The organism is Virgibacillus sp. MSJ-26, assembly GCF_018918075.1.
Classification (GTDB): domain Bacteria; phylum Bacillota; class Bacilli; order Bacillales; family Amphibacillaceae; genus MSJ-26.
In genome coordinates this window covers 1-57,671 of sequence record NZ_JAHLPW010000011.1, presented here as the reverse complement: position 1 = coordinate 57,671, position 57,671 = coordinate 1, and the positions used below count along the sequence as shown (strand labels likewise).

Here is a 57,671-nt window from a genome sequence, read left to right as displayed (position 1 = left end):
GTTTCTAAAAAATCGAACTATAGTTCTCCGTTGAACGATTAAGATAGCTGTTTATACACAAAATCCTTAAACTGCGACATAATTTCAACGCAGATTTTTTCCCATCCTGTTTAAGTAAGCTATACTCCGAACGCTACGGAAAGCGAAGTATTCTGCCGAAGCGAGTTGTACGCACTCAATTTGTCAGAATAAGAAGATACACTTTATTAATTGTCACTATGTTGCTGTTTATATCAAATGCGCAGTTATAAAGATTTTGAGGGCTAGGTAATCCGGTTTTCTCAAGGGGAGTTCATCAAAAAGTCAACTGGTGTTGTATATATTTATCCCCTCCTTCATGATTCCCAAAGGTTATATGTTAAGTTCATTCTGCGAAAGTTGAGGTAATTAGATTACAATTTGATTATGGATTTGTCATATTAAGATTATCAATTAATATTTCACCTAATAACAAAGGGATTTTTTTGGCCGTAATAGTTAAGAATTGTGCGATGAGTGGGTAATCAATTTCTGGTTTAGTAACGAGGAGATCCCCCCACCATTCCGCTTCATACCGACTAACCATACTTAGGTTATAAAGCAAAAGATAATGGATCATAACCTCGGAAATGGGTATAAAATTCTCCCTTTCATGTGGAAAGTGAACCGTTTGGTTAGTATGAATGAAGAAAGGACCTGTTTGTTTAGTAAATGGGCGATCAAGATTTAACTGAATTGTTCCGTTTTTATAAGTTACTTTTTTGATGTCTGGTAAATAAGGCGCAATTCGTTTAATAAATGAATTTTTTGTTAGATGGTATCCATCTAAAATGCTTTCCGGAAAGGTAAGTGAAGTCGATTCGAGTTTGCCAATTTCAATAAGATGCTTTTTGCCATCAAAATAAAATAAAGAAGTTAACTCCGGAATAAGGCTGAATAAATGTTTCATTGAAATTTTTTCAAATGGGATGGATTTTATTTGATAAAGGTGTTCGGTAAAGTATGGAAATAATCCTTTATGTTGAACTTTAACCTCATCCTCGATGAATTTGTAATGCTTTTTTTTTCGTTTTCTGCTTGATACACCATGAGCAAGCAAGGATGTCGATTCGGGGTAATAAGGCCTTTTAGTTAGTAAAACGGCCTTTAATAAATGTCCCATTCCATAAAAAAATAAGATGGGCTGTAAAAGTGTTTCCAACTTGCGGCCGTTTTTATAAAATTCCTTACTATGTTGAAGGTAATATATAAAAGCATTACAGTTTTGATAACTTTTTGCTTCGGCGTCCTCCTCCCCTAATTTTTGATAACAGTTAAAGAGATACTCCTGAGCTGTTTGTTGCGAGTTTAAATATATGTAGAATGCTTGTAATGTTTCTTTATCCATCAAACCTCTCCTAAATATTCAGAATGGTTTTACTTTAAAATCATAGTGAAATCTAATTGAAAAAATACATAGAATCACGTATTGTAATTAACAATAGAAATCAGTCGATTGACTTACTTTATAGTTTTTCCAATTCAATATATTTTATGAAATGAGATAAAAAAATGGGAGGTATAAGAGATGCGCGAAGATAAATTTGCAAAAGAAGGTTTAACATTTGATGATGTGCTTTTAGTACCGGCTAAGTCGAATGTGCTACCTCGCGATGTAGAGTTGAAAACTGAATTGACTTCAACGTTAAAATTAAATACACCATTAATCAGTGCTGGTATGGATACCGTAACAGAAGCTGGGATGGCTATAGCGATGGCAAGACAAGGTGGCTTTGGGGTTATTCATAAAAATATGTCCATTGAAGAACAGGCTGAAATGGTTGATCAAGTAAAGAGATCTGAAAGTGGTGTCATTACGGATCCCTTTTTCCTAACCCCTCAACATCAAGTTTATGATGCTGAACATCTGATGGGAAAATATCGTATCTCTGGTGTACCTATCGTGAATTCCATTGAAGAAAGAAAACTCGTAGGAATTTTAACAAACCGTGATTTAAGATTCATTCATGATTACTCACTTGAAATATCAAAAGTCATGACGAGTGAAAATTTGATTACAGGATCTGTTGGAACAACGCTTGAAGAGGCAGAAGGAATTTTACAAAAATATAAAATTGAAAAACTACCTTTAGTTGATGAAAGTAACATTCTGCAAGGTTTAATTACAATTAAAGATATTGAAAAAGTAATCGAATTTCCGAATGCAGCTAAAGATAGTCAAGGACGACTTCTAGTAGGTGCAGCTGTTGGTGTTACAAACGATGTCATGAAAAGAATAGAAAAATTAGTAGAAGCTGATGTTGATGTAATTGTTATTGATACGGCTCATGGTCATTCACAAGGTGTATTAGACCAAGTTAAAGAGGTTAGGAGAGAATATCCGGAACTTAATATTATTGCAGGGAATGTTGCTACAGCGGAAGCGACTAAAGCATTAATTGAAGCTGGTGCGTCAGTTGTTAAAGTAGGAATAGGTCCTGGGTCAATTTGCACCACTCGTGTTGTAGCAGGTGTAGGTGTCCCACAAATAACTGCCGTATATGACTGTGCTCGTGCTGCCCAAGAATATGGCGTTCCGATTATTGCAGATGGCGGTATTAAATATTCAGGCGATATTGTTAAAGCCCTTGCTTCAGGTGCTCATGCTGTTATGCTTGGAAGTCTTTTTGCAGGTGTGGCTGAAAGTCCTGGTGAGAGGGAAATTTATAAAGGAAGACAGTATAAAGTATATCGTGGCATGGGTTCTGTTGGTGCAATGGAAGCTGGATCAAAAGACCGTTACTTCCAGGATTCAGAAGATGTTAAGAAGTTAGTTCCAGAAGGTATTGAAGGACGTATCGCTTATAAAGGACCTCTTGAAGATACAGTACATCAGCTGCTAGGTGGGCTCCGTTCTGGAATGGGATATTGTGGCACAAAAACACTTGAATCCCTTCGTAATGATGCACAACTTATTCGTATTACAAATGCAGGATTACGCGAAAGTCATCCACATGATGTACAAATTACAAAAGAAGCACCGAATTATACATTATAGAACTATGTGAAAATGAAACTTGTGACATGTTTATAGACAATCAAGAACTATTAGCAAGTCCATTCATTTTCAAATTAACTAAAAGATACTAATCTATATTGATGTCCTGCCAAAGTGCATAAAAATGAATTATCACTAAATAGATAGGGACTGATTCCCTGTCTATTTTTTTGTTATTAATTATGGTAGAATATAAAAGGCTCTATCGATTTTTTGCTTGAAATGATTGGGACTAAAAATTATTGAATGTTTTAATTTGGAGGTATTAAGAAGTGACAAATAAACGAAAGAAATTTGTGCCCGTTATTTTTGCAGCTATTATGATGCTAGTGACCATCATAGGACAACCTAGTGTCAGTTATGCGAAGTCATTTGATCTTGAAGCTGAGTCGGCGATTCTTGTTGATTTTGAAACAGGAAAGATACTATTTGCCAAAGAGCCGGACTTAGTATTACCTCCAGCGAGTATGACTAAAATGATGACTGAATACCTTGTATGGGAAGCCATTGATAAAGGTCAAATCAGCTGGGATTCAACAACAGAGATCAGTGACTACTCCTATGCACTCTCAAAGAATAATGCTTTTTCTGGGGTAGGTCTAAAGCAAAATAAAGATTATACAGTACGTGAATTGTATGAAGCGATGGCTATTAACTCAGATAACGCGACAACCGTAGCCTTGGCAGAATTAATTGCAGGTTCAGAAGGTGAATTTGTTAAGTTAATGAATCAAAAAGCGGAAGAGATGGGATTGACAGATTATGAATTTGTAAACTCTTCTGGTCTTGATAATGAATCTCTTGATGGAAATCATCCGGAAGGTACTAAAGCGGATGACACCAATTTATTATCTGCACGTTCTACAGCTCTACTTGCCTACTACTTGGTCAAAGATTTTCCTGAAGCATTAGAAATTTCAAGCATACCAGAAACAAAATTTGATGAACAAGAAGTCCGTAACTGGAACTGGATGTTAGACCATGACGCAAGCTTTCTTAAGCAATTTTATTACGAAGGTGTCGATGGATTAAAAACTGGTTACACAGAGCTTGCAGGTAATAACTTTACTGGAACAGCTATACGAGATGGACAACGTTTTATCACAGTTGTCATGAATACGAAAAGTCGAGAGTCACGTTTTGAAGAAACGGCAAAATTACTTGATTACGGATTTGATAACTTTAAGAGAGAAGAAATTTTTCCAGCGGGATATCAACTTTCAGATGAATCTACTCTTCCAGTTGCTAAAGGAAAAAAAGATACAGTAGATATTGCAACCGAACAAGAATTTAGTACGCTCATTAAAGAAGAAGATAAAGAAAATTACAGTATTAAATATCATCTTGATAAAGATAAAGTGAATAAAGATGGCAAGCTTACCGCACCTATTAAAGAAGGTGAGAAAGTGGGTACAGCAGAAGTTGTGTTTGAAGGAGAAGATTCTGGTTATATTTTTGATGAAAATACAGAACAAATAAATCTAGTCACAACGCATTCTGTTGAAAAAAGTAATTGGTTTATGCTCACATTAAATGCAATTGGAGACTTTTTTTCTAATTTATTTTCATCTTTGATCGATATGATCAAAGGATGGTTCTAAAATATATTAGTTTAATCAGGGGGAGTTTAAATGAGCACTAACGGGGAGATAACTAACATAGATTTTAGAAGTGGCGGCGTGATTATGGATGTCGTCAATGCTGAACAAGCAAAAGTAGCCGAAGCAGCCGGGGCAGTGGCTGTAATGGCACTTGAGCGTGTCCCATCAGATATTCGAGCAGCAGGTGGCGTCGCAAGAATGGCTGATCCAACAATTTCTGAGGAAGTTATGAATGCTGTGTCTATCCCAGTGATGGCCAAAGCTCGTATTGGTCATATTGTTGAGGCACGAGTGTTAGAAGCAATGGGTGTTGATTACATTGACGAAAGTGAAGTTTTAACACCAGCAGATGATGTATTTCATTTAATAAAATCAGAGTTCAATGTTCCATTTGTATGTGGTTGCCGAAATATTGGTGAAGCAACTCGTCGTATTGGTGAGGGCGCTAAGATGCTTCGTACAAAAGGCGAACCAGGTACTGGAAATATTGTTGAAGCTGTACGTCACCTCCGTCAGGTACAAGGCGAAATCAGACAGTTGATGAGTATGTCAGCAGATGAAGTCATGGTTTATGCTAAGGAACTTGGAGCGCCATATGAGTTATTACTACAAATTCGTGCGGAAGGTCGTTTACCAGTTGCAAATTTTGCAGCAGGTGGCGTGGCTACACCAAGTGACGCAGCATTAATGATGGAACTTGGAGCAGATGGTGTTTTTGTCGGATCAGGGATTTTTAAATCAGATAACCCTGAAAAATTTGCTAAATCGATTGTGAAAGCAACTGAAAATTACCAGGATTATGCTTTGATTGCTGAACTTTCCAAAGACCTTGGTCAAGCTATGAAAGGTATTGAAATAGATACACTTTCAAGCGATGAACGCATGCAAGACCGCAGTGAATAAACATGTAGTTAGGAATTTTTTTGCATAAAAGACTTGCAAATGTGCAGTATATTAGCTATGATATAACTTAATTAAATGAAACCACTTGAAAAGTTATGATAGGAAATAGTAACAGAGTCTCTTTCCTTTAGAGAGTCGATGGTTGGTGGAAATCGATGAAGAGCACTGTGAATCCATCCTTGAACTGGTTTAAGCAAAGGGCTAGTTCCCGATTAATTAAACCCGGTGAGGTACCGTTAAAACTGAAAGCCGGAAGAGACTTTACTCTTCAACAAGGGTGGTAACGCGGGAAGCCAAACTCTCGTCCCTATTTTTAGGGATGAGAGTTTTTTTGTATTTAGAATTATTAGATCTTTAACTAATTCATATTATTCTTAAACTGCGACATGCTTTCAACGCAGATTTTTTTCCATCCTGTTTAAGTAAGCCATACTCCGAACGCTACGGAAAAATCGCTACGCTTTCCGTGGGCGGCTGATGAGCCTCCTCGAGCTACGCTCTGCGGGGTCTCATCTAGGCCTCAGCTCCCACAGGAGTCTCCGCGTTTTTCCTCCGCTTGGAATAGCCTACTTTCACGGCAAGCAGAGCTTGTAATAGTTAATCTTTCGGAGAATGTGTAATCATAAGTCGTAGAGTCAATCCTAGCGTAGGCAGAATACGAAGACTCCTCGAAAATAAAAAACAATTTTCTTCGTGCGATGTAGTGCTTCGAAGCTTTCCTTGTCCTATGGGAAAAGCAAAAGGTCTTCGACGGGACGAACGATAGTGCAGTCCCACGAGTCTGAAGACCCCGTAGCGGTGGGTTTTCCGCGAGGAGGCTGAAGCCGTGCCCATGGAAAGCGAAGTATTCTGCTGAAGCGAGTTGTACGCACTCAATTTGTCAGAATAAGAAGATACACTTTATTAATTGTCACTATGTCGCTGTTTATATCTACTGTTAGGCTAGCTAAAAATAATTTGGAGGTATTTATTATGTTGGATATGAAATTTTTACGTAACAATTTTGAAGATGTTAAAGCGAAGTTAGAGCATCGTGGGGAGGATTTGTCTGAGCTTGATAAGTTTGGTGAACTTGATGAGAAACGTAGGAAGTTAATAACTGAAGGGGAAAGCCTTAAAGCGAAGAGAAATGAAGCGTCTAAACAAATTTCTGTTTTAAAACGTGAAAAGAAAGATGCTGAACCAGCAATTAAAGAAATGCGTGAAGTGGGCGAGCAAATTTCAAACTTAGATAAAGAATTGAAGGAAATAGAAGAGAATCTTAATCATATGATGCTGTCTATTCCAAATATTCCCCACGAAAGTGTACCAATTGGTGAAGATGAAGAAGATAACGTAGTAGCACATAAATGGGGAGAATTACCGACATTCAACTTTGAAGTTAAGCCACACTGGGAAGTAGGGACAGGTCTTGGGATTTTAGATTTTGAAAATGCCTCCAAAGTAACTGGCAGCCGTTTTGTATTTTATAAAGGACTTGGTGCTCGCTTAGAGCGTGCTTTACTTAACTTTATGATGGATTTACATGCTGATGAACATGGTTATGAGGAAATGCTACCACCTTATATTGTTAACAGAGACAGTTTAACAGGAACAGGCCAACTTCCAAAATTTGCAGAGGATGTATTCAAATTAGAGGAATGGGACTACTTTTTAATACCAACCGCAGAAGTCCCTGTAACAAACTATCATCGCGATGAAATACTGAATGAGGATGATTTACCAAAGCAATACGTCGCATTTAGTGGGTGCTTCCGCTCTGAGGCAGGATCAGCCGGTAGAGATACACGTGGATTAATCCGCCAGCACCAGTTTAATAAGGTTGAACTGGTTCACTTTGCAAAACCAGAAGATTCATATGAAACATTAGAAAAATTGACAGGCCATGCAGAAAAGGTATTGCAGTTATTAAATCTTCCATATCGCGTGATGAGCATGTGTACAGGTGATTTAGGATTTACTGCAGCTAAAAAGTATGACATTGAGGTTTGGATTCCAAGTCAAAACACATACCGTGAGATTTCTTCATGTTCCAACTTTGAAGATTTCCAGGCAAGACGCGCCAAGGTTCGTTTCCGTCGTAGTAAAGATGGTAAGCCTGAATACGTCCACACTTTAAATGGATCAGGTCTAGCCATTGGACGCACCGTCGCAGCTATTATTGAAAATTACCAGCAGGAAGATGGATCTGTTATCGTTCCAGAAGCACTTCAAGGTTATATGGGCGGGAAGAAAGTAATTAAATAATGTTAATGCCTAGGAACAATTACTTCCTAGGCGTTTTTTGATATGCTGTGATGAGTGTGGGAGCATAGATTGACGGCGCATAAATTGAGCCGAGTGCGCATAGATCGGGATGACGGCGCATAGCCCGAGCCGAGTGCGCATAGACCGAGGTGTCGCTGCATAGACTGGGACAACGGTGCATATCTTAAGACGAGCACGCATAAAACAAAACGAGTGTGCATATAGCAGATTATTAGCCAGCCGATAAGTCGCAATAAAATTCTATTTTAAATAATTATTATAAGAGTAAAAGGCCTTATCGATATATTTATTTAAAAAAATTTATAAAATTTATTGACACCCTAAAATAAATAGTGTATATTAATAAATGTTGCACGGAGGAATACCCAAGTCTGGTTGAAGGGGTCGGTCTTGAAAACCGAAAGGGGTGTCAAAGCCCGCGGGGGTTCGAATCCCTCTTCCTCCTCCATTTTAAAAATTAGCGCATAAACATTGGAGATACAATAAACCCACTACATTCAGTAGTGGGTTTATTTTTGAGTTTATTTTTCCAAAAACACATCATAGGTTTTGTAGGTGGACAGTATAACAGGGTTAACCTCCGTTCCTGACAAGTTAACCCCATCTTTTCTTTAAATATTGCAAATCCCTCTTGATTTCCATTTTCGTGATTGCTTAATAAAATGTCCAATCTTTTCTAAAATGGGCTCAATCGATTTTTCATTATTTAATAGGTCATAATCGGAAATATTAATTCGTAAAATAGGACAGGCATTGAAGTTATTGATCCATTTTTCATAGCGTCCAAACATTTCCTCCCAGTAGGCAATAGGTGTTTCTTTTTCCATCTCACGTCCACGTAGTTGGATGCGATGAATGACTTCTTCAAACGAGCCATCCAGGTAAATTAATAAGTCTGGATGAGGAAAATAAGGCGTCATCACCATGGCATCAAATAAATTGTGGTATGTTTTATAATCCTCTTCCGACATTGTTCCATTTTCATAATGCATTTTAGCAAAGATACCAGTATCTTCATAAATCGAACGATCTTGTACAAAACCGCCTCCGTATTCAAAAATTTTCTTTTGCTCCTTAAATCGCTCGGCTAAAAAGTAAATTTGTAAATGGAAACTCCAACGTTCAAATTCATGATAAAACTTTTCAAGATAAGGATTTTCATCAACTTGCTCAAAAGACGTTTTAAAATCTAATGCTTTTGCCAAGGATTTAGTCATCGTTGACTTACCAACACCGACGGTACCTGCCACCGTAATGATGCTGTCACTCGGTATTTCATACTTTTCTCTTAGATTCATCCGGCTTACTCCTCTTAATATTGTTTAATTTATTTTTTACTTGTTCTATAATGTCGAGTAAATCTTTTTGACGTGTGACAAAGTCTGTTTCATCTCCGTTAATTCGAATAAGCGGAACATGGGGATGAAGTCTTTCAAAGTGATTCATATATTCATCATAATCGTTTGAAAGCTGCATTAGGTATTCTGGTTGAATATTATGTTCAATATCTCTTCCCCGGCACTCTATTCTTTTAAGTAGAGTATCCAAACTAGCGTGTATATATATCATGACATTAGGTATAGCTACATCTTTGGTAAGGATCTTGTATATTTGTTCGTATTTTTCCAATTTATCCTTTTGAAGTGTACGACGTGCAAAAATAATATTTTTAAGTATATGATAATCTGCAATAACAGGTTTACCATTATCTAAGTAGTTTCGCTCTATATCTTCTAATTGCTTGTAGCGATTGCATAGAAAAAACATTTCCGTTTGAAAACTCCACTCCTCGATATTATCATAAAATTTATCAAGAAAAGGATTTTCTTCAACAATTTCTTTTAAAAGTTGAAAATTAAAGTAGTTCGCTAATTTTGACGCAAGCGATGTTTTCCCAGCTCCAATCGGTCCTTCAATTGCTATAAATGGTACATTTTCCATTGGTTATCCTCATTTCATGACGAAAATTGGTAGACGTTAAGTTATTTTATCATAAAGTAACTTTTTATTCAGGTTGTTTTGAGTGACATTTTATTTAAATATAAATCAAAGTAACTGAATTATGGTTAAAGATTGATAATTTTTAGTGAAAAAAATTTGTCATTTATATAGGAATATGACTTTTAATTTTCATGTTATATATTGTATAATAGACACATTGTTTATTTCTTCTTTTATAATATTATAGTGCCTTCGTAGCTCAGGGGATAGAGCAATGGTTTCCTAAACCATGTGTCGCAGGTTCGATTCCTGCCGAGGGCGCTTCCATTAAAGCCATTCAAAATCTACGGTGATAAAGTATTTAAGTTTGTCCTCTCTTTCAAAACTTATTAAAATCGCCATTCACGGATTCCTATATGCTAAAAATTAAAAAGCATGCCAAACCCCCATGGAAATGGGGTTACTTTAATATAGAGTTATTTTTAAATCTATTTACATAGTGTGGGGTAAATTACAAGATGTCTAATGGGAAATACTAATAAAAATTATGGCATATTTATATGGAAGCTTTATGTTCAAATTTAAGGGGAATACCATTTGAAAACAACCTAATGAGATCTTGTTGAATAAATAGAAAAAAGAAAGTCATCAGAGAAAGGAACATAACTATGAGCTTGACTAAAAAAATATTAATCGCCCTGATTCTAGGGATAGTTGTAGGTGTCGGATTAAACTTTGTACCTACCGATGTGTTTTCAGTTATCGATAAATATGCACTAGATCCAGTTGGGCAAATATTTTTAAACTTAATTATGATGATTGTTGTCCCTATTGTATTTATATCAATCGTAATAGGAACAGCAGGAATGGGAGATCCAGCCAAGCTTGGGAAAATTGGATTTCAAACAATTTCATTTTATTTAGTGACGACGGCTATCGCTCTATTGATAGGGCTTGGCGTTGGATTTTTATTTCAGCCAGGTAAAGCAGGAGTATTTAATGTGGAAGAGAGTTTTGAAGCGGAATCTGCTCCACCAATTATGGATACGTTGATTAATATTATTCCAGAAAATCCGTTTGAAGCTTTATCAAATGGAGATATGCTGCAAATCATTGCATTCGCTTTGTTCATTGGAATTGCCTTAGCTATTCTAGGCGAAAAGACAAAAGGAATCTATAATTTATTTGAACAAGCTAATGAAATCTTTATATATCTTGTAAATTTAATTATGAAAACGGCTCCTTATGGTGCGTTTGCTTTAATCGCATCGGCTATCGGTAATTCAGGTCTCGATGCACTTGGATCGATGTTTATGTATATGTTAGCTGTTATCCTTGCCTTGGTTATTCATGCTACAGTTACTTATAGCTTTGCAATCAAAGTTCTTGGAAAAGCTAGTCCAGTTAAATTTTTTAAAGAGTTTTTCCCAGCTATGTCTGTTGGTTTTAGTACATCAAGTTCAAGTGCTACACTACCCGTTTCAATGCAAATTGCTCAAGAAAAATTAGGCGTTAAAAAATCCATCAGCAGCTTCGTTCAACCCCTAGGAGCAACGATAAATATGGATGGTACGGGAATCATGCAAGCCGTGGCTACTGTATTTATTTCTCAAGTTTATGATATTCCATTAGGAGTTACGGAAATATTGCTTATAATTTTAACAGCAACCTTAGCGAGTATTGGGACAGCCGGTGTTCCAAGTGTTGGATTGATAATGCTAGCTATGGTCTTAAAGCAGGTAGGTCTTCCAGTTGAGGGAATTGCATTAATTATTGGTGTAGATCGCTTGCTTGATATGATTAGAACATCAGTTAACATCAGTGGAGATGCTGTCTGTGCGTATGTTATTTCAGAAGCGGATATACGAAGTGAAGCAAAACAATCAAAATAAGTATAGTAGTATGATGTGCCAGGCTCTGAGAGTTCAAATTTTTAGGGTCTGGTGTTTTTTAATAAGATATGAAATTTATATGGACAAATGAGTCCTAAAGTTATGAACTAGCAAATGTGTTGTTGAATCTTTTAACATGACTCAATCGTATACTTAGATAACAAAAGGAATTGAAGGATGGTTTAAATGAGGGAGTACGAGAGAAAAGTAGAAGAAGAGTTACATGACTGGCGAAAAAAGATTCTAAAACGTCCCAGCCTGTTTAATCAAATATCCAAAAAGGCACAAACAAGGATTAATGAAATGATTCCGGAAAAGGCCCATAACATTATTACTGAAAGCATGAAAAGTATGGTGAAGACGACTTTAATTGGATCAAATGTCATAACGAGAAAAGAGCAGAATTCTAATAACAATCTTATGGAGCGTGATGACCTGCTTAAAGAAAAATTGGTTTCTTACCGAAAAACAGCAGTCATTGAAGGGGCAGGAACAGGAGCAGGTGGTATTTTCTTAGGGCTTGCTGATTTTCCTTTGTTATTATCAATTAAAATAAAGTTCCTATTTGAAGCAGCGACAATATATGGTTTTAATACAGATGAATATGAAGAACGTCTCTTTATTCTGCATGTATTTCAATTAGCTTTTTCAAGTGATAAAAAGAGAAAGGAAACACTATATATCATTGATAATTGGAAGACTGAAAAGGAGAAATTACTTGATATGGATTGGCGTGTGTTCCAACAGGAATACCGCGACTATATTGATCTGATAAAGTTATTACAGCTTATTCCGGGATTTGGAGCTATTGTAGGAGCCTATGCTAACCATAATCTTCTTGACACATTAGGTGAAACAGCAATGAATGTTTATCGGTCGAGAATTTTAACTGAACATACACTTTGATAAAAAAGTTACACATAATAAAAAGTGTGTCTTAGTGTATTTATGTATAAAAACGCTAGTTACTCAAATAAAAAAGCCTCTATAAAGAGGTTTATTCAACTACTTTATAGAGGCTTTTGCCTCTTCATTATTGAGCTTAAAAAATATTAACTAGCAATTTCTTGTGCTGGACCAAAGAATTCAAAATTAATATCTTCTTCAGCCACACCAAATTCTTTTAGATAACGATAGGCTGCTTGCATGAATCCCTTAGGGCCACAGAAGTAAAAGTCTGCGTCATGTGTTGGTAAAACTGAAGAAAGCCATTCGGCATCAATATACCCTTTTTTATCAAATGTGCCTTCATCTTGTTGTTCAGGACTATCATAAATGGTGAAAGAGGTAATATTATGATTTTCAGTAATTTCTTTAACACGCTCTTTCATGGCATGAACTTTTCCATTTTGAGCTGCATGAATGAAAATGATTTCCCGTTCAGGCTGGTCTTTAATAGCAGTTTCCAGCATACTCATCATTGGCGTTAAGCCAACTCCCCCACTCATTAAGACAAGTGGTCTCATGTCTTGATTATCTAAAACAAAGTCACCACCGGGTGCACTAATTGGCAAAATGCTACCTTCCTCAAGATGATCATGTAAGAAATTAGATACAATACCAGCTGGATTATCCCCAATAGCTTCTTCCCGCTTCACACTAATTCGATATGCACCTTGGTTTGGGGCACATGATAAACTGTATTGACGTAAATGGGTGTGAGACTCTCCTGGAATATCCGCTTTGACTGTAATGTATTGACCAGGTTTAAAGGTTGGAAAAGGATTTCCGTCGGCAGGTTCTAAGTAAAAGGATGTGATAACATCGCTTTCTTTTACCTTTTTCGTTACTTTAAAGTCACGATAGTCAATCCATCCACCAACAGTGTTTTTAACATCCTGATACATATCAGCTTCAACAGAGATAAAGACATTGGCAATCTCGCCGTATGCCTTCTCCCATGCCCCAATAACATCATCGTTGGCGACGTCCTTACCCAATACCTCTTGCATAGCTAAAAGTAAATGTTTACCGACAATTGGGTAATGCTCTGGTTTAATGTTGAGGCTACGGTGCTTTTCAGCAATTGGCATTACTGCCGGTAAAATTGCTTCTAACTGGTCAATATGAGCAGCTGCTGCATAAACCGTGTTTGCAAGAGCTTTAGATTGATCACCTTTACGTTGATTTGTTTGGTTAAAAATATTCTTTAATTCAGGATGGTTTTCAAACATCATTTGATAAAAGCGGCTTGTAATTTCATCTCCTCGTTCCTCAAGAATTGGCACCGTTGATTTCACAATGTCAATCGTTTGACTATCTAACTTTGTTGCCGTTTTCATAAGTAACAGACGCTCCTTTAAATTTAAAATTTATTTTATAAATGTTATTTTAAAGATGTATTTGAAATACACCTTTATCTTATTTTTAATGTTATCATAGTTTTAATAGGGAAAAAGGTATCAACTGTTACAAATTAATGAAACTTGGAGCGAAGAAAAATGCAACTAAAAAAATATACGGATTATGCGTTACGGGTGTTGATATTTACAGGATTGAAGTCTGGGGATGAGTTGGCGAGTATTAAAGAAATTTCCCAAACGTTTTCTATATCCGAACACCATTTAGGAAAAATTGTATTTGAGTTAAATAAACAAGGATTAATTGAAACGATCAGAGGAAGATATGGTGGGATTCGTTTAGCAAAGGATCCAGAAACTATTAATATTGGGGCAATTGTACGGGATTTAGAACAAGATTTTAATTTGCTTGAATGTTTTAGTAAAGAAACGAATCATTGTGTTCTTTCTCCGGCCTGTAAATTAAAGCACGCTTTGCATGAAGCGCTTGAAGCATTCTTTAAGGTCCTTGATGGTTATACTTTAAAAGATTTAATTATTAATGAAGATGAACTCCTGGAATTAATGGGGTTATAATCTTCATTAAGAGCAGATTTATCCATTGTATGTTTTATATATTTGAGCAGTGGGAATAGTTTTTAATGTAGTCCCAATAGAATATGGACAAAATCTCTCTTAAGGAGTGGATTATAAATGAGTAAGAAGATAGCAACAGTTATTACTGATATGTTTGAGGATTCAGAATTTACGAACCCTGAAAAGGCCTTTAAGGATGCAGGTCATGAAGTTGTGACGATTGAAAAAGAAAAAGGAAAAGAAGTGACAGGTAAAAATAAAGAAGCAACTGTTAAAATTGATAAAGGTATTGATGATGTTAACGTAGATGATTTTGATGCTTTGTTTATTCCAGGTGGATTTTCACCGGACATGCTTCGTGCAGATGATCGTTTTGTAAAGTTTGCTAAAAAGTTTATGGATGATGACAAACCTGTCTTTGCCATTTGTCATGGTCCACAACTTTTAATTACCGCTCGTTCTCTTGAAGGTAGAAAAGCAACGGGCTTTAAGTCTATCCATGTGGATATGGATTATGCAGGTGCTGACGTGCAAGATGAGGAAGTTGTTGTATGTAGAAACCAACTGGTCACCAGTCGTTCACCAGATGATTTGCCTGCCTTTAACCGTGAATCTCTTAATTTATTGAAATAAAATATAAAAGTAAGTTAAGACATGATTGCAAAGAAGAAAATTGTAAGCAAAAAAATCTCCGAACAATGACTTTTAGTAACATATCATTGTTCGGATTTTTTAATACTTCTATTCAAACTTCTTTTTAGTTTTATTGGTTATTATAACTTAGTAACAGTAAAGTTGTTTTCTAACAATAACCAATTTTGAGGGAATGAGAGTCCAAGTTTCCAGTAAGCTATGCCACGCAAATCTAATTCTTTAATTAAGTCGAATTTAGCTTGAATTGATCTAGCATCTTCAAACCAGACTTCATGTTCACTTCCAGAAGAATCATAATAAGTGAAAAAAGGCGCTTGTGCTGTTTGATCAAATTGGATGGCTGTATTGTTTTTACGTGCGATGGTGATGGCCTGCTGTGGGCTAATAGCTCGAGCATATTCTCCACCTTCAACAAAAGGCAGTGTCCAATCATAGCCATATAGGTTTTGACCTAGTACAATCTTTTCTGCAGGTATTTCAGTTAGCGCATATTCAGCTACTTTTCGGACCTGATCTAATGGAGAAACTGCTTGAGCAGGTCCAGCACTATACCCCCATTCATACGTCATTAAAATAACAAAATCAGCTATTTCTCCGTGAACGGCATAATCATGTGCTGTGTAAAGAGTGCCAGCCTGCTCAGCGCTTGTTTTTGGCGCAACAGCAGTTGATAGCGTGAGCCCTGCTTGGGAAAAACGTTCTTTTGCTTTTCTTAAGAAAGAATTATATGCTTCTCTATCTTCAGGTGGTAAATATTCAAAATCAAAGTGTACGTCTTTATATCCTTCGGTAACTGCGGTATTGACAATATTGTCTAATAAATTATTTTGGACATGCTGGACTGTTAATAAAATATGGCCTAATTCACTGCTGAAATTTCCTCTTTCCAAATTGGTCACAACTAACATTAGTTGAGCATTATTGTTTCTAGCTATTTCTCGTAAGTTATCGAGAGGTGGTGGGGTTAAACTCCCGTCACGATTAGCATGATAGTTAAAAGGTGCTAGGTAAGTTAAATATTGTGTGTTATTTGTTGCTGCGTTAATGAGTGATTGTGATACGGTGGACCCTGTAGGTTGAATATAACCAATAGAAGTAATCGGTGGTTTTTGTTGAGGAGCAGGAATATAAAGCCTAAAGCCCACGTCAAGTGGACGGTCAATAGAAATGTTATTAACTCGTGCTAGTTCTTGAGTACTTAATCCAAACATACGAGCAATGGCATAGAGGGTATCACCAGGTTGAACATAGTAAAAGTGACCCATAATTGGAATGACAAGGGCCTGCCCGACAACAAGTTGGTTAGGCGTTTCTAGTTCATTAGCATCTACAATTGCTTGGACAGTAGTTCCATATGTAGTAGCGATGTTAAAAACTGATTGACCTTTAGAAACAACATGAATTTGCACAAAAAATCCCCCCTCCAAGTATATTTAAATCATAATCATCCTTACACTATATGAGGAGGGAGAATCATTTATTCATTTATAAGGATTGGTTCAAAAAGGGATGAACGTCAGCTTTCATGACTGAGTTTATTAGGTAAAGTGCATAGTCATTCCCATCCTTTTCTTCAGAGGCCATACAATTACTAGGTATGTGCATCTTAAAGTCATACATATACGCATCTTTTGCTGTGAATAAAATACAAATATCCCCAGCTACACCGGAGATAAGCAGGTGATCACAATTCAGCTCTGTTAATAGTGATTGAAGTGGTGTTTGAAAAAAAGCTGAGTGCATCGGTTTAATGAGAAAATAATCATCTTCATCTGGCTTCAATGCTTCGATGATTTCTTCACTTCTCTCATTTTTACAATGCTCAATAATTTTATTAAAATCAGCTTGCCAGAGTCTATAATGGTCATTAATATAAATAAGAGGGAGATTATTTTTTTTAGCATAATTACGCAAGGTTATCATATTGGGTAAAATATCTTTTGTATGTTTGATTAGTTTATGACCACCATTGAAATCAAAATGATTAATAACATCGATGAATAGGACAGCTGTATTATTATGTGTTTGAGTCATTTAGTTGGCTCCTTTACACTTAAATATATAACTAATTATTGCCTAATAGAATTCTTCTCAAACTACCTTGAAAGTTGGGATGTTATGGATGACGTTTTTATGGAATTAGCAATTGAAGAAGCGAAAAAAGCTGAAAGGATAAATGAGGTGCCCATTGGAGCGGTAATTGTTTATAACAATAACGTTATAGCAACGGGGTACAATATTCGTGAAACGGATCAAAAGACTCTTTCCCACGCCGAACTCATTGCCATTCAAGATGCTAATGAAAAAATAGGGAGCTGGCGTCTTGAAGATTGTACGCTTTATGTCACTTTGGAGCCATGTCCCATGTGTGCTGGCGCTATTTTACAATCTCGTATGAAGCGGGTTGTTTTCGGAGCATTTGATCCTAAAGCTGGTTGTGCGGGGACTTTAATGAATTTCCTTGAGGATGAACGATTTAATCATCAAGTTGAGGTGACAAGTGGTGTGTTGGAAGAAAATTGCGCTAAGCTTTTGAAAGACTTTTTTAAAGATTTGCGTGGAAAAAGAAAAAGGCAATAAAGCATATGTAATAATTTCCTATTGCAATGTCACCATAATATCTGTATAATTAACAATGTCGTGCTAGGTGGGGAGGTAGCGGTGCCCTGTACTTGCAATCCGCTATAGCAAGGCTGAATTCCCATTTGAGGTCAAGTGCCTTTATGGTCTGCCCCAAGGGAGTGGTGTTGACGCCGAGGTCCTACGCAACAGGAACCCATGAACCCTGTCAGGTCCGGAAGGAAGCAGCAGTAAGTGGATCTTCTTGTGTGCCGTGGGGTAACCTAGGCCGAGCCATGAACTTGGGTAACGCATAGGGACACTTGAACGAGAGTGGGTGCACGGCTTACATAGACTTCAAAGCTGTATCAAAGTTTTATAAAAATTTTGATACAGCTTTTTATTTTATTTAAAAATTGAGCAAAGATGATTAATTGAAATCCCACAGTAATTGTTTCTTTTAGGTTCACATTCGTCCAAAAAATCGGTATAATTAGAGGGAAATCATGAAGGGGACTGGGTAATATGAGCTATCAAGCATTATACCGTACTTGGCGTCCGCAAAACTTTAAGGATGTCGTCGGTCAAACACATATCACAAGAACACTACAAAATGCAATTGCGCAAGAAAAATTTTCCCATGCCTATCTATTTTCCGGTCCACGTGGAACTGGAAAAACAAGTGCTGCCAAAATTTTTGCGAAGACAATTAATTGCAGGTCTGCCCCAACAAAGGAAGCATGTAATGAATGTGATGCTTGTATTGGAATTCAGAATGGGTCGATTTCTGATGTCATTGAAATTGACGCCGCATCTAATACAAGTGTGGATGATATTCGTGAAATTCGTGATAAAGTAAAATATGCTTCAAGCTCTGTACCTTATAAAGTGTATATTATTGATGAAGTGCATATGATTTCTACAAGTGCTTTTAATGCGCTACTAAAAACCTTAGAGGAACCACCCCAACATGTTGTATTTATCTTAGCAACAACCGAACCACATAAAATTCCATTAACAATTATATCAAGATGTCAGCGGTTTGATTTTAAACCCATTTCGACCCGTGCGATTGTCGAGCGGATGGAGACGATTGTAGAAGCTGAAGAAGTGTCTGTTTCAAAAGAAGCTTTAGAAGCCGTATCCTTGGCTGCTGAAGGCGGGATGCGTGATGCGTTAAGTCTGCTAGATCAAGCTATCTCTTATAGTGACGATCAAGTAGAATTGGAAGATGTTCTCGCTGTAACGGGTGGAGTGTCTCAGCATCTGCTAACTGATATCGTTAAGGGGATGCATGACAAAGATATTAAAAACACATTAACATTACTTGATGATCTCATCCAAAGTGGGAAGGATCCGGGCCGTTTCGTTTACGATCTTATTTACTTTTTAAGAGACTTATTGCTTTACAAGAGTGCTCCATCACTGGAAGACATTTTAGAGCGGGCTACGGTAGATGATGGATTTAAACAGTTGGCAGACGAAGTATCAGAACCTTGGATTCAGGAAGCCATTACTCATCTAAATCAATGTCAGCAAGAAATTAAATGGACGAATAATCCAAAAGTGTTTATTGAAATTACATTAATTACAATTACTAATCGCTATCAACAAACCCAAGAGGCACCTGCTGTTGATGATGAAGCTGTTATGCAGCTGACCTCTAAATTATCTCGACTGGAAAAGGAACTGGAAACACTAAAACAAAGACCTTTTGCATCTCAAGAACAAACACCAGCTCCTCAAGCGAGAAGACCGCAGACGAGATCAACGAAAAACAGTTATAAAATACCGTACGAAAAAATTCGTCATGTATTACAAGAAGCAGAAAAAGGAGCATTAAAAGAGGTACAGGGACAATGGGCGTCATTCTTAAATAAACTAAAAAGCATGAATGCTCCAGCCCATGCTACAATACAAGATAGTAAGCCAGCTGCCGCTTCTGATAAAGCAGTCGTTGTAGCTTTTAAATATGAGATTCATTGTGCATTATTCCTTGATAACCAAGAACTCATTGAATCTGTTTTAGCAAGTGTGATTAATAAAGAATTAACGATTATTCCAATTCCAATCAATGACTGGCATGAATTGCGTCAAGAGTATGTTAAGAACCAAGATCAATCAAGTCAAAAGCAAGAACCAGAAAATGATCCGCTAGTTGAAGAAGCCAGAAAATTGGTCGGAGATGACCTGATCGAGGTACACGATTAAGATTAAATTTATAATGAAATAACATTTTGTCTTTTAAAATTATAAGGAGGCGTTTTTCATGAAAGGTAATATGAATAACATGATGAAACAAATGCAAAAAATGCAGAAGAAAATGATGAAGGCTCAGGATGAATTGCACGAAATGGTGTTTGAAGCATCAGCTGGTGGTGGAATGGTAACTGTAACAGCTAATGGGAAGAAAGAAATTACAGATGTAAAAATTGAAGAGGACGTTGTAGATCCAGACGATGTTGATATGTTACAAGACCTTATTCTTGCAGCAACAAATGACGTTCTAAATCAAATTGACGAAAAAACAAATGATACAATGGGTCAATTTACAAAAGGCATGAACTTACCTGGTGGAGGTATGTTCTAGGAGGCATCCTCAATGTATTATCCAGAACCAATATCTAAATTAATTGACAGCTTTACAAAATTGCCAGGGATCGGGCCCAAAACGGCTGTTCGGCTGGCATTTTTTGTTTTAAATATGAATGATGACGATGTTCTCGAATTTGCACAATCACTTGTTAATGCTAAACGAGAACTCTCTCATTGTTCAATATGTGGTCATATTACAGATCAAGATCCATGTGCGATTTGTCAAGATTCATCGAGGGATAACTCAATCATTTGTGTTGTCCAAGATCCAAAAGATGTGATTGCTATGGAAAAAATGAAAGAGTTCCACGGCAAGTACCATGTTCTTCATGGTGCTATTTCTCCAATGGATGGGATTGGACCAGAAGATATAAATGTTCCTGACTTAATCAATCGCTTAAAAGATGAGAATGTGAAAGAGTTAATCCTCGCCACTAATCCGAATATTGAAGGTGAAGCAACGGCAATGTATATCTCACGCCTTGTCAAACCATCAGGTATTCGTACAACTCGCATAGCACATGGCCTTCCGGTTGGCGGAGACCTGGAATATGCAGATGAAGTCACATTATCGAAAGCATTAGAGGGAAGAAGAGAACTGTAGAATTTAGGTGACATGATGGCTAGAAAGATAAAGAAAAGAGATATAGATCGACAGCTGCTCGATGCCTTATATATAGTAGAACAAGAGTGGAAACAAATAAGTTCAATCGTTGAAAAAAGTATTGAGCCATCTATGGATGGAAAGTTCAGAGAATCTATTGCTCAAGCAAAGTATTTATATTTATTACGTGAGGCTAGGCACAGAAATCTCAATGCTTTGAATTATAAATAAATAGACTTTAAATAGATTAAGAGACTAGTTATTCACTTTCGAAGATCAAGAATCCATAGCCATCATGATGGCTCATTTAGTAGAACTATTTTTCAAAAGGATGAGATTAAGCACCATCCCTTTGAAAAATAGTTTCTTTTTGTAAAAATGCAGATAAGAATGTATTTGTAAACAATTACCATATGATGTGCAGTAACTAATGGGTTGGTTTCAAAGCAAGTGTAATCATGACCGTCTGGGATCGCTCTGGGCGGATGCTTTCCGCGGGCACGGCTTCAGCCTCCTCGAGAAAACCACTCTGCGGGGTCTTCAGACTCACGCTATTCCCGCAGGAGTCACCGCCCTGCGCTCACCCAGACTATTAAAGTTATTTAATGTTATTATAAGTCAATTTTGTACAATGATATTAAGCTGAAATCAGCGTAGGAAAAAATGCGGAGACTCCTGGGGCTGCAGCAAGCTTCGCCCCACCAAAAACCTTTGTGGGAGCTAATGTTTTCGGTGGGACGAGCATTTAGCGCAGTCCCAGAGGCCTAGATAAGACTCCGCAGAGCGTAGCTCGAGGAGGCCCATCAGCCGCCCACGGAAAGCGTAGCGTTTGGATTACTGCTTACTTTAACAGGATGGGAAGAGAGTCCGTGTTGAAATTCTGTCGCATTTTATATCAACTACGGCAAAAAATAATCCATGAGCTACTTTTAATGCAATCGACAAGATGTTATTTCGGTTCTTTTTTTGCTTGTCCAAGCATATGTACTAATAAGAGGACAAGGAAGAAGGAGTTGATTGTGTTGGGTTCAACGTGGGTTATCTCTATTATGGTTGGGTTAATTATTTTGCTTTTATTTGTAGGTGCACCGGTTAAGCCGTTAAGATTTATTGCTAACAGTACGGTTAAATTAGGAATTGGTATTTTACTATTATTCTTTTTGAACGTATTTGGTGGAGCTGTTGGATTGCATATACCTATTAATCTTTTTACCGTTGCCATTTCAGGATTCTTAGGACTCTTCGGTGTCGCATCTTTAGCTGCTATTCACTTATTTGTCATATGAAAATTAAATTGAAAGTTTCAAAGTTTTTTCGTATAAAAACCGTTAGATTAGGAGAGACTATTATCTAACGGAGGTGGTTAATGTGAATCGAACAACATTTAATGAACGCTGTGGCATTTGTGAGGAAAGAAAGGAACGAGGCATTCATCTATACAACTTTTTTATCTGTACGGAATGTGAGTATAATATTATTCATACAGAGCCGAGAGAAGAAAAATACAATTACTACTTACGAAAATTAAAAAATATTAATCAACCAACATTATATTCATAGAAATTCGACTAGGGGTCTTTGCTTCATAAGTGCAAAGACTTTTTTATTGCATATCTATAACTTTTATTAATTAAAAAATAAACTATAACATGCTACAATAGAGGTAAACAATACAATATATTTTCGCGAGAATCGCAAATTTTTTTGATTTAACATAGACTATTATGAACTGTTAAAGGAGAAAGCATAAGTGAATGGGTATTTTATTACACTAGAAGGTGGTGAAGGAGCAGGAAAAACAACTGTTCTCAAATCTCTTCGAAACGAACTACAAGAAAAAGGGTTTGATGTGTTAACAACAAGAGAACCTGGCGGAATTGATATCGCAGAAAAAATAAGACAGATTATATTAGCGACTGAACATACCACAATGGACGGTCGAACGGAAGCATTATTGTATGCTGCTGCTAGAAGACAACATTTGGTGGAAAAAGTTTTCCCCGCACTTAGAAAGGGGAAAATAGTTTTATGTGATCGATTTATCGACAGTAGTCTAGCTTACCAAGGATATGCAAGGGAACTTGGAATGGATGAGGTTTTCTCAATTAATCAATTCGCTATTCAAGATTGTATGCCAGACTTAACTTTATTTTTTGATATTACACCAAAAAAAGGATTAAAGCGGATCTCGTCGAATAAAGATAGGGAAAGAAATCGCTTAGATTTAGAAGAAATGCATTTCCACGAGAAGGTTTATGAAGCTTACCAGCTTTTGGTTGAAAAGTTTCCTGAACGGATAAAGGTAATTAATGCAGATCAACCATTAGAAAGGGTTGAGGAGGATGCCATAACTACACTTACCCGCGATTTGAAAGAAAAAAGTATTGAATTAAGATAAATCGACTTAAAAAGGAGGCTTATTTAAAATGAAATTAATTATTGCGGTTGTTCAAGATAAGGATTCTAATCGCCTTGTCGATGCGTTGGGAGAAGGAAACTTTCAAACAACAAAACTGGCTACCACAGGTGGATTTTTAAAAGAAGGAAATACAACATTAATGATTGGTTGTGAAGATCAGTACCTTGATGAAGCCCTTGATATTATTCGAGATAATTGTTCACAGCGTGAGCAAATGGTAGCTCCTATTTCTCCAATGGGTGGTAATGCAGATTCTTATATACCTAAGCCGGTAAAAGTTGAAGTAGGCGGTGCTACGGTCTTTATTCTACCAATTGAGTCGTTTTACCAGTTTTAAGAGTTAAAACAATTTATGATTATAAAAAGGAGGACTGGGCGAATGAAAATTAACCAAGAAATCAGATCCACATCTGAAGCAGCGAATAGGCAACTGCGCGTGAATCTTGATGAGCACCAAAAGTTTAAAGGTCTCGTTCAGTCCCAAGCCAGCAAGTTGCAAAATCAAGAAGTAGAAAACTTACTTAATAATATAAGTAAGCAAGGAAATAAATTAGCAAGTTTCAGGTCTTTACGTGATTTAGCTAAATTTAAACAGATGATTAAGAGATTTTTAAAAGAAACAACGAGCTCAGGCTTAAAATGGCAATCAGGACACCACTTTGATCCGTCTGGTCAAGGTCGTAAATTAGCCCTGGTTAAAGAAGTTGATGAGAAATTAATTGAGTTAACCGAAGCTATGATGAGTAATGAAAAAAAGACAGTCGACCTCTTAGGAATTATTGGTGAAATTAAAGGTCTGCTGCTTAATATATATGCATAACCGAAAAAATTGATAAACACCTATGAATTTAAAAAGAGTAGATTTAACATATAAGAGATAAGGATGGGAACAGATGACAACATGGTCTGAGATTGAAAAAATTCAGCCGATAGCCAGCAGAATGATTACAAACAGTATAAAAAAAGGCCGTATTTCCCATGCCTATCTTATCCAAGGTGCACGTGGAACAGGTAAGGAAGCCATTGCCACATTGATTGCAAAGAGTATATTCTGTGAACGTCTAATAGGTGTGGAACCCTGTCAATCGTGCCGAATGTGTAAACGTATTGATTCAAGAAACTACCCTGATATCCATTGGGTTGAACCTGAAGGACAATCGATTAAAATAGAACAAATTAAAAATTTACAAAGAGAATTTACGTATTCAAGCTTTGAATCCAATCAAAAAGTTTATATTATTACAGGTGCAGATACATTAACATTAAATGCTGCCAACCGTATTTTGAAATTTTTGGAGGAACCAACTCAGCGAACAACCGCTATTTTATTAACTGAAAATAGTCAATCAATGATTCCGACCATCCGTTCACGGTGTCAACTTATTGACTTAAAGCCACTTCATTCTAAGCATTTACAAGAACAATTAGTGGCGTCTGAGATGTCTGAGAAGGATGCAGCTTTAATGAGTGCTTTGACCAATAATATTGATGAAGCTATAGAGTGGAGCGATGATGAATGGTTTGCAGAAGGGCGAAAATTAATGATACAATTGATGGAAATACTTATTGCACCTTCAGAAGATGCATATTTATTTATTCATAATCATTGGTTAAAGCATTTTAAAGAACGAGCTCAACTCGAACGTGGAATTGATTTGCTGTTATTAGCTTTTAAAGATGTTCTTTATGCTCATTTAGATAAAGAGGAATCAATGGTTGTATTCAATATAAATGATGAGCAGCTCAAACAGTTAGTTTTATCATATTCTCAAGAAGATTTAATTAAAGTGTTACATAACTTACTTGATGCTAAACGTCATTTAAAGCAACATGTCAATTCCAGTTTAGTCATGGAACAATTAGCACTTCAAATACAGAGGTGATTATAGAGTGATAGATGTAATTGGTGTCCGCTTTAAAAAAGCGGGTAAAATATATTATTTCGATCCAGCTGATAAAAATCCCAAGCTTGATGATTATGTTATCGTAGAGACAGTCAGAGGGATTGAGTTTGGTAAAGTCGTCATTGCAGATAAGCGTGTCGACGAGGAAGATGTCGTACTACCTCTTAAGAAAGTGATGCGGATAGCTGATGAAGAGGACAAGCGTACAGTTTTAGATAATGACACATATGCGAAAAAGGCTTTTTCCATATGTGATGAAAAGATTGTCCAACATAAATTAGATATGAATCTAGTGGATGTAGAATATACATTTGATGGAAATAAAATTATTTTTTATTTTACAGCAGATGGGCGCGTTGACTTCCGTAACCTTGTTAAGGATTTGGCAGCATTATTTAAAACGCGTATTGAATTGAGACAAATAGGTGTACGTGATGAAGCCAAGATGCTTGGTGGAATAGGGCCTTGCGGAAGGATGCTATGTTGTTCTTCTTTCTTAGGAGATTTTGAACCAGTATCGATAAAAATGGCAAAGGATCAAAATCTTTCTCTTAATCCCGCTAAAATATCTGGACTATGTGGCCGCTTGATGTGCTGCCTGAAATATGAAAATGACCAATATGAAGATGCTAAAAAGGAATTACCAGATTTGGGACAAAAAATGGAAACTCCGTATGGCAAAGGTCATGTGGTAGGACTGAATATTTTAGAAAAGGTTATTCAAATTGAAATCACTGAAAAAGACCGTGTGATTGAATATACTGTGGATGAATTGATAGAAGAAGGTATCCTAACGACGCAAGCCACAAGGTAGTGGGGTGAAAAAGCGTGAGTAAGTATAGGCAAATATTCGATCAAGTATCAGATATGGAACAACAAATTGGCGAGTTGTATGAACAACTGGGTGACTTAAAAAATAAAATTAGTGGTTTATTAGAAGAAAATCATCGTCTTGGTATGGAAAATCATCATATTCGAAATCGTTTAAATCAGCAAGAAGAAAACGATGAGACAGATAGGCCACAAGAGGCATCTGATGTTCCGAGTGAAGGTTATGATAATTTAGCTCGTATTTATGATGAAGGGTTTCATATCTGTAATTTAGAATTTGGAAGTCCGAGAAAAGATGAAGATTGTATATTTTGTCTTGATTTTTTAAGCAAAACAAAATAATCTTGAAGTAACTCTAGCTGCCTCTTGTCTGAATGACAAAAGGCAGCTTATTTTGTAAATGGAGAGGAACAACATATATAATGGTAAAGTTAATCGATGATGAACGTCTTGATTATTTATTGGCAGATCAAACAATGAAAATCATTCAAAGTCCTACTGCATTTTCTTTTTCTCTTGATGCCGTCCTTTTAGCTCACTTCGCCAATATACCAATTCAAAAGGGTAAAATATTAGATTTATGTACTGGTAATGGGGTCATTCCACTATTGCTTTCAAAACGAACAAAGGCGTCTATTGTGGGAGTGGAAATTCAGGAACGTATTTTTAATATGGCGGAGAGAAATGTTGAGTTGAACCATCTTAGTGAAAGAATCGCAATGATTCATGGGGATTTAAAGGAAATGCAACCTGTGCTTGGCCATAGCCATTTTGATGTTGTGACATGTAATCCCCCTTATTTCAAGACTCCGTCTAAGACAGAGCATAATCAAAATGATTATTTGACGATTGCTCGTCATGAAGTTTACTGTACATTGGAGGACGTTATTAAGGCTTGTAAGTTGCATGTAAAGCCTGGAGGAAAAGTAGCTATGGTCCACCGTCCAAGTAGACTTGTTGATTTGCTAACTTTATATCGTGCCTATAAGATAGAACCGAAACGGATGCGGCTCGTTTACCCGAAACGTGGTCGTCAAGCAAACATGTTATTGCTTGAGGGAATGAGAGACGGAAAAGCGGATTTGCATATACTTCCACCTTTATATGTCTATAATAATGATGGAACCTATACGAAAGAGGCTGAGGAGATAATTTATGGATGAACATATAGTATATATTTTAAGATGTAAAGATAACTCACTGTACACAGGATATACAAATGATTTGGAACATCGTCTTGAGATGCATCGAAGTGGAAAAGGAGCAAAATACACACGAGGACGTGGCCCGTTCCAAGTGATGTTTGTCGAAAAACATCCAACAAAAGAATCGGCAATGACACGTGAATATGAGATTAAACAGTTGACACGAAGAGGGAAAATGCTCTTAATTCGTGAAAAACTGAAAGAGGTTATTCAAAATGATGATACAAAAGAGTTTTAATGATGATTTAAAGGGGAAGCTGTATATCGTTCCCACGCCCATCGGTAATCTTGAGGATATTACCTATCGAGCATTAAATACATTAAAATCAGCCGATTTAATTGCTGCTGAAGATACAAGAAATACCCAAAAGTTGTTGAATCATTTCGATATTCATACACCATTAATAAGTTACCATGAACATAATAAGAGGGAACGAGAAGACATGATGGTGAGCAAAGTTGAGGAAGGTCAAGTCGTGGCACTTGTGAGCGATGCCGGCATGCCGGCAATATCTGACCCAGGCTATGAGTTGGTACACGCTTTAATTAAAAGTGATTTGCCAGTTGTCGTGCTACCTGGTGCAAATGCTGCTCTTTGTGCATTGGTAGGATCGGGGTTGCCTTCTAGTGAATTTTATTTTTATGGATTTTTGCCAAGAAAAAAGAAAGAAAAGCAGGCTGAACTGGAGCGACTCCGCTCTTTAAAAGCCACTCTTTTAATATATGAATCCCCTTTTCGTGTGAAAGATACGTTGAAGGTGATTCTAGAACAACTTGGGAATCGAAATATAGCGATTGCTAGAGAATTGACAAAGCGATTTGAAGAATATGTGCGAGGTACGGTAGAAGAGCTTATTTCATGGACAGAGGAGACAGAATTACGCGGTGAATTTTGTCTTGTAATTGAAGGAGATTCTGGTGAGAATACGGAACATGATGATATGTGGTGGAGTCACTTGTCAGTCGTGGAGCATGTTACTCACTATATGGACGAACAATCTTTATCAAGCAAAGAGGCTATAAAAACCGTAGCTACAGAAAGAAAGTTACCAAAGCGAGAAGTCTATCAAGCTTATCATATTGATAAATAAAAAGAGTTGACCACTAAAGGGATCAACTCTTTTTAATCTATATTTATTCATTAAATTTGTTTTGTATTTCATCAACTAAAGTCTTTGCTCCCTCGGGGCTTAAAACAAGTTTTCCATCTGCAAGTGTAATGTTCTCGTCTTTCGTTTCACCTGTGACGAAGCATGACATATTCGCTTGGTATTTTTTAAATATAACTTTATCATCATCAACATAAATTTCAAGAGGATCTTTAATATTAATATCAAGTGTTCTACGCAGTTCGATTGGGATGACAACTCGTCCTAGTTCGTCAACCTTTCTTACAATCCCAGTGGATTTCATTCAGTTTCCCCCTTAAATAATTTCTTGTTTTCGCCATATTTCGACATAAACTGATTTTATCTTACCAACCTTTTACAATTGTGTCAATATTTTTTTAACTATATTTTTAAGTTTTTTGAAAGTTTCAAGATAAAGAAGTCAATCATAAAAGCTAAGCTATTGAATTGGTAAGAAATTGCACTGATCTTGTTAGAAAAATGCTATGTTATGGCAATTACCACGAAAAATCGCTACAATAGAAGAATAATCTAAGTTTTGTTAAGGAGGAAAACCATGTCGGAGAATAAAAAGACTTTTTATATTACGACACCAATTTATTACCCAAGTGGAAAATTACATATTGGACATGCCTATTCAACCATTGCTGGGGATGCTATTGCGAGATATAAACGGATGCGCGGCTATGATGTTATGTATTTAACTGGAACGGATGAACATGGACAAAAAATACAAAAGAAAGCTAAGGAAAATAATCAAACACCTCAGGAATATGTTGATGACATTGTCGGAAGCATTCAAGATTTATGGAAGAAGTTAAAAATTACGAACGATGACTTTATCCGTACAACTGAGGAAAGACATAAAACAATCGTTCAAAAGATTTTTCAACAATTACAAGATCAAGGTGATATTTATTTAGATGAGTATGAAGGATGGTATTGCACGTCATGTGAATCCTTCTTTACAGAAAGACAATTGGAAGATGGCAACTGTCCGGATTGCGGAGGTCCTGTCCATAAGGTAAAAGAAGAGTCATACTTTTTTAAAATGAGTAAGTATGCCGATCGACTGATTAAGTATTATGAAGAGCATCCTCATTTTATTCAACCTGAAAGCCGAAAAAATGAAATGCTTAACAACTTTCTTAAACCTGGACTAGAAGATTTAGCTGTATCTAGAACAACATTTGATTGGGGAATTAAAGTTCCTAGTAATCACAAGCATGTTATTTACGTATGGATTGATGCACTGACCAACTATATCACGGCTTTAGGGTATGGTACGGACAACGTTGAGAAGTTTGAAAAGTACTGGCCAGCTGATGTTCATTTGATGAGTAAAGAAATTGTTCGTTTCCATACAATTTATTGGCCAATTATGCTTATGGCGCTTGATTTACCTCTCCCTAAGAAGGTGTTTGCACACGGTTGGATTTTAATGAAAGACGGGAAAATGTCTAAGTCAAAAGGAAATGTTGTGGATCCTGTTTCACTGACTGACCGTTATGGTCTTGACGCGCTTCGTTACTATTTATTGCGTGAGGTGCCGTTTGGCTCAGATGGTGTCTTTACACCAGAAGGATTTGTTGAGAGAACAAACTATGATTTAGCAAATGACTTCGGAAATTTGCTAAATCGGACAGTAGCTATGATTACGCAATACTTTGATGGTGAAGTACAACAATATCAAACATCAGAAACACCAGTCGATAGTGAACTGGAAACGATGGTAAAAGAAACGGTTACGAGTGTTGAAGAGGCAATGGAAAATATGCAGTTTTCAGTTGCTCTAGCTTCTATTTGGAAGTTAATTAGCCGAACCAATAAATATATTGATGAAACTGAACCATGGAAATTGGCTAAAGATGAAGGGCAGAATGAACGTCTTGGTAATGTTTTAGCTCATTTAGCAGATACCTTACGTGTGATAGCTATCTTGTTACAACCATTTTTAACTGAAGCTCCAAAAGAAGTATTTAAGCAACTCGGTATTAACGATGAGGCAATGAAACAATGGGATAGTATTTATGAATTGGGAGCAATTAAAGTGGGAACAAAGGTTGAAAAAGGAAAACCGATCTTTCCTCGTTTAGATGTTAAAGAGGAAGTTAAAACAATTAAAAATTTGATGCAAAAAACAGGTGGCAGCGAGGAACAGAAGCCTGAACAAGACAAGCCAGGGAAAAACGAAGTAGCTTTCGATGACTTTATGAAAATTGATCTTAGAGTCGCTGAAGTGTTGAAAGCTGAGAAAATGAAAAATGCGGACAAACTGCTTAGGTTACAGCTCGACATTGGGAGCGAGAAACGCCAAGTAATCTCTGGAATTGCCAAGTATTACGAACCAGAAGAGTTAGTTGGCAGAAAAGTAATTTGCGTAACTAACTTAAAACCTGTTAAACTTCGTGGTGAAATGTCTGAAGGAATGGTGTTATCTGGAGAAGATAAAGGTGGTAATCTTTCTCTTGCAACCGTCGATCAATCCTTGCCAAATGGTTCTGTTGTAAAATAATAAGATTAACCTAAGGTCTGGCTTGGCGAACTTACCAAGCCGGCTTTTTTTAAAATTGATTGTTTGTGTGCATAATGAATTAGTAATATAAATTACAGCTCCAGCTAAGACTGAAAAGTTCTTCGTCATGATGTATAATCTCTTAAAAATAAGATCATGAATCGTGAGAGCGTCCGTTATGATGCGTAATCTCATAAAAGCTGGATCATGAATCGTGAGAGCGTCCGTTATGATGCGTAATCTCATAAAAGTTGGATCATGAATCGTGAGAGCGTCCGTTATGATGCGTAATCTCATAAAAATGGATCATGAATCGTGAGAGCGTCCGTTATGATGCGTAATCTCATAAAAGCTGGATCATGAATCGTGAGAACGTCCGTTATGATGCGTAATCTCATAAAAGTTGGATCATGAATCGTGATCGTTCCTCACGATATGTATCCCCATTAGGATCAAAATTTTAATTGCTATATCTAATTAATTAAACTAACTTTTTAGATGCAAGATAATAAATTATGATATACCAGAGGTGAAAAAATGTTATTTGATACGCATGTTCATTTAAATGCCCGTCAGTTCATGGAGGATCGTGAAGAAGTGATTCAGAGTGCCTTTGATGCGGGCGTTAAATATATGGTAGTTGTAGGATTTGACCATGAAACTATTCCCTTAGCCATTGAAATTGCTGAACAATATGACTCAATTTATGCAGCAATTGGATGGCACCCTGTTGATGCGATTGATATGACCGATGAAGACTTTAAATGGATAGAAGAACTTTGCTCTCATCCTAAGGTTGTCGCTTTAGGAGAAATGGGATTAGATTATCACTGGGATAAATCACCGAAAGATGTCCAAAAAGATGTATTCAGGAAGCAAATCAACCTAGCCAAGAAAGTAAATATGCCGATTATTATTCATAACCGGGAAGCCACAGAAGATATTATTAAAATATTGAAAGAAGAAAATGCTAAAGAAGTGGGCGGCATTATGCATTGTTACAATGATTCAGTGAAATATGTACAAGATTGCCTTGATATGAATTTTTATATGTCGTTCGGTGGGACGATTACATTTAAAAATGCTCCCTTACCGCAAGAAGCTGTTTTAGAAGTACCTGATAACCGCTTGCTCATTGAAACTGATGCACCATTCCTAGCACCTCATCCTAATCGAGGTAAACGCAATGAGCCTGCTTATGTTAAATTAGTCGCAGAAAAAATCGCAGACTTAAGAGGAGTATCATATGAGGAAATCAGTAGTATGACAACTCAAAACGCTTTTGACTTTTTTGGAATTGACCCTAGTAAAAATAAGTAAGTAAAGTTAAGATAGGTGAATTTTTACCAGCAGAGCTAACTCAAAGATAACAAGTGGTGTCTTTGAGTTAGCTCTTTTTTTTCCTCCTGTTCTAATCCCTCCTAAATTAATATTGCATGAGTTATATACTTAAATTCCCAATTCACTCAAGAAAGATAGGATACACTTCACGGGCTTTTCCATTTCGCTTTTTTCAGCCTAATACTTTACTAGTCTAATAATAACTATCCAATTTTAAACTAAAACTCCCTTGACAATTCAGTTCATTACTTATATGGTTAGTTATACAACTAACTAACCCATTGGAAAAGGTGACAAAAATGAAAGGTAAATTAGATGATCGACGACCAATCTATCTTCAGATTAAAGAGTCGATTGAGGATTCCATTATCAATGGATCAATTAAAGTAGGGGAACGAATACCATCTACAAATGAACTAGCTAAGTTTTATAACATCAATCCTGCTACAGCACGGCAAGGTATTAATGAGTTGGCACAAGAAGAAATTATTCTAAAGCAAAGGGGGGTTGGCATGTTTGTTACGGAGGTTGGAAAGGAAAAATTAATTGGACATCGCAAGCAGCAGTTTTATGAGAACTTTGTTATTCCGTTAAAAAATGAAGCAAGTAAATTGCAAATTTCTAATGAGCAATTGTATGACATGTTAAAAAAGGGGGAAGTCCGCTATGGAGATTAAAGTTAATAAGCTATCGAAACGTTATCGAAAAAAACACGCCTTAAACGAGGTATCATTTGAACTCACTGAACCAAAAATTTATGGATTACTCGGGAGGAACGGCGCTGGAAAAACAACATTTATGGATATCTTAGCAGGCTATCAATTACCAACAAGCGGTGATGTTTTAGTTAATAATAAAAATCCTTTTGATAATCGGGAGATATCACAACATATTTGTTTAATTAAAGAAGGTAGCAACTTTAATCAGAATTTGAAAGTTAAACATATTTTGAATTCTTATAGTTTATTTTATCCAAATTGGGACCAGGCGCTGGCTAATGAATTAATTAAAGAGTATAACTTATCTTTGAATGCGAAAGTCAAAACACTATCTAAAGGAATGGAATCGGCATTAGGAGTTATTGTAGGGTTATCTAGTTTGGCAACAATAACAATTTTTGACGAACCCTATATTGGACTTGACGCGGCTGCTCGAAAAAATTTTTACAATACTTTATTGGAACAATATGAAACCCGTCCTCGCACGATTATATTTTCAACTCATTTAATTGATGAAGTGAGTTTATTGTTTGAAGAAGTATTGATATTAAGAGAAGGTGATCTGATTATGCATGAAAAAGCTGAAATAATGCGGCAAGGTGCTTTTTCAGTTACTGGATCGAAAGCCGAGGTTGAACAATTTATTCAAGATAAACAAGTCATGAAAATTAAGGAACTAGCCAACATGATGACAGCCTTCGTATTTGGTAGTCAAGAAGGAGTAGAGGATACTGATTTAAATGTTGAAGGTGTTCCGATTCAAGAATTAATGATCTATTTAACGGAAAAAGGAGGAGAAGTATCATGGATGGCCAATTAAAAGGAGCGGTTTATTTTATTTTGACTGATTTAAAGCGACCATTTGTCATTTTTTGGACCGTGTTAGTTAGTTTCATGGTGCTAACTTATGGACTTGATTATATATTTAGTAAGGGTGATGATACAGCAGTTAGTTATGATTTATCGTTTCCTATTTATATATTTTCAGCCGTATTAGCTTTTGTAACCGTGAAAAACTGTATTCCCTGTCTTATTAAAATGGGGTCAACTCGGATGAATATATTTGTTTCTGCTGGTGTCTCTTTCCTTTGTTTGGCAATGGTAAATGCTGCATTGGCTAATACCCTCACTTTAATAGCTGAAAAGGTATTCAAAGCAACTAATAATGGGATATTTACTATAACAACTGAAGAAAAGTCTTATACCTTTAGCCACTTGGCAGATTTGGTTTTAGAAACCACGTGGTATAGTCGCGTTGTTATTGATACGTCTATAGCTTTCTTTTTACTAGCCTGTTTCTTTATTATCGGTTTAATATTTTATCGATTTGGCTACATTGGAGGTTTCACTATTTTAGGTATTACAATGGCAACATTGGTTTTCGGGATTGCTAAAGGATGGATACTAGACTTTTTCATAGACTTATTTACGGATTTTAGCTTTATTTTCTTTTATCAACTTCTTTTAACAGGGGTTGTCATTTATTTAATTTCGTATATTGTCATGCGGAAGATAACGATTTAGGTTATAGGATTTCACGTGCCATAATATTCTAATGTTCGACTTAATCAATGTTTATTTGACTGTTGTAAAGTAATTGCCATCGTATGTAACCAAATTGTAAAGTAAAAGTAATCGAAAACCCTTTGACTTTGATTTTTAATATTTATATAATCGTATGCGATGTCAAGGAGGCAATAGCATGCGAAAAAATTCAAAGCTTTTCTCCAAGTCAAATTTACAAAAGGTTATTTCGACGGTGGGTGTTTTGGCACTGATCGCTTTTTCTAGCATCATTGTTTTTGATGCAATGAAAAAGACCATTACTGTAAATGACAATGGAAAAGAGCAAAGAGTTCAAACGCACGTTAAGACAGTTGAGGAAGTTCTTGAGCAAACAGGTATTACTGTAGGCCAACATGATGAGCTGTCTCATGCGTTAGATGCAGAAATTGAAAGTGGCATGACAATCGATTATAAAACTGCCAAACAAGTGACGGTCAATGTCGATGGAGAAGAAAATATATATCATACAACCGAAGAAACAGTAGAGGACTTATTTATAGATCATAACTTAGCGTTCTCCAATCATGATGACTTATCACATGAGTTAGACGATGCTCTAAAAGAGGGTATGATAATCGATGTCACTAAAGCTTTTCAAGTTACCGTTGTCAACGGTGGGAAAAAAGAAAAATACTGGACGACAGGCGGAACAGTCGAACAATTATTAAACGATCACAAAATTACTTACTTAAAAAACAGCAATGATAAAATAAATGTTAACTTATCCGATAAAATAGAAAATGATACTAAGATTAAAATTGTTCGTGTCGACAAAGAGAAAGAAGAAGTTGAAGAAGCCATTCCTTTTGAAATAGAAACTCAAGAAGACAATTCTTTAGAAAAAGGAAAAGAAAAGGTTATTTCTGAGGGAGAGGAAGGTCTCGTCGTTAAAACATATGAAATAACGAAAGAAGACGGCAAAAAAGCCGATAAAGTACTTAAAGACGAAAAGGTTCAAAAAGAGAGTCAAAACAAAGTTGTCGCAGTCGGAACGAAAGAAGCTAAACAAACAAATGATGGTGGCAATCTTCAAACTCTCGCTAAATCAGAGTCAAAATCAGAATCAAAGTCAAAACCGAAAAGTAATTCATCAAGTGCATCAAGCAGTTCTTCTAAGAAATCCAGCAGCTCCAATTCAAACGGCAAAACACTTACGATGAGTGCGAGTGCCTATACTGCAAAATGTAATGGTTGTTCTGGTCATACGTCAACAGGTATTGATTTGAATGCCAATCCAAACAAAAAAGTTGTTGCAGTTGATCCAAGTGTGATTCCACTTGGAACTAAAGTTTGGGTAGAAGGCTATGGTGAGGCTGTAGCTGGTGATACAGGCGGTAATATTGTGGGAAACCGAATTGATCTTCATTTTCCTAACAAGGAAGCAGCTTTGGCATTTGGTCAAAAGACAGTGACTGTGAAAGTTTTAAACTAAATTTTAATAACATGATATTCATGCTCTTACCATGTTAAAATGGTAAGAGCATTTTTTATGAAAGAGGCGCAAGTATATGAAAATAAAAGAGGTTATTGTTGTAGAAGGAAAAGATGATACGGTAAAAGTTCACCAAGCCGTTAATGCGGATACTCTTGAGACAAATGGTTCTGCTATAAATAAAGCCACATTAAGACAAATCGAACATGCTCAAGAAAAGCGCGGGGTGATTATTTTTACCGATCCTGATTATCCCGGAGAAAGAATTCGCCATATAATAGACCAAGCTGTACCGGGGTGTAAACATGCCTTTTTGACGAATGAACAGGCAAAAGCCAAACATCCTAAAAATAAAAGCCTAGGGATTGAGCATGCTTCTATACAAGATATCAAACAAGCATTATCAGCGGTTTATCAATTAACTGATGAGGTAGAAAGCGATATTTCAAAAGAAGATTTAATAAATTACGGACTTATTGGTGGATTAAAAGCAGGGAAGCGAAGAAAACATCTTGGTGAGTTACTTAAAATAGGTCATACTAATGGAAAACAACTTTTAAAACGTTTATCTATGTTTAATATTACTCAAGCTCAATTTGAACAAGCGATAAATCAGGTTATACAGGAGGAGACGAATGAATCGTAAAAAATATATAGCAACTCCGAGCATGACCAATCAAATAATGAAAGAGCATCATCTCACTTTTAAAAAAAGTTTAGGACAAAACTTCCTAATTGATGTTAATATTTTAGAAAATATTATTAAGCACGCTGGGATTGATAAAGAAACTGCTGTTATCGAGATTGGTCCCGGAATAGGTGCCTTAACAGAGCAATTGGCAATTCATGCTGAACAAGTTGTTGCTTATGAAATTGATCAACGCCTTTTACCTATTTTAAATCATACATTACAAGACTACACAAATATTCATGTCATTCATCAAGATATTTTAAAGGCTGACGTCAGTCAAATGATAAAAGAAAGATTCCGCCCAAATCAACCTGTTCAACTGGTCGCAAACCTACCGTACTATATAACAACACCTATTCTAATGAAGTTATTACAGGAAAAGTTACCTTTATCAAGTATCACGGTAATGATTCAAAAGGAAGTCGCTGACCGCATGGCTGCAGCACCTAATAGTAAGGCCTATGGTTCTTTATCACTTGCTGTACAATATTACACTGAAGCGGAAGTCGTAATGACCGTGCCAAAAAGCGTTTTTATGCCACAACCTAATGTCGATTCAAGTATTCTAAAACTAACCTTGAGAGAAAATCCACCCATCGAGGTAGCCGATGAAGATTTCCTTTTCTCGCTGATTAGAGCTAGTTTTGTACAGAGACGGAAAACATTACGAAATAATTTAAATAGGTTTTTAAAAGATAAATACGATAAGGAAGACATATCTTCTATTTTAGCGGCAGCAGGTATCGATGGTTCAAGAAGAGGAGAGTCATTAAATATGCAAGAATTCGCCACTTTAGCAAATGAGTTCACGGCAATAGATGGTTAATTTGTTTAAAACTTAGGCACACTCACCTCACTATGAACATAGCCTATGTTAGGATGCTTTCACTTATAGTGATGAAAAGCGGTGAGGTGAATATATGATACCTTATACAAAAGGCGAATTAGTGACAAGGAAATCGTATCAACATGATTTATTATTTAGAATTTCTTCATTTAAACAAGATAAAGCAATCCTTTATGGGGATGAATATCGCCTTGTAGCAGATGCACCATTTGATGATTTATCCCCTGTTAAAAAGAGAGATTTGGAAAAAAGACGCCAACAGAGCAAAGAGCAGGAAGAATCATCTTTTCGCTTATTTAGGCAAGATTATCGGCTTATGGAACAAAAGCGTGATTATCAATCTTCTGAAGGTTTCAAGGTCCCGCACTTCTTTCAACTGCCGGCTCGCGTTCTTCATATAGACGGGGATCCGTCTTACTTGAAAAAGTGTATTGCTTTATATAAACGAATGCATCTTCAAGTTCATGGAGTCCATCTTAATGAAAAAGAAATGCCTTTTGAGATAGGGGCACTTATTGAAAAAATAAAGCCAAATATAATTGTTATTACAGGTCACGATTCTTATCAGAAACAAAAAGGCAAAAAAAGTGAGCTACAGGCTTATCGACATTCAAAGTATTTTGTAGAAACGGTGAGAAATGCTCGTGATAATGTTCCAAATTTAGATCAGCTCGTGATCTTTGCGGGGGCATGTCAGTCCCATTTTGAATCTCTTATTAGAGCGGGGGCAAACTTTGCAAGTTCACCATCACGAATTAACATTCACGCTCTTGATCCCGTATTTATTGCAGCTAAAATAGCTTACACCCCTTTTATGGAGAAGGTTAGTGTTATGGACGTATTAAGAAATACTTTAACAAGGGAAAAAGGCATGGGTGGCATAGAAACGAGAGGACTCTTACGAACGGGCTTACCCTATCTTCAAGATGATAATGAAAATGAGCACTTTGAAAAAACACCGGGTGATGGATATGAAGTTTAATGGAATCTAAGTTTCTTAAGAATAAATCAACTCTAAGATGACATATAAAAATAAGCACGCACTATATGAATTTAAGCCAACCTTATTCTTATATTAATTGAATAATTAGGTTGGCTTGTTTGTTAATTAGATATTTTTACAAGTAAATACATATATTTTTAACAATTAGGCATAATAATAATAAATATAGTGGAAACCTATTGACATTAAAAAAGATATATTGGTATAATATATAGTTTTATTTGACTTTCATACAAGCGTGTGGTAAACTAATATGTAGTGAGGTGGAGTCTAGTGGCAAAAACATTAATCGAAATTAAGCAAGGTCTTGAGGATCAATTAGGAAGACGTTTACGACTGAAGGCGAACAGAGGCAGAAGAAAAACAATTGAGCGCTTTGGAACTTTAGCAGAAACGTATCCTTCTGTTTTTGTGGTCGAGCTAGATCAAGATGAAAATGCTTTCGAACGTGTTTCTTACAGCTATGCAGACGTACTAACAGAATCGGTGGAATTAAGTTTTCTTGATGAACAACAGAAAGCCATGTTATCAGAACAATAAACGATTTTATCGTTTATTGTTCTTTTTTTCTAAAGTATTATACTCTATATAATGCGAGAAAATATAATACGTGCAAAGGGGAATTGGAGATGGAAGCAAAGACTATTCCGGAATTGTGGGAGCTTATTGATCAAAAGTTATTTGAGAATCAGGATCCTTATCAAAATTTAAATGCTATTTATGAATTCCAAATCACTGATCAACCTGAGAGTGTTTACCAATTAGAGTTTGACCAGGGACAAGCGATTATACATAGTAATTCAGAAAAAGAACCAGCGTGTATATTAAAATTAAAGGAAAAACATTTTACAAAGTTTCTTACAGGTGACTTGAATAGTACATCAGCGTTTATGACGGGGAGATTAAAAGTTGATGGAAATATTGGTTTAGCACTTAAGTTAGAAAGCATGCTGAAGCAATATGATTTTTCTAATTAAATCCTTTTTTGCATACTTATAACACGGTTAATTTACATAGGAATGTAAAAAGTAATAATGTCGTAATCACACTAACACGAAAGGGGATGTTCTTTCTATGGCTAGCAGACGTGGGATCATGTCACACCAAATGAAAGAAGAAATTGCAAAAGAGTTAGGATTTTACGACACAGTGCAGCAAGAGGGATGGGGCGGTATCAGAGCTAGAGATGCCGGGAACATGGTTAAAAGAGCCATTGAAATAGCTGAGCAAAGCATGCAAGAAAAAGGCAGACCCTAATGGGTTTGCCTTTTTTTAGTTTTTTTGCTTATACTGAAGTCCACGAATCCGGCAAAATCCGTAAAAGTTGTCGTTCAAAAAGATGTTCCGTAAGCTATGCGGCATTTCGGTAAGGGCTTCAGCTCTTTGCTTATGTTAGCAGTCGCCATCACTTTTCTTTGTCCAGTTCTGGCTCCTAGAGACTACGGACATAAGCAATGAGCATTTCAGGCACAAAGACCAGTGCCTTTCAGCTCTTTGCTTATGCCTCCATCCCTTAGCAGTCGCCATCACTTTTCTTATATGATACAATTTGTTTAATATTAAAAGTAGGTGACGGAGATGGCACTTTTTGAGAAGGCGCCGGCAAAAATCAACTTATCACTTGATATATTGGGTAAGCGTAATGATGGTTATCATGAAGTTGAAATGATTATGACAACCATTGATCTTTATGATCGGATTGAGCTGCACTCCTTAGCAGAAGACAAAATTAAAGTGTCATTATGGAGTAGGTATGTACCAAATGATGAACGGAATTTAGCTTATAAAGCGGCGGTCGCGCTTAAACAAGCATATAATATTACCAAGGGTGCCCATATTAAAATTGAAAAAAATATCCCAGTCTCTGCAGGTCTTGGTGGTGGGAGCAGTGATGCAGCAGCCGTTTTACGTGGCTTAAATAAAATTTGGTCTCTAAATTTATCCTTAGCTGAACTTGCTCATATAGGGGCTACCATTGGTTCAGATGTCCCTTTTTGTGTTCATGGTGAAACGGCCATTGCCAGTGGGCGTGGTGAAATTATTGAAAAACTTCCTTCTCCCCCATCATGTTGGATTGTCCTAGCTAAGCCAGATATCGGTGTTTCTACAAAAAATATTTTTAAACGTTATATACATGAAGCAAGGTCTCGACCTGTTAAAGAAGATATTATACAAGCGCTATATGAAAGTGATTTTATGACACTAGCTAGTTCGATTGAAAATGTATTAGAACCTGTGACGTTCAGCCTTTATCCGGAAGTTAAAAGGATGAAAGAAAAAATGTCTAAATATGGTGCGGTAGGTTCACTTATGAGTGGAAGTGGCCCTACAATTTATGGATTGGTTAAACAACATAGTAAAGCAAAAAGTATTTATAATGGAATGCGTGGCTTTTGTGACGAGGTCTATATTGTTCGTTTATTAGGTTAAAAGTTGATTAAAGGCAAACAATAATGTTATATTTGTTAAAAATATTCGGTTTTTGAGGTGTGAAAATGAAAAGGAGCCATCGATTGGTGGATTTAACAAACTTTTTCTTGGAAAATCCACGGGTATCAAGAAATCTTAATTATTTTGCAGAAACTTACAATTCGGCTAAGTCTTCTATAAGTGAGGACTTGGATATCGTCAATGAAGTTTTTGAAACAAAAGGCATCGGTTATATAAAAAGAAACCCTGGAGCGGCTGGAGGGGCGAGTTTTATCCCTGAATTAAGTCACGAGCATGGTATGGAGTTTATTAATCATTTATGTCACAAGCTTGAAGACCCTCTTAGGATTTTACCGGGGGATTATTTGTATATGAGTGATCTTCTTGGCGAACCTCAAACGGTGAGAGAGATAGGTCGCGTTTTAGCCTCGAAGTTTTCCGCAGATGATATTGATGCGATTGTTACTGTAGAGACGAAAGGAATTCCTTTAGCCTATGCTGTAGCCTCTTTCTTATCAGTACCGACAGTTATTGCCAGGCGAAATCCAAAAGTGACTGAAGGATCTTCAGTCAGTATAAATTATGTATCAGGCTCATCGCGTAAAATACAAACAATGGTTTTACCCAAGCGCAGTCTGACAGAAGGATCTAATGTATGTATTATTGATGATTTTATGAAAGCGGGCGGCACTATTACTGGTATGGTAAGTCTGTTAAAAGAATTTAACGCCCATGTTAAAGCTATCGGTGTACTGGCAGAAGCAGATGATGAAGAAGATGAACGTAGTGTTGAAGATTATATTTCATTGATTAAAATATCAGATGTAGATATTAAAAATGGAACAATTCAAACACAACCAGGTACTTATGAGCAAAAAAAGTAAATAGTATGATTTACCTAAACCTTTCTTTGATTAAGAGAGGTTTTTTTGTATTTTAAGACAGTTTAAAAGTCCTTTTTCTATAGGTTTGATAGATTTTTTGTAAATTATTAAACTTTTTTTAATATTTAGCAGGAATTATTGAATTTTTGTTGAATTAATATAAGTAAGTTCTTATTGGGAAAAGGTGGTGAATCAGCATGGAAGTAACTGACGTTAGATTACGTCGTGTTAACACGGAGGGAAGAATGCGCGCTATTGCATCAATTACGTTTGATCAGGAATTTGTAGTTCATGATATTCGTGTAATTGATGGTAACAATGGCTTATTTGTCGCAATGCCATCTAAACGGACTCCTGATGGTGAGTTTAGAGATATCGCACATCCCATTAATTCAAACATGCGAGCTAAGATACAAGATGCTGTATTGGAAGAGTATCACCGTGCAGGAGAGGAAGAGGCAGATGCCGATTACGAAGAAGCGGGAGTATCTTAAATAAAATTTTTTTATAATAGAAGTCTAATCTTAACTGATTAGTCTTCTTTTTTGTTTAAATAATAGATTAAGTTTAATTTCACCAATAATGATTTACATACAGTGAATAATAAATAGGAATGAATGTATTAAAAAACCAAGAGAATTTCTTTATCTATATGTTGAAATGAGATGTTTTTTGGTATATATTCATAATGGATAATAGAATGGAGGTTGCCTTATGGCAAAACGTTATGCTATTGTGCTTGCAGCAGGACAAGGAACAAGAATGAAGTCTAAGCTGTATAAAGTGCTTCATCCTGTTTTAGGACGCCCAATGGTTCAACATGTTATTGATGAGGTTAAAGGATCTCAACTTGATGAAATAGTTACTGTTGTAGGGCACGGAGCTGAACAAGTTAAAGAACGAATTGGTAAAAAGAGTAAATTCGTCTTACAAGAAAAACAGTTAGGAACAGGTCATGCTTGTATGCAGGCCGAGGACTTATTAAGAGGTAAAGAAGGAACAACGATTGTTGTTTGTGGAGATACACCGCTAATTACAAAAGAGACTTATCAAGCCCTTTTTGAATATCATGAAAAAGAACAAGCAAAAGCTACTATATTGACAGCGAAGGCTCCAAATCCATTTAGTTATGGACGAGTGGTTCGTGATGAACAAGGTGAAGTTAAACGAATTGTTGAACACAAAGATGCGAGTGATGAAGAACTTTTGATTGATGAAATCAATACGGGTACATATTGCTTTGATAATCAAGCTCTGTTCGAAGCATTAAAGAAAGTTACTAATGAAAATACCCAAGGTGAATATTACTTGCCAGATGTGATTGAAATTTTACAAGGTTCATCTGAAAAGGTCGCTGCATTCATAGCTCCCGATTTTGACGAAACGCTTGGTATAAACGACCGAGTTGCTCTGTCAACTGCTGAGAAGGTAATGAAAAGACGTATAAATGAAAGACATATGAGAAACGGGGTCAGTATTATTGATCCAGATCACACGTATATCGAGCCTGATGTTGTTATTGAACAAGACGTAACTGTCTATCCAGGAACAATTATCTCTGGTCAGTCAGTTATTAAAGAAAATGCGCAAATTGGACCACATAGTGAAATTAAGAATTGTTATATAGGGAAAGAAACAGTGATTAAACAAAGTGTGGCCAGAGACAGCAAGATTGGAAATCGCGTGGCTGTTGGCCCTTATGCTCACATTCGACCCGAGGCAGCAATCAGCGATGATGCAAAAATCGGGAATTTTGTCGAGCTTAAAAAGTCTCAAATCGGTGAGAAAAGTAAGGTTCCACATTTAAGTTATATAGGTGATGCAGATATTGGAAGCAATGTTAACGTCGGATGTGGTACAATAACAGTGAATTATGATGGGAAAGATAAATATTTAACGACGATTGAAGATGATGCGTTTATCGGTTGTAACTCAAACTTGGTTGCACCAGTAACTATTGGCAAGGGATCCTTTGTGGCAGCAGGTTCTACGATCACAAAGGATGTTCCAAAAGACTCATTATCGATTGCGCGCGAAAGACAGACGAACAAAGATGGCTATGCTAAGAGACTTAGAAAAAATTAAACGGAGGGTTAGATTCATATGGCATCTACCTATAAAGATTCATCATTAAAAGTTTTTACGTTAAATTCTAATCGGGAGTTAGCGGAAGAAATTGCCAATCATATTGGTACACCATTAGGTAAATGTTCTGTAACTGAGTTTAGTGATGGGGAAATTCAAATAAATATTGAAGAAAGTATTAGAGGTTGCGACGTGTACGTCGTTCAATCGACTAGTACCCCTGTTAACAAGCATATTATGGAATTACTTATTATGATTGATGCACTTAAACGTGCTTCAGCGAGATCGGTCAATATTGTAATGCCTTACTATGGCTACGCTAGACAAGACCGAAAGGCACGTGCAAGAGAACCAATCACTGCTAAGTTGATAGCTGACCTACTACAAACGGCCGGTGCTACTCGAGTGATTACGTTGGATTTACACGCACCTCAAATCCAAGGATTCTTTGACTTGCCAATTGACCACTTACAAGGTGTCCCCATCTTAAGTGAACACTTTGAAGAAAAGGAGCTTGAAGATATAATAGTTGTATCGCCTGATCATGGTGGTGTGACACGTGCCCGCAGAATGGCAGATCGACTTGGTTCCCCAATTGGCATTATTGATAAAAGAAGACCGCGCCCTAATGTCGCCGAGGTCATGAATATCATTGGAGACATAGAGGGGAAAACAGCTATTTTAATCGATGACATCATAGATACGGCTGGAACCATTACGCTCGCAGCTAATGCATTAATTGAAAATGGTGCCAAAGAGGTTTATGCCTGTTGTACACACCCTGTTTTGTCTGGACCAGCACTTGAGCGCATTGAGAATTCTAAAATTAAAGAACTTGTCATCACCAATACAATTCCATTGCCAGAAGAGAAGAAAATTGATAAGATTACTGAGTTGTCTGTTGCTCCGCTTATTGGAGAAGCAATTACACGTGTGCATGAATTGAAATCTGTAAGCATTTTATTTGATTAATCCATGGTAATATATGATAAAATGAAAAACTACTTACTTTAAATACAGTCATTGACTTTTAAAAGATAGTTTTGATTGAGTTGTTAAAATTAATGGAGGTTAAGAAAATGGCAAAATTAAAAGCAGTAAAAAGAGAAGATCATACGACTTCAGCTACAAAAAAATTAAGAGGGCAAGGACAAGTTCCTGCTGTTGTATATGGCAAAGATAAGGAAACAAAGTCAATCGCAGTTAATAGTATCGAACTTGTAAAAACAGTACGTGATGAAGGGCGTAACGCGATTATTTCCTTAGATGTCGAAAATGATAAATCTGTAGAAGTTATGCTTCATGACTATCAAATGGATATGCTTAAGGATGAATTGATTCACGCTGATTTCTATATCGTTGATATGTCAGAAGAAATGGATGTGGATGTCGCGATTCGTCTTGACGGTGAAGCGGCTGGTACAAAAGAAGGCGGTGTATTGCAGCAACCACTATTTGAACTAGTTGTTCGTGCAAAGCCTAATAATATTCCAGATGAAATTGTTGTCGATGTATCTGACTTAGATATCGGTGATAGTATCACTATTGCTGATTTACCAAAATCAGATAAATATGAAATACTTGAAGAAGAAGATACCGCAGTAGCAACAGTTACAGCTCCAACAGAAGAAGAAGACTTAGAACCATCTGATGAAGATGAATCAGCTGAGCCTGAACTAGTTGGCGCTGAAGATGATGAAGAGGAAGAACAAGAGTAATATTATAAAACAAGATGAACCCTCCCTTACAAAAGACAAGTTCTTTTGGGGAGGGCTAATTGTATTTCTACGATAAAGGAAGAAAAAGAAATGAAATGTATTGTTGGACTGGGAAATCCAGGAAGGAAGTATCGAAAAACGCGCCATAATATTGGATTTATGGTCATTGATGAACTTCTAAGCCGTCATAATTGGAAATTGAATAAAAGTAAATTTAATGGAGATTATTTGATAGAACAGCTCCATGGTGAAAAGGTCATGTTACTAAAACCTCAAACATTTATGAATCTTTCAGGTGAGGCAGTTCGTCCTTTAGCTGAATACTTTAATATTGATGTCAAGGACATCCTAGTTATTTACGATGATTTAGATTTACCAGTTGGAAAAATTCGATTGAGACAAAAAGGTGGGCATGGCGGTCATAATGGCATTCGCTCATGTTTAGACCATTTAGGACAAAAAAACTTTAAGCGTTTACGACTAGGAATTGGCCGACCAATGACTGCTGTTCCAGTAGTTGATTATGTGTTAGGTAAATTTCCTAAAGCAGATCAGGCTGATGTGACTAACAGTATAACCAAAGCCGCAGATGCTTGTGAAACATGGTTGAAAAGGCCATTTGATCAAGTAATGAATGAATTTAATCAATAATCGGTGCATAGGCTAGGTATTAGAATCTTTATCGTATAAGTTGTATAGGCATCAGTATAAAAATATACTTTTCGGATAAACTTTTTAAAGAGATGCTAGAAGGGATAGCAATCGGCTTAATCTCAAGTATCTTTGAAAGGACGGGTGTTTACTTACAGTCCTGAGGTTGCTTATCTGAGGAGGTATTTTTATGTCTATTATTTATACATGTCGGCATTGCGGTCAACAAGTTGGAAAATTAAATCAAAAGATAGTTGATACGACTGTTCTAGGTTTTGATCAGCTCACAGTAGAAGAAAAACAATATATGATTCATTATAAGGATAATGGAGATATTCAGATTAAAACAATTTGTGAGAGCTGTGAAAATACTTTAGGAGAACATCCACAATATCATGAATTGGACTTTTTTATACAATAATCATCTTGCAAATTAGGAATTTTTAGCTTTGGTTTAAGCGACCAAAGCATTTTTGGGCTTGTATGATAATGTAAGAGAAATATATAAGTTAGAATGTAGGTTGCCTACGCTTTTAATGTATCTAGCTGCGGCTCCTAGGGATTTCCGTCATAAGCAATTGGCATTTCAGCGCGAAAGATCCCGCGCTTTCAGCCTCTTGCTTATGCGTTCATCCCTAAGCAGTCGCCTACGCTTTTAATGTATCTAGCTGCGGCTCCTAGGGATTTCCGTCATAAGCAATTGGCATTTCAGCGCGAAAGATCCCGCGCTTTCAGCCTCTTGCTTATGCGTTCATCCCTAAGCAGTCGCCTACGCTTTTAATGTATCTAGCTGCGGCTCCTAGGGATTCCCGTCATAAGCAATTGGCATTTCAAGCTCAGAAGATCATGCGCTTTCAGCCACTGTCTTATGCGTCCGTCTCTAAACAGTCATCAAAGCTTTTAATGGGGGATTTATATATGAAGGGTATAAATGATTATTTGAAATCGAAGGATGATATTGAGTCTATCATCGATGGGGTTTCAAGTGGACTGAATGAACAACTTATTGCTGGTTTATCTGGCTCTGCTAAAAGTTTACTCATGTCTATTTTAACAGAGGAATTAAATAGACCTATTTTGCTTGTTACCTATCAACTGGTTCAAGCACAACAACTTTATGATGATTTGGTTACTTTTATAGGAGAGAATCATGTCCATTTATACCCTGTAAATGAACTGATTGCATCTGAAATTGCTACAGCAAGTCCTGAGTTAAAGAGTCAACGAATTGATGCTTTAACGGCATGGACAAAAAATAAGTCTGGCATATTAATTGCACCGGTGGCAGCAATTAAACGATTGTTACCACCTCCTACCTATTGGGAGAATTACCAACTCTCCTTACAAGATGGAGAAGTTATTGACGTTGATCGACATCTATCTTCACTCATTGATATGGGTTATGAAAGAGTTTCGATGGTAACTACACCTGGTGAGTTTAGTCTTAGGGGTGGAATCATCGACATCTACCCAGTTACTGAGACAGATCCAATCCGAGTTGAACTATTTGATGATGAGATTGATTCTATTCGGTATTTTGATGCTGAAACACAAAGATCTCTGGAGAAGAAGGAAAAGATTAATGTTGGACCAGCAACAGAATTACTCTTAACAAATGAAGATCTTTTATCAGGTGCTCAACGACTAGAGACGGCTTTGTCAGAAACATTAAAAAAATTAAAGACGAATGAAGAAAAAGAAACGCTTGTAGAGTCGGTAGAGCAAGATATTGAGCGTTTGAAAAACTTAGAACACTTCCCGGAGATGGCTAAGTACTTAGGTTTTCTATATGATCAGCCCGCTAGTTTATTAGATTATTTGCCCCAAAAAGGTTTACTTGTCTTTGATGAAATGAGTCGAATTCAAGAGACGGCTAATCACCTTGATAACGAAGAAGCTGAATGGTATAGCAGTTTACTTGAATCGAATCAAATGGTTAAAGAAAGTCGCTTTTCTTTTGACTGGCATACTGCTTGGGAAAAGGTTAAACATCAACGTCTTTACTTATCAGTTTTCTTGCGACATATAACCAATACAAAACCGGAAAATATTATTAATATTTCATCACGTGCTATGCAAGAGTTTCATGGACAAATGAACTTACTGTCAAATGAATTGCAGCGCTGGGAAAAGGGCGATTATTCAGTTATTATCATGGCGCCTAACGAAAGTCGTGCACAAAAAATCCATTCTATTTTAAAAGATTATAATATAGAATCGAATGTTGTAACGGAACAATTAACCTTACCTATTCAACTTCCAACAATCACAGTTGGGGATATTATAAATGGAATTGAAATGCCGATGCATAAACTGGCATTAATTACAGAAAATGAGTTATTTAAGAAAAAGACTAAAAGGCCAAAGAAAAGACAAAAGATTTCTAATGCGGAAAGGATTAAAAGTTATCAAGAATTAAAAGTCGGTGACTATGTAGTTCATGCCAACCATGGGATTGGTAAGTATCTAGGAATAGAGACCTTAAAAGTTGGCGATAAAAATAAGGATTACATGCTGATTAAATATTCTGGGGACGATAAACTTTTTGTTCCTATTGACCAAATTGACCTGGTGCAAAAGTATGTGGCTTCAGAAGGAAAAGAACCTAGACTTTATAAGCTGGGTGGCTCTGAATGGGCAAAAGTAAAACGTCGCGTTCAGTCTTCAGTAGAAGATATAGCAGATGATTTAATTAAATTATACGCTGAAAGGGAAGCGATGAAGGGGTATGCGTTTAGCGAGGATAGTGATTTGCAACGTGATTTTGACGCCTCCTTCCAGTATCAAGAGACGGATGATCAATTAAGGTGTATTGAAGAAATTAAACACGATATGGAAAGATCCCAGCCGATGGATCGACTTTTATGTGGAGATGTTGGGTATGGAAAAACAGAAGTTGCTATTAGGGCAGCTTTCAAGGCAATTGCAGATGGTAAACAAGTTGCATTTTTAGTACCTACTACAATTCTTGCACAACAACATTATGAAACTATACAGGAACGCTTTATAGAACAAGGAGTCAATATTGGCATACTTAGTCGATTCAGAACACGAAAGCAACAAAACGAAACACTTGATAAGCTAAAAAAAGGTCTTATTGATATCGTAATAGGAACACATCGACTGCTTTCAAAGGACGTCCAGTATCATGATTTAGGGTTACTTATCGTTGATGAGGAACAGCGCTTTGGGGTTAAACACAAAGAAAAGATTAAACAATTAAAGACAAATGTAGATGTCCTCACATTGACAGCAACACCGATACCAAGAACATTGCACATGTCAATGCTTGGTGTGAGAGATTTATCGGTTATTGAAACACCTCCCGAAAATCGATTCCCAATTCAGACCTATGTTCTTGAATACAATCCAGTCTTTATTAGAGAAGCAATTGAAAGAGAGATGGCTCGAGGTGGGCAAGTCTTTTTCCTATTTAATCGTGTTGAGAATATTGAGCGTATGGCTAGAGAAATTGGTATGCTCGTTGAAGATGCAAAAATCGGTGTAGCACATGGGCAAATGAACGAGACAGAACTTGAAAATGTTATGCTAGGTTTTTTAGAAGGTGAATACGATGTGCTGGTCAGTACGACAATTATTGAAACAGGTGTTGATATTCCAAATGTGAATACATTAATTGTTTATGATGCTGATCGCATGGGACTTAGCCAGCTTTATCAATTAAGAGGTCGTGTTGGCCGTTCAAATCGTGTTGCATATGCCTATTTCACATATCAAAAAGATAAAGTTTTAACAGAAGTGGCTGAAAAGAGACTGCAAGCTATCAAGGAATTTACAGAGTTAGGTTCTGGTTTTAAGATTGCAATGCGTGACTTATCAATTCGTGGAGCAGGAAACTTACTTGGTGCCCAACAGCATGGATTTATTGATTCAGTTGGGTTTGACATGTATTCTAAAATGCTAAAAGACGCTATCGATGCACGAAAAATGGGTAAAGATATAGAAGAAATAGAACCATTTGAACCTGAATTGACACTTAATATTAATGCTTATATACCGGAAAGTTATATTGAAGATGAAAGACAGAAAATCGATATGTATAAACAAATTCAAGCTGTTTCTTCAAAAGAAGATGTGGGAGAAATTCAGGATGAGTTAATTGACCGCTTTGGTGATTACCCAGAAGAAGTTGGCAACCTTCTCACGGTGTCTCAATTAAAAATGCTTGCCCGTAGGGAGAGAGTTGAATCAATTCACGAAAAAGGCAAGAAAATTGAAATGCTCGTTTCCAAGGATCGGAGTCAGCAAATAGATGGTGCAAAATTATTTGAGTTAGCAAATGAATTTGACCGTCGTGTACTACTTGGAACAGAACAAAGCAAACTAAAAATTACTTTCCAGGTATCTAAAGAAATACAAGCAACACGCTATGACGTGGTCGCTGAATTTATTAGGAAAATGAACCAAGTCAATCGTTAATTTAGAGTTAATTGGATAATCATGTATAGTTCCAAGTTGTTGATTCATACTAAATAAACACAGAGCTAAATTTTTCCTATATCTAAAAAGATATATTTACTTAAAGAAATGACATCATTAATCATCAAGCAAATGAGTGTGCTGATATAGGAAACGACAAGAGCTCAGCTGTGTTTCGTGATGTAAAGTTAAGCTAGAGACAAGCATTTGACACAACACGAAAAAAACAACGTAAGAAAGTGAGGCTTCACAATGAAAGCAACAGGAATTGTACGACGAATAGATGACTTAGGTAGAGTAGTTATTCCAAAAGAGATCAGAAGAACATTACGAATCCGTGAAGGCGACCCACTGGAAATTTTCATTGACCGTGAAGGCGAAGTAATTTTGAAAAAGTATTCGCCAATTAATGAATTAGGTCATTTTGCAACAGAATATGCAGAGGCTCTCTTTGACTCCCTCCAGTCTCCAGTATTAATTTGTGACCGCGATGAAGTGATTGCTATTGCTGGGGAGTCAAAGAAAGAATACTTAAATAAAAAAATTGGATCAAAATTAGAAAAGGTAATTGAAAGTCGCACATTAGAATTCGTCGATGAATCAGAAACTGTAGAAATAACAGCGAATAACGAACAAGAAATAACTTCATATTGTATTGCACCGGTAATTGCAAACGGTGACCCCATTGGATGTGTACTTATATTCTCGAAGGAAGATACATTTAGCAATGTTGAAGAAAAGGCTGCTGAAACGGCCGCGATATTTTTAGGAAAACAAATGGAATAAAGTGAGCAGGTTAAAAAGGCAAACGTCCTAAAGTTGTATCTGGGCGTTTGCCTTTTAATCTTGTGTAATATAGTGGTAGCAGTCTCACGATGTGAAAATGTCAAAAAAGAGAAACATCCATCGATAGAACGCTTCTCATGATGTGAAAAAGCCAAAAAAGAGAAACATCCATCGATAGAACGCTTCTCACGATGTGAAAACGTCAAAAAAGAGAAACATCCATCGATAGGATGCTTCTCATGATGTGAAAACGTCAAAAAAGAGAAACATCCATCGATAGAACGCTTCTCATGATGTGAAAACGTCAAAAAAGAGAAATATCCATCGATTGCATGGTGGGGGTCCAGCTTATACGTTGCTAATCGGGCACCTCAGCCTAATGGTGCGTCTAGCTCGAGTGACCAACGACTAGTGAACTTCCTTCACCTCCGTGCGATAAGTCAACATCAGCTTCCTACGGTCGCTGTGTTTCCTTTATCTCCTCCGGTTCAGTCCAGTTCATACGTCGCTAACCGGTCCCTCTCGCTTTTGTAACGTCTAGCTACAGCGCCCAGCCCCTCGAGGTCTTAAGTAATAAACCTTCGTGACAAAACCCGTCACTACGTTTTCTTACTTAAGCTTGTCGGGGCTACCCAGGGCGCTTTCGCTTTTGGTGTATGTTATACTATAGTTAAATTTTTGCTGGAGAGGCGTTTGGGTTGGATGGAGAATGAGACGAATAAGTTGGTGAGGGGTGCTTTGCTCCTTACGATTGCGGGTTTAGTTAGTAAAGTATTAAGTGCAGGTTACAGGATTCCTTTACAAAATTTAACGGGGGATCTTGGATTTTATATTTATCAGCAAGTGTATCCATTGCTTGGGATTGCCACGGTTCTAGCTTTGTACGGTTTTCCTTCTGCTATTTCAAAACTGACGGCGGATATGCATATGGAAGGTAGACAAGTTTGTTTTAAAAATTTTTATGGCCCATTAGGGTTGATCTTACTTGGCATTAATGGTGTTATCTTTTTGTTTTTAAAGATGAATGCCAAGTCGATTGCAGTATGGGTTGGTGATGAAAACTTAGCGTTCGCTTATGAACTGGCAGCTTTTATATTTCTGTTGATTCCGTTTACTTCATTACTACGCGGCGTTTTTCAAGGTGTTCAACAAATGAAGCCAACAGCTTACTCCCAAATAGGTGAACAATTGGTGCGCGTGTCTGTTATTATTATTGCAGCATACATCATTGCAACAAATGGAGATAGTTTTTATAAAATTGGACAAGCGGCGGGTGTAGCTGCGATTGGTGGGGCACTTGCTGCTTTGTTGATTTTAAGTGTATTTCTCTTGAAAAAACGTCCTAAATTAGCGGGGGAGAAAGTCATATCATGGCGTTATTATATAAGAACAATACTTCTATTTGGCTTAGTCGCCTCTTTAAACCATATGGTTTTACTGATTATTCAATTTGCTGATACATTTACTCTAGTCCCTAGCTTAAGGGATTATGGATTAGAAAAAATTGAGGCGATGGCGATGAAAGGTGTTTTTGATAGAGGACAGCCACTGATTCAAGTAGGCACCGTGGTTGGCTCATCATTTGCACTCGCACTTATCCCTAATCTAACGAGGGAAAAGTCAAAGTCACTTTCTAATGCACGCTATGAATCTGTACAAAGTGCGCTCAACTTTAGCTTTTACCTCTCTTTTGGAGCGATGCTTGGCTTGGTGTTAATTTTTCCCGAGACGAATGTTTTACTTTTTCAAAATGATGAGGGGACAAGTAGTTTAAGGATTTTAGCACTTTCTATTCTTTTGAGCTCACTAGCTATTACAGGCACAACTATTTTACAAGGATTAGGTTATTTTAAACGAACAGCTGGTTTTATTCTTTTTGCCTTTTTTGTTAAATGGATTGGAAATCAAATGTTAGTACCGTTCCTCGGGATTATTGGGAGTGCATTAGCCACCGTGCTCAGTTTATTCACTTTATGTGCAATTGTACTTTTTGAGCTGAAAAGAAAAGTACCTGGTTTTTCTTTCTTAAAAGGCATCCGGTTGAAGGCATTCATAAAAGCGAGTTTAATTATGATTGTCTACATTGTTGGTTTAAAAGTGATTATACCGGATATATCAATATTATCCCGTTTTACGTTATTACTATGGGTTGTATTCATTGCTATTTCAGGTGCTTTATTATATTTAATTATGTTAGTGCGAAATCAGGCGTTCTCAAAGCGGGAATTATCAGTCATGCCGTTTTCGAATCTGTTTATCAGATTGTCCAAGGAGGAGTAAAATGTCAGGAAAAATAGAAGTAATCGGACTTGGCGCTGGTGATATGAATCAGCTGCCATTAGGTATATATATAAAGTTAACAAAAACTAAAGATATAATTATGACACGAACAACAGACCATCCAGTGATTACTTTGTTACAAGAAGAAGGCGTTCAATTTGAATCATACGATAAGGTGTACCAGAACAAAAGGCAGTTCACTGAAGTATATGAAGAGATTGTAGATGATCTGCTAAAGAAAGCACAAAGTCAATCGATCGTTTACGCAGTGCCTGGACATCCTATGCTCGCTGAAAAGACGGTGCAACTTTTATTAAATCAGGAAGAGATTGAGGTTTCTGTCATTGGTGGGCACAGTTACTTGGATGATTTATTTACCTCACTTAAAATAGACCCAATTGAAGGCTTTCAATTTGTAGATGGAACTGACTTTGATAGAAAGCAACTCAATTATCGTCAACACCTTATTTTTTGCCAAGTCTATGATCGTTTCATAGCATCAGACTTAAAACTAGCCCTACTGGAAGATTTGCCTTTTGATTACACTGTCACCATTATTGATGCTGCGGGGACTGAATCCGAAAAAATACACGAAATTCCTTTAGAAGAACTTGACCATGATTTTAATATAAGTAATTTAACCAGTGTTTACGTTCCACCTGCTCCAAGTGATTTATTAAGCCACACTTTTACACGTTTAAAGGAAGTCATCTCAACGTTAAGAGGTCCTCTCGGGTGTGAATGGGATAAGGCGCAAACACATGAATCGCTAAGGGAATATTTGCTTGAAGAAGCATATGAATTGGTAGATGCCATTAATGAGCAAGATGATGAAGGAATGATTGAAGAATTAGGAGATGTACTTTTACAAGTTATGCTTCACAGTCAAATTGGAGAAGATGATGGTTATTTTACGATTGATGATGTCATTAAGACAATTACAACAAAGATGATCCATCGACATCCACATGTGTTTTCAAATACACACGTCGACTCGGTTGAGGAGATACATAAGAACTGGGAACAATTAAAGCAAGAAGAAAAGGGTGACAAGAGATCATCTATATTAGATGGCGTGCCCAAGCATCTTCCAGCTTTACTAAAAGCATATAAATTACAAAAAAGGGCAGCGAAGGTAGGCTTTGATTGGGACAACGCTCAAGATATTTGGGATAAACTTAAAGAAGAAATCGAAGAAGTACAAGAAGCAATTCAAAATAACGATCAACCGGAAATGATTAACGAACTAGGAGATGTTTTATTCGTTGTTGTTAATTTGGCTCGCTTTTACAAAATCAATCCGGAATTGGCACTCGAAGAAAGTAATCAGAAGTTCATATCTCGCTTCACCTACATTGAAAGGCAATTAAAAGAACGCGGCAAAGATATTAATGAAACGTCTCTAGAAGAAATGGATAGCTTTTGGAATCAAGCAAAAAGAAAAGGGTGATATAAAATGAGGTTGGATAAATTTTTAAAAGTTTCACGATTAATTAAAAGAAGAACGCTTGCTAAAGAAGTTGCTGATCAAGGCCGAGTGACCATTAACGGTAATAGAGCAAAGGCAGGAACAGAGGTGATCAAAGGTGATGAAGTTACCATCCGCTTTGGTCAAAAGCTTGTAACCATTAAGGTTAACGAGGTCCAAGAAGTAATTCGTAAACAAGAGGCAGGCATGATGTATGAAGTAATCAAAGAAGAAGAAGTAAAAGAGTAACTTTTTAGTTCTATACTTGTCTATTTCCACATAAGTAATAGTAATAAGGAGGACGAGTATATGAACTATTATGATAGACAACCTGGCACAGTAACTCATCAGAAGGATCATCAGTTAAAGATTAATAATCGCAAACTACTTGAAATTACAGGTGTAAAAGAAGTTGATAGTTTTGATAACGAGGAGTTTCTACTTGAAACGGTTATGGGCTATTTAATTATTCGAGGACAAAATCTACAACTGAAAAACCTTGATGTGACAGAAGGCATTGTATCCATTAAAGGAAAAGTTTATGAATTATCCTATGTTGATGATCATCAACAGGAGAAAGCTAAAGGGTTCTTTAGCAAGCTTTTTAAATGACACTTGATGTTCAATTTATGACTATGATCTCCATGATTTTAGGCGGGTTTTATTTAGGACTAGCTTTAGAAACGTTTAGGCGTTTCTCCTTTGCCTGGAAGAATAACACTTTTCTTCTTTATTTTATGGAGATCTGTTTCTGGTTAACGCAGTCTTTTATTTTATTCTATCTATTATTCCGGGTGAATGGTGGAGATATAAGGCTTTATGTGATTATAGCAAGCTTTTTTGGCTTTGCTGCCTATAAGGCACTTGCTTCCAAAGTTTATGTTCGTATTTTAGAACGTTTGATTACTATCGGAAATTCAATTTATAGATTCTCAATAAAACTATTTAATGGAATTATAATTACTCCTATAAAGTTTATTATTCAATTTGTTATTAACCTGTTAAAATGGGTAGTGAAAGGAATTATAGCCATTTTAACTTTTCTCTTAACGATTATCTTTGGCCCTATTTTATGGTTACTAAAAAAAGTTTATCACCTCTTGCCGAAACGTGTACATAATATTTTGTACAAATTAGTTGGACTTTATAGTACAATAGAAAATATAACTATTAAAGTCGCTAGATTTCTAAAGATTAAGAGGAGGTAGTGCTTATGGGCGAAAGGGAAAAGTCAGTAACAAGGTTAAATTCAGGCTATATGAAAAAGTACGATGCTCACGTGGAAAGACAACGTAGGAAAAGAAAGCGTCTTATTAGGCGTCTCGTCCTATTTGCGGCTATTGTAGTGATTGCTTTCGGAAGCATGGCTACTTATCACTTAAAACAGCGCGAACTCCATGCTACTAAAACTCAAGAGTATCAACAACTCGAGGAAGAATTAGCATCATTAAAACAAAAAGAGACTTACTTAAACGAAGAAATTGAATTGCTTAAGGATGATGAATACATCTTAGATATTGCTCGGACAAATTACTTCTTTTCAAAAGAAGGGGAATTAATCTTCAAGATTCCTAATCAAGACCCATCTTATTGACACACTTTCATGGTCTAAGGTATACTATAATATGAAGGTATGTTTATAAATTTTAAGGAGGAGCATTTTTTTTATGTCAATTGAAGTAGGCAGCAAATTGCAGGGAAAGGTAACAGGTATCACTAACTTTGGAGCTTTTGTAGAGCTTGAAAAAGGGCCAACAGGTCTTGTTCATATTAGTGAAGTTGCTGATAACTATGTTAAAGACATTAATGATCATTTAAAAGTCGGCGAAGAAGTCCAGGTAAAGGTCATCAATGTCCAAAAGGATGGAAAGATTGGCTTATCGATTAAAAAGACGAAAGAAAAACCTGTTCGTCAAAAAACCCCAAGAGAGAAAAGTGAATCATTTGAATCGAAAATGAATCGTTTTCTTAAAGACTCTGAAGACCGTTTAGCCTCTTTAAAGAAGCACACGGAATCCAGACGCGGAGGTCGAGGTGCTAAAAGAGGATAGCATTTGCTGTCTATATAAATGATGCTCTAAGATAATATAATAATTCGTTTAAATGCTTATTAAATATGGGCATTTATCCAAATAAAAAGGCTGACCCAATACTTACCTTATCGTAAGGACTTGGATCAGCCTTTTTACTATGGCCTAAAAAACTTAATTGCGTCTTATGTTAGCTATGGTTTCAGTTGATGAACATTATCCTTTCTATTAAAAGAATGAGGTAAACCATCGCTACGGAAATACGCTACGCTTTGATATGCTCCCTTTTGAGTAGACAGTTAAAAAATAAAAAAACAACTATTCAAAAGGAGAGGTATTCATTGGCAAATCCATATTATTCACCCGACTTTAAATGGAAAGTAGTTC

Annotated in this window: 60 protein-coding genes, 2 tRNA genes, 1 other RNA gene and 1 other annotated feature; of the genes, 56 read left to right on the top strand and 7 right to left on the bottom strand. The window is 36.5% G+C overall.

The annotated features are described in order from the left end of the window. Positions 1-403 precede the first annotated feature (403 nt). A complete protein-coding gene (locus tag KQI49_RS11545) occupies positions 404-1,366 on the bottom strand; it encodes a YaaC family protein (protein ID WP_216489170.1) in 963 nt (320 codons plus the stop codon). A gap of 180 nt (positions 1,367-1,546) precedes the next feature. Between KQI49_RS11545 and guaB the strand changes: the two genes are divergently transcribed. The 5 genes from guaB (at position 1,547) to KQI49_RS11520 (ending at position 8,236) form a co-directional block, all read left to right on the top strand. Beyond that, the gene (gene guaB / locus KQI49_RS11540) at positions 1,547-3,016 is read left to right on the top strand and encodes an IMP dehydrogenase (protein WP_216489168.1); all 1,470 of its coding nucleotides are present in this window, start codon (positions 1,547-1,549) and stop codon (positions 3,014-3,016) included. Between the two features lie 272 nt (positions 3,017-3,288). Then, positions 3,289-4,617 carry a D-alanyl-D-alanine carboxypeptidase family protein gene (locus KQI49_RS11535; RefSeq protein ID WP_371817564.1) on the top strand — a complete coding sequence of 443 codons (1,329 nt, stop codon included), beginning with the start codon at positions 3,289-3,291 and terminating at the stop codon, positions 4,615-4,617. 30 nt (positions 4,618-4,647) lie between these two features. Beyond that, positions 4,648-5,520: a pyridoxal 5'-phosphate synthase lyase subunit PdxS gene (gene pdxS, locus KQI49_RS11530; protein ID WP_216489166.1), complete on the top strand. Its 873-nt coding sequence runs from the start codon at positions 4,648-4,650 to the stop codon at positions 5,518-5,520. 86 nt (positions 5,521-5,606) lie between these two features. Further along, positions 5,607-5,832: a binding site (T-box leader), on the top strand. A gap of 660 nt (positions 5,833-6,492) precedes the next feature. Further along, entirely contained in the window at positions 6,493-7,767 is a 1,275-nt protein-coding gene (gene serS / locus KQI49_RS11525; RefSeq protein ID WP_216489164.1) for a serine--tRNA ligase, read from the top strand. 376 nt (positions 7,768-8,143) lie between these two features. Next, a tRNA-Ser gene (locus tag KQI49_RS11520) sits at positions 8,144-8,236 on the top strand. Positions 8,237-8,399: 163 nt separating this feature from the next. Here KQI49_RS11520 and KQI49_RS11515 read toward each other — a convergent pair. Beyond that, a complete protein-coding gene (locus KQI49_RS11515) occupies positions 8,400-9,086 on the bottom strand; it encodes a deoxynucleoside kinase (RefSeq protein ID WP_216489163.1) in 687 nt (228 codons plus the stop codon). Then, complete coding sequence (locus KQI49_RS11510) at positions 9,064-9,729, bottom strand: deoxynucleoside kinase (RefSeq protein WP_216489162.1); 666 nt, start codon at positions 9,727-9,729, stop codon at positions 9,064-9,066. The genes KQI49_RS11515 and KQI49_RS11510 overlap by 23 nt, the downstream gene beginning before the upstream one ends. A gap of 248 nt (positions 9,730-9,977) precedes the next feature. Here KQI49_RS11510 and KQI49_RS11505 point away from each other — a divergent pair. The 3 genes from KQI49_RS11505 to KQI49_RS11495 all read left to right on the top strand — a co-directional run bounded on the left by KQI49_RS11505 (position 9,978) and on the right by KQI49_RS11495 (position 12,527). Further along, a tRNA-Arg gene (locus tag KQI49_RS11505) sits at positions 9,978-10,050 on the top strand. 347 nt (positions 10,051-10,397) lie between these two features. Continuing rightward, a complete protein-coding gene (locus tag KQI49_RS11500; RefSeq protein WP_216489160.1) occupies positions 10,398-11,621 on the top strand; it encodes a dicarboxylate/amino acid:cation symporter in 1,224 nt (407 codons plus the stop codon). A 186-nt stretch (positions 11,622-11,807) separates the two neighbouring features. Next, positions 11,808-12,527: an EcsC family protein gene (locus KQI49_RS11495; RefSeq protein WP_216489159.1), complete on the top strand. Its 720-nt coding sequence runs from the start codon at positions 11,808-11,810 to the stop codon at positions 12,525-12,527. A gap of 146 nt (positions 12,528-12,673) precedes the next feature. On the opposite strand, the gene hmpA is transcribed toward KQI49_RS11495, so the two are convergent. Next, positions 12,674-13,933: an NO-inducible flavohemoprotein gene (gene hmpA / locus KQI49_RS11490; protein ID WP_483887805.1), complete on the bottom strand. Its 1,260-nt coding sequence runs from the start codon at positions 13,931-13,933 to the stop codon at positions 12,674-12,676. Positions 13,934-14,062: 129 nt separating this feature from the next. On the opposite strand from hmpA, the gene KQI49_RS11485 reads away from it, so the two are divergent. Together KQI49_RS11485 and KQI49_RS11480 are read left to right on the top strand one after the other, a co-directional pair. Beyond that, positions 14,063-14,497, top strand: a complete 435-nt coding sequence (locus KQI49_RS11485; RefSeq protein ID WP_216489156.1) for an RrF2 family transcriptional regulator — start codon at positions 14,063-14,065, stop codon at positions 14,495-14,497. Positions 14,498-14,614: 117 nt separating this feature from the next. Continuing rightward, entirely contained in the window at positions 14,615-15,130 is a 516-nt protein-coding gene (locus KQI49_RS11480; protein WP_216489154.1) for a type 1 glutamine amidotransferase domain-containing protein, read from the top strand. A gap of 140 nt (positions 15,131-15,270) precedes the next feature. Here the strand turns inward: KQI49_RS11480 and KQI49_RS11475 are convergent, their stop codons facing one another. Then, positions 15,271-16,560: a LysM peptidoglycan-binding domain-containing protein gene (locus KQI49_RS11475; RefSeq protein WP_216489152.1), complete on the bottom strand. Its 1,290-nt coding sequence runs from the start codon at positions 16,558-16,560 to the stop codon at positions 15,271-15,273. 76 nt (positions 16,561-16,636) lie between these two features. Further along, positions 16,637-17,185 carry a cysteine hydrolase family protein gene (locus KQI49_RS11470; protein WP_216489150.1) on the bottom strand — a complete coding sequence of 183 codons (549 nt, stop codon included), beginning with the start codon at positions 17,183-17,185 and terminating at the stop codon, positions 16,637-16,639. Between the two features lie 84 nt (positions 17,186-17,269). Here KQI49_RS11470 and tadA point away from each other — a divergent pair, with 84 nt between their 5' ends. The 17 genes from tadA (at position 17,270) to rsmI (ending at position 28,359) form a co-directional block, all read left to right on the top strand. Then, a complete protein-coding gene (gene tadA, locus KQI49_RS11465) occupies positions 17,270-17,731 on the top strand; it encodes a tRNA adenosine(34) deaminase TadA (RefSeq protein ID WP_216489148.1) in 462 nt (153 codons plus the stop codon). 58 nt (positions 17,732-17,789) lie between these two features. Continuing rightward, an RNA gene (gene ffs / locus KQI49_RS11460) (signal recognition particle sRNA large type) lies at positions 17,790-18,055 on the top strand. A 180-nt stretch (positions 18,056-18,235) separates the two neighbouring features. Beyond that, on the top strand, positions 18,236-19,921 hold the full coding sequence (gene dnaX, locus KQI49_RS11455; RefSeq protein ID WP_216489146.1) for a DNA polymerase III subunit gamma/tau: 1,686 nt from the start codon (positions 18,236-18,238) through the stop codon (positions 19,919-19,921). A 58-nt stretch (positions 19,922-19,979) separates the two neighbouring features. After that, the gene (locus KQI49_RS11450) at positions 19,980-20,300 is read left to right on the top strand and encodes a YbaB/EbfC family nucleoid-associated protein (RefSeq protein ID WP_216489144.1); all 321 of its coding nucleotides are present in this window, start codon (positions 19,980-19,982) and stop codon (positions 20,298-20,300) included. A gap of 12 nt (positions 20,301-20,312) precedes the next feature. Then, the gene (recR, locus tag KQI49_RS11445; protein ID WP_216489142.1) at positions 20,313-20,909 is read left to right on the top strand and encodes a recombination mediator RecR; all 597 of its coding nucleotides are present in this window, start codon (positions 20,313-20,315) and stop codon (positions 20,907-20,909) included. A 15-nt stretch (positions 20,910-20,924) separates the two neighbouring features. Next, complete coding sequence (locus tag KQI49_RS11440) at positions 20,925-21,140, top strand: YaaL family protein (protein WP_216489133.1); 216 nt, start codon at positions 20,925-20,927, stop codon at positions 21,138-21,140. Positions 21,141-21,931: 791 nt separating this feature from the next. Then, the gene (locus tag KQI49_RS11435; protein ID WP_216489131.1) at positions 21,932-22,195 is read left to right on the top strand and encodes a pro-sigmaK processing inhibitor BofA family protein; all 264 of its coding nucleotides are present in this window, start codon (positions 21,932-21,934) and stop codon (positions 22,193-22,195) included. 82 nt (positions 22,196-22,277) lie between these two features. Then, on the top strand, positions 22,278-22,469 hold the full coding sequence (locus KQI49_RS11430; protein ID WP_216489129.1) for a sigma factor G inhibitor Gin: 192 nt from the start codon (positions 22,278-22,280) through the stop codon (positions 22,467-22,469). A 190-nt stretch (positions 22,470-22,659) separates the two neighbouring features. Continuing rightward, positions 22,660-23,307, top strand: coding sequence for a dTMP kinase (gene tmk, locus KQI49_RS11425; RefSeq protein WP_216489127.1), 648 nt, complete (start codon positions 22,660-22,662; stop codon positions 23,305-23,307). Positions 23,308-23,335: 28 nt separating this feature from the next. Next, a complete protein-coding gene (locus tag KQI49_RS11420; protein WP_216489125.1) occupies positions 23,336-23,665 on the top strand; it encodes a cyclic-di-AMP receptor in 330 nt (109 codons plus the stop codon). Between the two features lie 42 nt (positions 23,666-23,707). Beyond that, the gene (locus tag KQI49_RS11415) at positions 23,708-24,148 is read left to right on the top strand and encodes a YaaR family protein (protein WP_216489124.1); all 441 of its coding nucleotides are present in this window, start codon (positions 23,708-23,710) and stop codon (positions 24,146-24,148) included. Positions 24,149-24,221: 73 nt separating this feature from the next. Then, on the top strand, positions 24,222-25,211 hold the full coding sequence (gene holB, locus KQI49_RS11410) for a DNA polymerase III subunit delta' (RefSeq protein WP_216489122.1): 990 nt from the start codon (positions 24,222-24,224) through the stop codon (positions 25,209-25,211). A gap of 7 nt (positions 25,212-25,218) precedes the next feature. Further along, the gene (locus KQI49_RS11405; protein ID WP_216489120.1) at positions 25,219-26,046 is read left to right on the top strand and encodes a PSP1 domain-containing protein; all 828 of its coding nucleotides are present in this window, start codon (positions 25,219-25,221) and stop codon (positions 26,044-26,046) included. A gap of 53 nt (positions 26,047-26,099) precedes the next feature. Then, on the top strand, positions 26,100-26,405 hold the full coding sequence (gene yabA, locus KQI49_RS11400) for a DNA replication initiation control protein YabA (RefSeq protein WP_216489326.1): 306 nt from the start codon (positions 26,100-26,102) through the stop codon (positions 26,403-26,405). Positions 26,406-26,485: 80 nt separating this feature from the next. Further along, a complete protein-coding gene (locus KQI49_RS11395) occupies positions 26,486-27,226 on the top strand; it encodes a tRNA1(Val) (adenine(37)-N6)-methyltransferase (protein ID WP_216489118.1) in 741 nt (246 codons plus the stop codon). Beyond that, entirely contained in the window at positions 27,219-27,506 is a 288-nt protein-coding gene (locus tag KQI49_RS11390; protein ID WP_216489116.1) for a GIY-YIG nuclease family protein, read from the top strand. Before KQI49_RS11395 ends, KQI49_RS11390 begins: the two co-directional genes overlap by 8 nt. Continuing rightward, positions 27,484-28,359: a 16S rRNA (cytidine(1402)-2'-O)-methyltransferase gene (gene rsmI / locus KQI49_RS11385; protein WP_216489114.1), complete on the top strand. Its 876-nt coding sequence runs from the start codon at positions 27,484-27,486 to the stop codon at positions 28,357-28,359. The genes KQI49_RS11390 and rsmI overlap by 23 nt, the downstream gene beginning before the upstream one ends. 43 nt (positions 28,360-28,402) lie before the next feature. On the opposite strand, the gene KQI49_RS11380 is transcribed toward rsmI, so the two are convergent. Beyond that, a complete protein-coding gene (locus KQI49_RS11380; protein WP_216489112.1) occupies positions 28,403-28,681 on the bottom strand; it encodes a transition state genes transcriptional regulator AbrB in 279 nt (92 codons plus the stop codon). Positions 28,682-28,954: 273 nt separating this feature from the next. On the opposite strand from KQI49_RS11380, the gene metG reads away from it, so the two are divergent. The 29 genes from metG to KQI49_RS11235 all read left to right on the top strand — a co-directional run bounded on the left by metG (position 28,955) and on the right by KQI49_RS11235 (position 57,305). Next, positions 28,955-30,913, top strand: a complete 1,959-nt coding sequence (gene metG, locus KQI49_RS11375) for a methionine--tRNA ligase (RefSeq protein ID WP_216489110.1) — start codon at positions 28,955-28,957, stop codon at positions 30,911-30,913. 537 nt (positions 30,914-31,450) lie between these two features. Next, a complete protein-coding gene (locus KQI49_RS11370; RefSeq protein ID WP_216489104.1) occupies positions 31,451-32,233 on the top strand; it encodes a TatD family hydrolase in 783 nt (260 codons plus the stop codon). Positions 32,234-32,553: 320 nt separating this feature from the next. Continuing rightward, positions 32,554-32,931 (top strand): GntR family transcriptional regulator, encoded by a 378-nt coding sequence (locus KQI49_RS11365; RefSeq protein ID WP_216489102.1) that lies wholly within the window; start codon positions 32,554-32,556, stop codon positions 32,929-32,931. After that, entirely contained in the window at positions 32,921-33,793 is an 873-nt protein-coding gene (locus KQI49_RS11360) for an ABC transporter ATP-binding protein (protein WP_216489100.1), read from the top strand. Before KQI49_RS11365 ends, KQI49_RS11360 begins: the two co-directional genes overlap by 11 nt. Next, positions 33,778-34,497, top strand: coding sequence for a hypothetical protein (locus KQI49_RS11355; protein ID WP_216489099.1), 720 nt, complete (start codon positions 33,778-33,780; stop codon positions 34,495-34,497). The genes KQI49_RS11360 and KQI49_RS11355 overlap by 16 nt, the downstream gene beginning before the upstream one ends. A 178-nt stretch (positions 34,498-34,675) precedes the next feature. After that, positions 34,676-35,971 (top strand): resuscitation-promoting factor, encoded by a 1,296-nt coding sequence (locus tag KQI49_RS11350; protein WP_216489097.1) that lies wholly within the window; start codon positions 34,676-34,678, stop codon positions 35,969-35,971. Between the two features lie 76 nt (positions 35,972-36,047). Next, complete coding sequence (gene rnmV, locus KQI49_RS11345; protein WP_216489096.1) at positions 36,048-36,617, top strand: ribonuclease M5; 570 nt, start codon at positions 36,048-36,050, stop codon at positions 36,615-36,617. Continuing rightward, positions 36,607-37,488 (top strand): 16S rRNA (adenine(1518)-N(6)/adenine(1519)-N(6))-dimethyltransferase RsmA, encoded by an 882-nt coding sequence (gene rsmA / locus KQI49_RS11340; RefSeq protein WP_216489094.1) that lies wholly within the window; start codon positions 36,607-36,609, stop codon positions 37,486-37,488. Before rnmV ends, rsmA begins: the two co-directional genes overlap by 11 nt. A 94-nt stretch (positions 37,489-37,582) precedes the next feature. Beyond that, complete coding sequence (gene yabG / locus KQI49_RS11335) at positions 37,583-38,491, top strand: sporulation peptidase YabG (RefSeq protein ID WP_253286808.1); 909 nt, start codon at positions 37,583-37,585, stop codon at positions 38,489-38,491. 294 nt (positions 38,492-38,785) lie between these two features. Further along, positions 38,786-39,052 (top strand): biofilm formation stimulator Veg, encoded by a 267-nt coding sequence (gene veg, locus KQI49_RS11330; protein ID WP_216489092.1) that lies wholly within the window; start codon positions 38,786-38,788, stop codon positions 39,050-39,052. An 89-nt stretch (positions 39,053-39,141) separates the two neighbouring features. Beyond that, the gene (locus KQI49_RS11325) at positions 39,142-39,489 is read left to right on the top strand and encodes an SCP2 sterol-binding domain-containing protein (protein ID WP_216489090.1); all 348 of its coding nucleotides are present in this window, start codon (positions 39,142-39,144) and stop codon (positions 39,487-39,489) included. A gap of 97 nt (positions 39,490-39,586) precedes the next feature. Continuing rightward, entirely contained in the window at positions 39,587-39,769 is a 183-nt protein-coding gene (locus tag KQI49_RS11320; RefSeq protein ID WP_216489089.1) for a small, acid-soluble spore protein, alpha/beta type, read from the top strand. Between the two features lie 321 nt (positions 39,770-40,090). Then, positions 40,091-40,942, top strand: coding sequence for a 4-(cytidine 5'-diphospho)-2-C-methyl-D-erythritol kinase (ispE, locus tag KQI49_RS11315; protein WP_216489087.1), 852 nt, complete (start codon positions 40,091-40,093; stop codon positions 40,940-40,942). Positions 40,943-41,007: 65 nt separating this feature from the next. Continuing rightward, on the top strand, positions 41,008-41,826 hold the full coding sequence (purR, locus tag KQI49_RS11310; RefSeq protein ID WP_216489085.1) for a pur operon repressor: 819 nt from the start codon (positions 41,008-41,010) through the stop codon (positions 41,824-41,826). Positions 41,827-42,023: 197 nt separating this feature from the next. Beyond that, on the top strand, positions 42,024-42,320 hold the full coding sequence (spoVG, locus tag KQI49_RS11305) for a septation regulator SpoVG (protein WP_216489083.1): 297 nt from the start codon (positions 42,024-42,026) through the stop codon (positions 42,318-42,320). Between the two features lie 220 nt (positions 42,321-42,540). Further along, positions 42,541-43,911: a bifunctional UDP-N-acetylglucosamine diphosphorylase/glucosamine-1-phosphate N-acetyltransferase GlmU gene (gene glmU, locus KQI49_RS11300; RefSeq protein ID WP_216489080.1), complete on the top strand. Its 1,371-nt coding sequence runs from the start codon at positions 42,541-42,543 to the stop codon at positions 43,909-43,911. A gap of 18 nt (positions 43,912-43,929) precedes the next feature. Continuing rightward, positions 43,930-44,883: a ribose-phosphate diphosphokinase gene (locus KQI49_RS11295; protein WP_216489078.1), complete on the top strand. Its 954-nt coding sequence runs from the start codon at positions 43,930-43,932 to the stop codon at positions 44,881-44,883. Between the two features lie 107 nt (positions 44,884-44,990). Next, complete coding sequence (locus KQI49_RS11290) at positions 44,991-45,629, top strand: 50S ribosomal protein L25/general stress protein Ctc (protein ID WP_216489076.1); 639 nt, start codon at positions 44,991-44,993, stop codon at positions 45,627-45,629. 90 nt (positions 45,630-45,719) lie between these two features. Continuing rightward, positions 45,720-46,280 carry an aminoacyl-tRNA hydrolase gene (pth, locus tag KQI49_RS11285; RefSeq protein ID WP_216489074.1) on the top strand — a complete coding sequence of 187 codons (561 nt, stop codon included), beginning with the start codon at positions 45,720-45,722 and terminating at the stop codon, positions 46,278-46,280. 190 nt (positions 46,281-46,470) lie between these two features. Beyond that, a complete protein-coding gene (fin, locus tag KQI49_RS11280; RefSeq protein WP_216489072.1) occupies positions 46,471-46,701 on the top strand; it encodes an anti-sigma-F factor Fin in 231 nt (76 codons plus the stop codon). 497 nt (positions 46,702-47,198) lie between these two features. Further along, positions 47,199-50,720, top strand: a complete 3,522-nt coding sequence (mfd, locus tag KQI49_RS11275) for a transcription-repair coupling factor (RefSeq protein WP_216489070.1) — start codon at positions 47,199-47,201, stop codon at positions 50,718-50,720. Between the two features lie 252 nt (positions 50,721-50,972). Then, complete coding sequence (gene spoVT / locus KQI49_RS11270; protein WP_216489068.1) at positions 50,973-51,506, top strand: stage V sporulation protein T; 534 nt, start codon at positions 50,973-50,975, stop codon at positions 51,504-51,506. 702 nt (positions 51,507-52,208) lie between these two features. Then, on the top strand, positions 52,209-53,786 hold the full coding sequence (locus KQI49_RS11265; protein WP_216489066.1) for a putative polysaccharide biosynthesis protein: 1,578 nt from the start codon (positions 52,209-52,211) through the stop codon (positions 53,784-53,786). 1 nt (position 53,787) lies between these two features. Continuing rightward, entirely contained in the window at positions 53,788-55,236 is a 1,449-nt protein-coding gene (yabN, locus tag KQI49_RS11260; protein WP_216489064.1) for a bifunctional methyltransferase/pyrophosphohydrolase YabN, read from the top strand. Positions 55,237-55,242: 6 nt separating this feature from the next. Next, the gene (locus KQI49_RS11255) at positions 55,243-55,503 is read left to right on the top strand and encodes an RNA-binding S4 domain-containing protein (RefSeq protein WP_216489062.1); all 261 of its coding nucleotides are present in this window, start codon (positions 55,243-55,245) and stop codon (positions 55,501-55,503) included. A gap of 60 nt (positions 55,504-55,563) precedes the next feature. Further along, positions 55,564-55,866 (top strand): sporulation protein YabP, encoded by a 303-nt coding sequence (yabP, locus tag KQI49_RS11250; RefSeq protein WP_216489061.1) that lies wholly within the window; start codon positions 55,564-55,566, stop codon positions 55,864-55,866. Then, on the top strand, positions 55,863-56,462 hold the full coding sequence (gene yabQ, locus KQI49_RS11245) for a spore cortex biosynthesis protein YabQ (protein ID WP_216489059.1): 600 nt from the start codon (positions 55,863-55,865) through the stop codon (positions 56,460-56,462). Before yabP ends, yabQ begins: the two co-directional genes overlap by 4 nt. Positions 56,463-56,467: 5 nt before the next feature. Beyond that, positions 56,468-56,848: an FtsB family cell division protein gene (locus KQI49_RS11240; RefSeq protein ID WP_216489057.1), complete on the top strand. Its 381-nt coding sequence runs from the start codon at positions 56,468-56,470 to the stop codon at positions 56,846-56,848. Between the two features lie 73 nt (positions 56,849-56,921). Next, positions 56,922-57,305 (top strand): S1 domain-containing RNA-binding protein, encoded by a 384-nt coding sequence (locus tag KQI49_RS11235; protein ID WP_216489055.1) that lies wholly within the window; start codon positions 56,922-56,924, stop codon positions 57,303-57,305. Positions 57,306-57,671: the final 366 nt, after the last annotated feature.

Bases quoted from the DNA above. Each gene is read 5' to 3' on its own strand.
- KQI49_RS11545 (WP_216489170.1), bottom strand. From the start codon at position 1,366: ATGGATAAAGAAACATTACAAGCATTCTACATATATTTAAACTCGCAA.
- guaB (WP_216489168.1), top strand. From the start codon at position 1,547: ATGCGCGAAGATAAATTTGCAAAAGAAGGTTTAACATTTGATGATGTG.
- pdxS (WP_216489166.1), top strand. From the start codon at position 4,648: ATGAGCACTAACGGGGAGATAACTAACATAGATTTTAGAAGTGGCGGC.
- serS (WP_216489164.1), top strand. From the start codon at position 6,493: ATGTTGGATATGAAATTTTTACGTAACAATTTTGAAGATGTTAAAGCG.
- KQI49_RS11515 (WP_216489163.1), bottom strand. From the start codon at position 9,086: ATGAATCTAAGAGAAAAGTATGAAATACCGAGTGACAGCATCATTACG.
- KQI49_RS11510 (WP_216489162.1), bottom strand. From the start codon at position 9,729: ATGGAAAATGTACCATTTATAGCAATTGAAGGACCGATTGGAGCTGGG.
- KQI49_RS11500 (WP_216489160.1), top strand. From the start codon at position 10,398: ATGAGCTTGACTAAAAAAATATTAATCGCCCTGATTCTAGGGATAGTT.
- KQI49_RS11495 (WP_216489159.1), top strand. From the start codon at position 11,808: ATGAGGGAGTACGAGAGAAAAGTAGAAGAAGAGTTACATGACTGGCGA.
- KQI49_RS11485 (WP_216489156.1), top strand. From the start codon at position 14,063: ATGCAACTAAAAAAATATACGGATTATGCGTTACGGGTGTTGATATTT.
- KQI49_RS11480 (WP_216489154.1), top strand. From the start codon at position 14,615: ATGAGTAAGAAGATAGCAACAGTTATTACTGATATGTTTGAGGATTCA.
- KQI49_RS11470 (WP_216489150.1), bottom strand. From the start codon at position 17,185: ATGACTCAAACACATAATAATACAGCTGTCCTATTCATCGATGTTATT.
- tadA (WP_216489148.1), top strand. From the start codon at position 17,270: ATGGATGACGTTTTTATGGAATTAGCAATTGAAGAAGCGAAAAAAGCT.
- dnaX (WP_216489146.1), top strand. From the start codon at position 18,236: ATGAGCTATCAAGCATTATACCGTACTTGGCGTCCGCAAAACTTTAAG.
- KQI49_RS11450 (WP_216489144.1), top strand. From the start codon at position 19,980: ATGAAAGGTAATATGAATAACATGATGAAACAAATGCAAAAAATGCAG.
- recR (WP_216489142.1), top strand. From the start codon at position 20,313: ATGTATTATCCAGAACCAATATCTAAATTAATTGACAGCTTTACAAAA.
- KQI49_RS11440 (WP_216489133.1), top strand. From the start codon at position 20,925: ATGGCTAGAAAGATAAAGAAAAGAGATATAGATCGACAGCTGCTCGAT.
- KQI49_RS11420 (WP_216489125.1), top strand. From the start codon at position 23,336: ATGAAATTAATTATTGCGGTTGTTCAAGATAAGGATTCTAATCGCCTT.
- KQI49_RS11415 (WP_216489124.1), top strand. From the start codon at position 23,708: ATGAAAATTAACCAAGAAATCAGATCCACATCTGAAGCAGCGAATAGG.
- holB (WP_216489122.1), top strand. From the start codon at position 24,222: ATGACAACATGGTCTGAGATTGAAAAAATTCAGCCGATAGCCAGCAGA.
- yabA (WP_216489326.1), top strand. From the start codon at position 26,100: ATGGAACAACAAATTGGCGAGTTGTATGAACAACTGGGTGACTTAAAA.
- KQI49_RS11395 (WP_216489118.1), top strand. From the start codon at position 26,486: ATGGTAAAGTTAATCGATGATGAACGTCTTGATTATTTATTGGCAGAT.
- KQI49_RS11390 (WP_216489116.1), top strand. From the start codon at position 27,219: ATGGATGAACATATAGTATATATTTTAAGATGTAAAGATAACTCACTG.
- rsmI (WP_216489114.1), top strand. From the start codon at position 27,484: ATGATGATACAAAAGAGTTTTAATGATGATTTAAAGGGGAAGCTGTAT.
- KQI49_RS11380 (WP_216489112.1), bottom strand. From the start codon at position 28,681: ATGAAATCCACTGGGATTGTAAGAAAGGTTGACGAACTAGGACGAGTT.
- metG (WP_216489110.1), top strand. From the start codon at position 28,955: ATGTCGGAGAATAAAAAGACTTTTTATATTACGACACCAATTTATTAC.
- KQI49_RS11370 (WP_216489104.1), top strand. From the start codon at position 31,451: ATGTTATTTGATACGCATGTTCATTTAAATGCCCGTCAGTTCATGGAG.
- KQI49_RS11365 (WP_216489102.1), top strand. From the start codon at position 32,554: ATGAAAGGTAAATTAGATGATCGACGACCAATCTATCTTCAGATTAAA.
- KQI49_RS11360 (WP_216489100.1), top strand. From the start codon at position 32,921: ATGGAGATTAAAGTTAATAAGCTATCGAAACGTTATCGAAAAAAACAC.
- KQI49_RS11355 (WP_216489099.1), top strand. From the start codon at position 33,778: ATGGATGGCCAATTAAAAGGAGCGGTTTATTTTATTTTGACTGATTTA.
- KQI49_RS11350 (WP_216489097.1), top strand. From the start codon at position 34,676: ATGCGAAAAAATTCAAAGCTTTTCTCCAAGTCAAATTTACAAAAGGTT.
- rnmV (WP_216489096.1), top strand. From the start codon at position 36,048: ATGAAAATAAAAGAGGTTATTGTTGTAGAAGGAAAAGATGATACGGTA.
- rsmA (WP_216489094.1), top strand. From the start codon at position 36,607: ATGAATCGTAAAAAATATATAGCAACTCCGAGCATGACCAATCAAATA.
- yabG (WP_253286808.1), top strand. From the start codon at position 37,583: ATGATACCTTATACAAAAGGCGAATTAGTGACAAGGAAATCGTATCAA.
- KQI49_RS11325 (WP_216489090.1), top strand. From the start codon at position 39,142: ATGGAAGCAAAGACTATTCCGGAATTGTGGGAGCTTATTGATCAAAAG.
- KQI49_RS11320 (WP_216489089.1), top strand. From the start codon at position 39,587: ATGGCTAGCAGACGTGGGATCATGTCACACCAAATGAAAGAAGAAATT.
- ispE (WP_216489087.1), top strand. From the start codon at position 40,091: ATGGCACTTTTTGAGAAGGCGCCGGCAAAAATCAACTTATCACTTGAT.
- purR (WP_216489085.1), top strand. From the start codon at position 41,008: ATGAAAAGGAGCCATCGATTGGTGGATTTAACAAACTTTTTCTTGGAA.
- spoVG (WP_216489083.1), top strand. From the start codon at position 42,024: ATGGAAGTAACTGACGTTAGATTACGTCGTGTTAACACGGAGGGAAGA.
- glmU (WP_216489080.1), top strand. From the start codon at position 42,541: ATGGCAAAACGTTATGCTATTGTGCTTGCAGCAGGACAAGGAACAAGA.
- KQI49_RS11295 (WP_216489078.1), top strand. From the start codon at position 43,930: ATGGCATCTACCTATAAAGATTCATCATTAAAAGTTTTTACGTTAAAT.
- KQI49_RS11290 (WP_216489076.1), top strand. From the start codon at position 44,991: ATGGCAAAATTAAAAGCAGTAAAAAGAGAAGATCATACGACTTCAGCT.
- pth (WP_216489074.1), top strand. From the start codon at position 45,720: ATGAAATGTATTGTTGGACTGGGAAATCCAGGAAGGAAGTATCGAAAA.
- fin (WP_216489072.1), top strand. From the start codon at position 46,471: ATGTCTATTATTTATACATGTCGGCATTGCGGTCAACAAGTTGGAAAA.
- mfd (WP_216489070.1), top strand. From the start codon at position 47,199: ATGAAGGGTATAAATGATTATTTGAAATCGAAGGATGATATTGAGTCT.
- spoVT (WP_216489068.1), top strand. From the start codon at position 50,973: ATGAAAGCAACAGGAATTGTACGACGAATAGATGACTTAGGTAGAGTA.
- KQI49_RS11265 (WP_216489066.1), top strand. From the start codon at position 52,209: ATGGAGAATGAGACGAATAAGTTGGTGAGGGGTGCTTTGCTCCTTACG.
- yabN (WP_216489064.1), top strand. From the start codon at position 53,788: ATGTCAGGAAAAATAGAAGTAATCGGACTTGGCGCTGGTGATATGAAT.
- KQI49_RS11255 (WP_216489062.1), top strand. From the start codon at position 55,243: ATGAGGTTGGATAAATTTTTAAAAGTTTCACGATTAATTAAAAGAAGA.
- yabP (WP_216489061.1), top strand. From the start codon at position 55,564: ATGAACTATTATGATAGACAACCTGGCACAGTAACTCATCAGAAGGAT.
- yabQ (WP_216489059.1), top strand. From the start codon at position 55,863: ATGACACTTGATGTTCAATTTATGACTATGATCTCCATGATTTTAGGC.
- KQI49_RS11240 (WP_216489057.1), top strand. From the start codon at position 56,468: ATGGGCGAAAGGGAAAAGTCAGTAACAAGGTTAAATTCAGGCTATATG.
- KQI49_RS11235 (WP_216489055.1), top strand. From the start codon at position 56,922: ATGTCAATTGAAGTAGGCAGCAAATTGCAGGGAAAGGTAACAGGTATC.